Annotated in this window: 52 protein-coding genes, 1 pseudogene and 1 riboswitch; of the genes and pseudogenes, 22 read left to right on the plus strand and 31 right to left on the minus strand. The window is 65.9% G+C overall.

Annotation, left to right across the window (positions count from 1 at the left end; genetic code table 11):
• The 3 genes from E6K79_11255 to E6K79_11265 all read right to left on the minus strand — a co-directional run.
• Nucleotides 1-393, minus strand: a 393-nt coding sequence (locus tag E6K79_11255) for a hypothetical protein (protein TMQ62830.1), incomplete at its 3' end; no start/stop codon positions are given.
• Nucleotides 380-1,291, minus strand: a complete 912-nt coding sequence (locus tag E6K79_11260) for a metal ABC transporter permease (GenBank protein ID TMQ62831.1) — start codon at nt 1,289-1,291, stop codon at nt 380-382. The genes E6K79_11255 and E6K79_11260, both read right to left, overlap by 14 nt.
• Nucleotides 1,248-1,805: a hypothetical protein gene (locus tag E6K79_11265; GenBank protein TMQ62832.1), complete on the minus strand. Its 558-nt coding sequence runs from the start codon at nt 1,803-1,805 to the stop codon at nt 1,248-1,250. Before E6K79_11265 ends, E6K79_11260 begins: the two co-directional genes overlap by 44 nt.
• Before the next feature lie 107 nt (nt 1,806-1,912).
• Between E6K79_11265 and E6K79_11270 the strand changes: the two genes are divergently transcribed.
• Entirely contained in the window at nt 1,913-2,116 is a 204-nt protein-coding gene (locus tag E6K79_11270; protein ID TMQ62833.1) for a hypothetical protein, read from the plus strand.
• Here E6K79_11270 and E6K79_11275 read toward each other — a convergent pair.
• From E6K79_11275 to E6K79_11285, 3 genes are all read right to left on the minus strand, one after another.
• Entirely contained in the window at nt 2,107-3,243 is a 1,137-nt protein-coding gene (locus E6K79_11275; GenBank protein TMQ62834.1) for a hypothetical protein, read from the minus strand. The two genes, E6K79_11270 and E6K79_11275, sit on opposite strands and share 10 nt — an antisense overlap.
• Before the next feature lie 135 nt (nt 3,244-3,378).
• Nucleotides 3,379-3,696, minus strand: a complete 318-nt coding sequence (locus E6K79_11280) for a hypothetical protein (GenBank protein TMQ62835.1) — start codon at nt 3,694-3,696, stop codon at nt 3,379-3,381.
• Between the two features lie 309 nt (nt 3,697-4,005).
• Entirely contained in the window at nt 4,006-4,920 is a 915-nt protein-coding gene (locus E6K79_11285; GenBank protein TMQ62836.1) for a hypothetical protein, read from the minus strand.
• A 190-nt stretch (nt 4,921-5,110) separates the two neighbouring features.
• On the opposite strand from E6K79_11285, the gene E6K79_11290 reads away from it, so the two are divergent.
• On the plus strand, nt 5,111-9,886 hold the full coding sequence (locus E6K79_11290) for a PKD domain-containing protein (protein ID TMQ62837.1): 4,776 nt from the start codon (nt 5,111-5,113) through the stop codon (nt 9,884-9,886).
• Here the strand turns inward: E6K79_11290 and E6K79_11295 are convergent.
• Together E6K79_11295 and E6K79_11300 are read right to left on the minus strand one after the other, a co-directional pair.
• Entirely contained in the window at nt 9,883-11,106 is a 1,224-nt protein-coding gene (locus E6K79_11295; protein TMQ62838.1) for a hypothetical protein, read from the minus strand. The genes E6K79_11290 and E6K79_11295 overlap by 4 nt on opposite strands.
• Nucleotides 11,009-12,616 (minus strand): hypothetical protein, encoded by a 1,608-nt coding sequence (locus E6K79_11300; GenBank protein TMQ62839.1) that lies wholly within the window; start codon nt 12,614-12,616, stop codon nt 11,009-11,011. The genes E6K79_11295 and E6K79_11300 overlap by 98 nt, the downstream gene beginning before the upstream one ends.
• A 288-nt stretch (nt 12,617-12,904) precedes the next feature.
• On the opposite strand from E6K79_11300, the gene E6K79_11305 reads away from it, so the two are divergent.
• From E6K79_11305 to E6K79_11315, 3 genes are all read left to right on the plus strand, one after another.
• Nucleotides 12,905-14,011, plus strand: a complete 1,107-nt coding sequence (locus tag E6K79_11305) for a hypothetical protein (GenBank protein TMQ62840.1) — start codon at nt 12,905-12,907, stop codon at nt 14,009-14,011.
• Between the two features lie 13 nt (nt 14,012-14,024).
• Nucleotides 14,025-14,570, plus strand: a complete 546-nt coding sequence (locus E6K79_11310) for a hypothetical protein (GenBank protein TMQ62841.1) — start codon at nt 14,025-14,027, stop codon at nt 14,568-14,570.
• Nucleotides 14,571-14,698: 128 nt separating this feature from the next.
• The gene (locus tag E6K79_11315) at nt 14,699-15,448 is read left to right on the plus strand and encodes an SDR family oxidoreductase (protein TMQ62842.1); all 750 of its coding nucleotides are present in this window, start codon (nt 14,699-14,701) and stop codon (nt 15,446-15,448) included.
• A 21-nt stretch (nt 15,449-15,469) separates the two neighbouring features.
• Here the strand turns inward: E6K79_11315 and E6K79_11320 are convergent, their stop codons facing one another.
• The 6 genes from E6K79_11320 to E6K79_11345 all read right to left on the minus strand — a co-directional run bounded on the left by E6K79_11320 (nt 15,470) and on the right by E6K79_11345 (nt 19,001).
• The gene (locus tag E6K79_11320; GenBank protein ID TMQ62906.1) at nt 15,470-15,847 is read right to left on the minus strand and encodes a cupin domain-containing protein; all 378 of its coding nucleotides are present in this window, start codon (nt 15,845-15,847) and stop codon (nt 15,470-15,472) included.
• 8 nt (nt 15,848-15,855) lie between these two features.
• Nucleotides 15,856-16,362, minus strand: coding sequence for a hypothetical protein (locus E6K79_11325; protein TMQ62843.1), 507 nt, complete (start codon nt 16,360-16,362; stop codon nt 15,856-15,858).
• Nucleotides 16,359-16,571, minus strand: a complete 213-nt coding sequence (locus tag E6K79_11330; protein ID TMQ62844.1) for a helix-turn-helix transcriptional regulator — start codon at nt 16,569-16,571, stop codon at nt 16,359-16,361. The genes E6K79_11325 and E6K79_11330 overlap by 4 nt, the downstream gene beginning before the upstream one ends.
• A 3-nt stretch (nt 16,572-16,574) precedes the next feature.
• Entirely contained in the window at nt 16,575-17,015 is a 441-nt protein-coding gene (locus E6K79_11335; GenBank protein ID TMQ62845.1) for a hypothetical protein, read from the minus strand.
• Between the two features lie 153 nt (nt 17,016-17,168).
• Nucleotides 17,169-17,648, minus strand: coding sequence for an OsmC family peroxiredoxin (locus E6K79_11340; GenBank protein ID TMQ62846.1), 480 nt, complete (start codon nt 17,646-17,648; stop codon nt 17,169-17,171).
• 24 nt (nt 17,649-17,672) lie between these two features.
• Entirely contained in the window at nt 17,673-19,001 is a 1,329-nt protein-coding gene (locus E6K79_11345) for an MFS transporter (protein ID TMQ62847.1), read from the minus strand.
• A 118-nt stretch (nt 19,002-19,119) separates the two neighbouring features.
• On the opposite strand from E6K79_11345, the gene mscL reads away from it, so the two are divergent.
• The 4 genes from mscL to E6K79_11365 all read left to right on the plus strand — a co-directional run bounded on the left by mscL (nt 19,120) and on the right by E6K79_11365 (nt 23,089).
• Complete coding sequence (gene mscL / locus E6K79_11350; GenBank protein TMQ62848.1) at nt 19,120-19,416, plus strand: large conductance mechanosensitive channel protein MscL; 297 nt, start codon at nt 19,120-19,122, stop codon at nt 19,414-19,416.
• 108 nt (nt 19,417-19,524) lie between these two features.
• Nucleotides 19,525-20,502, plus strand: a complete 978-nt coding sequence (locus E6K79_11355) for a CoA transferase subunit A (GenBank protein TMQ62907.1) — start codon at nt 19,525-19,527, stop codon at nt 20,500-20,502.
• Nucleotides 20,492-22,018 carry an aminodeoxychorismate synthase component I gene (pabB, locus tag E6K79_11360; GenBank protein ID TMQ62849.1) on the plus strand — a complete coding sequence of 509 codons (1,527 nt, stop codon included), beginning with the start codon at nt 20,492-20,494 and terminating at the stop codon, nt 22,016-22,018. Before E6K79_11355 ends, pabB begins: the two co-directional genes overlap by 11 nt.
• A 66-nt stretch (nt 22,019-22,084) precedes the next feature.
• Nucleotides 22,085-23,089, plus strand: a complete 1,005-nt coding sequence (locus E6K79_11365; GenBank protein ID TMQ62850.1) for a zinc-dependent alcohol dehydrogenase family protein — start codon at nt 22,085-22,087, stop codon at nt 23,087-23,089.
• Nucleotides 23,090-23,096: 7 nt separating this feature from the next.
• On the opposite strand, the gene E6K79_11370 is transcribed toward E6K79_11365, so the two are convergent.
• From E6K79_11370 to E6K79_11400, 7 genes are read right to left on the minus strand one after another with little or no spacing between them, the layout of a single operon-like run.
• The gene (locus E6K79_11370) at nt 23,097-23,636 is read right to left on the minus strand and encodes a hypothetical protein (GenBank protein ID TMQ62851.1); all 540 of its coding nucleotides are present in this window, start codon (nt 23,634-23,636) and stop codon (nt 23,097-23,099) included.
• Between the two features lie 11 nt (nt 23,637-23,647).
• The gene (locus E6K79_11375; protein TMQ62852.1) at nt 23,648-24,199 is read right to left on the minus strand and encodes a hypothetical protein; all 552 of its coding nucleotides are present in this window, start codon (nt 24,197-24,199) and stop codon (nt 23,648-23,650) included.
• A 15-nt stretch (nt 24,200-24,214) separates the two neighbouring features.
• Nucleotides 24,215-24,988: a CoA-transferase gene (locus E6K79_11380; protein ID TMQ62908.1), complete on the minus strand. Its 774-nt coding sequence runs from the start codon at nt 24,986-24,988 to the stop codon at nt 24,215-24,217.
• Nucleotides 24,989-25,031: 43 nt separating this feature from the next.
• The gene (locus E6K79_11385) at nt 25,032-25,829 is read right to left on the minus strand and encodes an enoyl-CoA hydratase/isomerase family protein (protein TMQ62909.1); all 798 of its coding nucleotides are present in this window, start codon (nt 25,827-25,829) and stop codon (nt 25,032-25,034) included.
• A 58-nt stretch (nt 25,830-25,887) separates the two neighbouring features.
• Entirely contained in the window at nt 25,888-26,700 is an 813-nt protein-coding gene (locus tag E6K79_11390) for a hypothetical protein (protein TMQ62853.1), read from the minus strand.
• A complete protein-coding gene (locus tag E6K79_11395) occupies nt 26,682-28,142 on the minus strand; it encodes an aldehyde dehydrogenase family protein (GenBank protein ID TMQ62910.1) in 1,461 nt (486 codons plus the stop codon). Before E6K79_11395 ends, E6K79_11390 begins: the two co-directional genes overlap by 19 nt.
• 31 nt (nt 28,143-28,173) lie before the next feature.
• Entirely contained in the window at nt 28,174-29,034 is an 861-nt protein-coding gene (locus E6K79_11400; protein TMQ62854.1) for a 3-hydroxyacyl-CoA dehydrogenase, read from the minus strand.
• A gap of 71 nt (nt 29,035-29,105) precedes the next feature.
• Here E6K79_11400 and E6K79_11405 point away from each other — a divergent pair, with 71 nt between their 5' ends.
• Complete coding sequence (locus E6K79_11405; GenBank protein ID TMQ62855.1) at nt 29,106-29,495, plus strand: hypothetical protein; 390 nt, start codon at nt 29,106-29,108, stop codon at nt 29,493-29,495.
• Between the two features lie 70 nt (nt 29,496-29,565).
• The gene (locus E6K79_11410) at nt 29,566-30,534 is read left to right on the plus strand and encodes a hypothetical protein (GenBank protein TMQ62856.1); all 969 of its coding nucleotides are present in this window, start codon (nt 29,566-29,568) and stop codon (nt 30,532-30,534) included.
• 77 nt (nt 30,535-30,611) lie between these two features.
• Here the strand turns inward: E6K79_11410 and E6K79_11415 are convergent, their stop codons facing one another.
• A complete protein-coding gene (locus E6K79_11415) occupies nt 30,612-31,178 on the minus strand; it encodes a dCTP deaminase (GenBank protein TMQ62857.1) in 567 nt (188 codons plus the stop codon).
• 68 nt (nt 31,179-31,246) lie between these two features.
• Between E6K79_11415 and miaB the strand changes: the two genes are divergently transcribed.
• The 5 genes from miaB to E6K79_11440 all read left to right on the plus strand — a co-directional run bounded on the left by miaB (nt 31,247) and on the right by E6K79_11440 (nt 39,369).
• Nucleotides 31,247-32,581 (plus strand): tRNA (N6-isopentenyl adenosine(37)-C2)-methylthiotransferase MiaB, encoded by a 1,335-nt coding sequence (miaB, locus tag E6K79_11420; protein TMQ62858.1) that lies wholly within the window; start codon nt 31,247-31,249, stop codon nt 32,579-32,581.
• A 65-nt stretch (nt 32,582-32,646) separates the two neighbouring features.
• The gene (locus tag E6K79_11425; GenBank protein ID TMQ62859.1) at nt 32,647-35,808 is read left to right on the plus strand and encodes a M1 family metallopeptidase; all 3,162 of its coding nucleotides are present in this window, start codon (nt 32,647-32,649) and stop codon (nt 35,806-35,808) included.
• Nucleotides 35,809-35,817: 9 nt separating this feature from the next.
• On the plus strand, nt 35,818-36,336 hold the full coding sequence (locus E6K79_11430) for a DoxX family protein (GenBank protein TMQ62860.1): 519 nt from the start codon (nt 35,818-35,820) through the stop codon (nt 36,334-36,336).
• 120 nt (nt 36,337-36,456) lie between these two features.
• Nucleotides 36,457-36,621 (plus strand): SelT/SelW/SelH family protein, encoded by a 165-nt coding sequence (locus E6K79_11435; GenBank protein TMQ62861.1) that lies wholly within the window; start codon nt 36,457-36,459, stop codon nt 36,619-36,621.
• A gap of 9 nt (nt 36,622-36,630) precedes the next feature.
• On the plus strand, nt 36,631-39,369 hold the full coding sequence (locus E6K79_11440; protein TMQ62862.1) for an insulinase family protein: 2,739 nt from the start codon (nt 36,631-36,633) through the stop codon (nt 39,367-39,369).
• Here E6K79_11440 and E6K79_11445 read toward each other — a convergent pair.
• The gene (locus E6K79_11445; GenBank protein TMQ62863.1) at nt 39,366-39,698 is read right to left on the minus strand and encodes a hypothetical protein; all 333 of its coding nucleotides are present in this window, start codon (nt 39,696-39,698) and stop codon (nt 39,366-39,368) included. The genes E6K79_11440 and E6K79_11445 overlap by 4 nt on opposite strands.
• A gap of 125 nt (nt 39,699-39,823) precedes the next feature.
• Between E6K79_11445 and E6K79_11450 the strand changes: the two genes are divergently transcribed.
• On the plus strand, nt 39,824-41,542 hold the full coding sequence (locus E6K79_11450; GenBank protein ID TMQ62864.1) for a PAS domain S-box protein: 1,719 nt from the start codon (nt 39,824-39,826) through the stop codon (nt 41,540-41,542).
• On the opposite strand, the gene E6K79_11455 is transcribed toward E6K79_11450, so the two are convergent.
• The gene (locus E6K79_11455; GenBank protein ID TMQ62865.1) at nt 41,529-42,161 is read right to left on the minus strand and encodes a thiamine diphosphokinase; all 633 of its coding nucleotides are present in this window, start codon (nt 42,159-42,161) and stop codon (nt 41,529-41,531) included. The two genes, E6K79_11450 and E6K79_11455, sit on opposite strands and share 14 nt — an antisense overlap.
• A gap of 103 nt (nt 42,162-42,264) precedes the next feature.
• Nucleotides 42,265-42,363: riboswitch (TPP riboswitch) on the plus strand.
• Nucleotides 42,364-42,430: 67 nt separating this feature from the next.
• On the opposite strand from E6K79_11455, the gene E6K79_11460 reads away from it, so the two are divergent.
• Genes E6K79_11460 through E6K79_11470 form a run of 3 tightly spaced genes read left to right on the plus strand, consistent with a single transcriptional unit; the run spans nt 42,431 to nt 46,441 of the window.
• The gene (locus E6K79_11460) at nt 42,431-44,395 is read left to right on the plus strand and encodes a TonB-dependent receptor (GenBank protein ID TMQ62866.1); all 1,965 of its coding nucleotides are present in this window, start codon (nt 42,431-42,433) and stop codon (nt 44,393-44,395) included.
• Nucleotides 44,089-45,021 (plus strand): TonB-dependent receptor, encoded by a 933-nt coding sequence (locus E6K79_11465; GenBank protein ID TMQ62867.1) that lies wholly within the window; start codon nt 44,089-44,091, stop codon nt 45,019-45,021. The genes E6K79_11460 and E6K79_11465 overlap by 307 nt, the downstream gene beginning before the upstream one ends.
• A gap of 31 nt (nt 45,022-45,052) precedes the next feature.
• On the plus strand, nt 45,053-46,441 hold the full coding sequence (locus E6K79_11470; GenBank protein TMQ62868.1) for a sodium:solute symporter family protein: 1,389 nt from the start codon (nt 45,053-45,055) through the stop codon (nt 46,439-46,441).
• A 225-nt stretch (nt 46,442-46,666) separates the two neighbouring features.
• Here E6K79_11470 and E6K79_11475 read toward each other — a convergent pair whose 3' ends face one another.
• From E6K79_11475 to E6K79_11495, 5 genes and pseudogenes are all read right to left on the minus strand, one after another.
• A complete protein-coding gene (locus tag E6K79_11475) occupies nt 46,667-48,853 on the minus strand; it encodes an SDR family NAD(P)-dependent oxidoreductase (GenBank protein ID TMQ62869.1) in 2,187 nt (728 codons plus the stop codon).
• Nucleotides 48,854-49,558: 705 nt separating this feature from the next.
• A pseudogene (locus E6K79_11480) lies at nt 49,559-49,900 on the minus strand (carboxypeptidase regulatory-like domain-containing protein).
• Entirely contained in the window at nt 49,834-50,304 is a 471-nt protein-coding gene (locus E6K79_11485) for a hypothetical protein (GenBank protein ID TMQ62870.1), read from the minus strand. Before E6K79_11485 ends, E6K79_11480 begins: the two are co-directional and overlap by 67 nt.
• 89 nt (nt 50,305-50,393) lie before the next feature.
• Entirely contained in the window at nt 50,394-51,287 is an 894-nt protein-coding gene (locus E6K79_11490; protein TMQ62871.1) for a carboxypeptidase regulatory-like domain-containing protein, read from the minus strand.
• A 102-nt stretch (nt 51,288-51,389) separates the two neighbouring features.
• Nucleotides 51,390-53,591 carry a M1 family metallopeptidase gene (locus tag E6K79_11495; GenBank protein TMQ62872.1) on the minus strand — a complete coding sequence of 734 codons (2,202 nt, stop codon included), beginning with the start codon at nt 53,589-53,591 and terminating at the stop codon, nt 51,390-51,392.
• Nucleotides 53,592-53,614: 23 nt separating this feature from the next.
• On the opposite strand from E6K79_11495, the gene E6K79_11500 reads away from it, so the two are divergent.
• Nucleotides 53,615-54,151 (plus strand): hypothetical protein, encoded by a 537-nt coding sequence (locus E6K79_11500; GenBank protein ID TMQ62873.1) that lies wholly within the window; start codon nt 53,615-53,617, stop codon nt 54,149-54,151.
• A 93-nt stretch (nt 54,152-54,244) separates the two neighbouring features.
• Here E6K79_11500 and E6K79_11505 read toward each other — a convergent pair whose 3' ends face one another.
• Nucleotides 54,245-54,865 carry a hypothetical protein gene (locus E6K79_11505; GenBank protein ID TMQ62874.1) on the minus strand — a complete coding sequence of 207 codons (621 nt, stop codon included), beginning with the start codon at nt 54,863-54,865 and terminating at the stop codon, nt 54,245-54,247.
• Between the two features lie 422 nt (nt 54,866-55,287).
• Between E6K79_11505 and E6K79_11510 the strand changes: the two genes are divergently transcribed.
• Entirely contained in the window at nt 55,288-56,820 is a 1,533-nt protein-coding gene (locus E6K79_11510) for a hypothetical protein (protein ID TMQ62875.1), read from the plus strand.
• A 125-nt stretch (nt 56,821-56,945) separates the two neighbouring features.
• On the opposite strand, the gene E6K79_11515 is transcribed toward E6K79_11510, so the two are convergent.
• Nucleotides 56,946-57,335 carry a helix-hairpin-helix domain-containing protein gene (locus E6K79_11515; protein TMQ62876.1) on the minus strand — a complete coding sequence of 130 codons (390 nt, stop codon included), beginning with the start codon at nt 57,333-57,335 and terminating at the stop codon, nt 56,946-56,948.
• Nucleotides 57,336-57,671: the final 336 nt, after the last annotated feature.

The following is a 57,671-nucleotide window of genomic DNA, read 5'->3' on the forward strand; positions in this document are numbered from 1 at the left end:
CCGATCCAGATAGAGGCGGCACCGCCCGGCAGGCTGAATCGCCGAGATCCCCGGCAGCGATTGAAGGAGCGAGAATCGGGAGAGCGGGCAGCGGACCGTCATCCCCGCCGAGGTCCAGGTGTTGACTTCGATGCCTTCCCCTTCGAGATCGCCGCGCGGGATGGTGCCCCGGACAAACAGGTTCACGACCGGCTCGGCGCCCGGGCGATATGTCAGGAACCGGTCGGAGAGCGCCGCGTGCGGGACAAGACGGGCCAGAGCCGGGTGAACGTCCTTCGCCCACGCGGGCTCAGAAATCGCGATCCCGAGCGCGAGCAGGAGGGTGCTGATAAGAGTCGCGCCCGCACGGGCGTCGAGGGGGAATCGGCGGCGCCTTTGCCTAGCGCTTCCCATTGGCCCCATTGCCGTTCCGACCCATGCGCGTGACTCCAAGAAAGGCGCCCAACACGACGAGGAGACCAGTAAGGGTGACGAGGATGCTCGGGGCGGCCGGCATATCGAACTGCACCGATCCGAGAAGACCCAGAACGCTCGCCACGAACCCGAACACCCATCCCACCGCGAGCGCCGGACCTGGCTTCGACGTGGCCATCAGCCCCGCGACCGCGGGGATGACGAGAAATCCGAAGACGAGGAGCACGCCCGCCATTTGCACCGATGAGGTGACCACGAATCCGAACGTCGCGTAGAAGAGAAGATCCCAGAGGAAGAGGCGGCGCCCCCGCGCTTGGGCCGCCTGCGGATCATCGGTGATCTCGAAGAACGGCTTCCGGAGCGCGATGTGAACCGCGCCGATCACCGCGTAGAGGATCGCCACCCGCAGGACGTGCTTCGGGTCGACGGTGAAGAGCGATCCCACGAGGGTCTCCTTGAGGTGCTCCGGCCCCGCGGGGCTCTTCTCGAGGACGAGGAACACCATCGCCTGCGCAGTGGCGAACACGATTCCGATGAATGCCTCGAGGGGGATGTTCCGCGAGCGGCCGCGAAGCCAGGCGAACGTGGCTGCCCCCACGAACGTCATGCCGAGCGCCAGAAAGTAGGCCGCGACCGGATTTTGATCGAGCCTCAGCACGATGGCGACGGCCACCCCGAGCGCCGCCATCTGTGCGAGCGCGAGATCCACGAAGAGGACCCCGCGCCGCACGATGTGGAACCCCAGGTAGGCGTGAATGCCCGCCAGCACGAGGGCGACGATGACGGCCGTTCGAAAGAACGGTAGTGCTAATGCTTCGGTCAAAGCCTGGCCCTCACGACTTGCCTCCACCGATCTTGCCGATGAGATCGCTGATATGCGTCAGGTAGCTGCCGGCCGCGGTCGTGTCGCAGGATGGGGAAGCGGTGACCACGCGAGCTCCTCCTTCGCGAGCCAGGAAGAGTCCCGCGTCGTTGGAGAACCAGGGCTCCTGCAGGAAGACCGGAACGTGCCGTTCCTTCACGATGTTGACGACCTCGGCGAGGTGCTTTCCGGTCGGCGGGATTCCCGGGACCGGCTCCGCCTCTGCAGCGACCTCGAAGCCGAAAGCATTCGCAAAATAGGTCCAGGACCGACTTTCCACGCTTCCACGCCTCTTCCGCTTCCTTCCCGAACTTATCGGCACGGCTCCGATAATCCTCGGCATGCTTTGGATCGACCGAGGCCAACGCCTCGGCGATCGTCTGGGCGACGATGGCCCCGTTCCTTGGATCCGGCCAGTAGTGGGGGTTGCCGTACGGGTGTACGTCACCCATCGAGGCGTTGACCTGCTGCGTCGGCTTTTCGAGAAGGGGCACGTCCTTGGAGCAATCGACGACCCGAATATGAGCATTCCGGGAGCCGTCGATGATCCCGTCCGCCCATTGGTCGAGGCCCAAGCCCACCTTGAGGTATACGTTGGCGCGCGACACCTTCACCATGTAGGAAGGAAGAACCTCGATGTGGTGCGTGTCCGCGGTGGAGCGCGCGATGGAGAAGACTTCGACTTCGTCGCCGCCCACGCTGCTCGCGATCGATGCTAGATCGTTGATGGACGCGGCCACGATTATCTTGGCGAATGCGTTTCCGGGCAGAGCGAGCGCGCTCAGCAGCGCGACCGTCGTCAACATTTTACGGAACATGTATCCCTCCGATCAGAACTGATGGGCCTTGTGCGGTCCCATCGAGAAGATGACGCGCATGGTCACGGTGTTCACGTCTGGCGGCGCCACCGTGGCTCCCGTGGGCGTTCCGGGCGAGAGATGATCCCAATCGAGCCGGAACGCGGTGGTCTCTTCCAGCAGCGAGTAACCCGCGAACACCTTAAAGGCGGTGTTCGAGGTCTGGTCGGGCGTCGGATCCTGGAAGCGCTCGAAGCCTGCTCCGAGGTTGTACCGGATCTTGAAATTGTAGTCCGCGTAGAAATATCCTCCAGTCGCCTTCCCCTTCGCGGTTGCGTACGCGACGGTGGTCGAGTCCCAGCCGGCGTCGTCGCGATCCAGGTGGAGCACTTCCCCCTGTAGAATTAGGTACGAGAACGCGCCGGTCCAAAGCTTGAATTTCGCGTCCCCGCCGATCACGCGCGTGCGCGCGCCCGCCGCGACGTTGTTCGTGCCTTGTGTCGCGGAAATTCCCAGCTCATATCCCGAGCGATCGCTGATCTGGCCGAAGCCGGCGAGGCGCCCTAGAACCGCGGGACGGGGCTCCGAAGCGCGGTCGGCGTCAGGGTTGGATGCCAGCGGATCGTTGGAGTCGCCGCTCGACGCTCGCTCAATCCGGTACGAATCTCCCTGCAGCCAGTCAGCGGTGGCTGTGAGTGAGAAATCCCCGGGCACCGGGATCCGCCCCGAGAGCGAAACACCGGTCTCGTTGAGCGATTCGCTTCCCGGGAGATACGCCGCAAGCACGCGGAAGCGCTCGGCGAAGGGCACCGCGTGGGGGTGCTGCGGATTCAATTTTCCGAACCCGGCGCGATACTTGCCGCCCTTGACGGTGAGACCGCCCGGGAGCCCGCGCAGGAGCTGAAAATAACCCTCCTCCACCTCGACGCCGCCATCGGCGATCGAGAGGATGAAGGTCCCATGGGCGTACGGGTTGAGATACGCGTCGAATACACCCTCGACCTCTCCGAGGTTGAGGGTCGGCCGCTTGTGCGCCGGGTCGGACGGATCGTCCGACCAACGTATGAATGGTTGGCCCACCATCGAGATGTCCGGATTGACCACGCCCGCGAGCGCCGGCGTTGCCGCGATCGCGAGCAGCATGCACGTGAATGCAATTCGTCGAATCATGAGGCCACTGCCTCCTTAGGATTGCGTGGGAGCCTCTTCCCTAGGCATCGCGCGCACGGCCGCGTCCCACGAGTCGGGATCGATCGGTCGGGGTGCTCGCTCGCGCGGATGCCGCGCGTGAATTACGGGGGAGAGCTAGCTTTGCGGAGGAGCGCGGGAGCGGGAGGCTTGGTAGGTTTCTTCAGCCCAGCTCCGATCTTCGGGGATCGGGATCAGGGCGCCCGCGGTGGTCTGTTCGGCCGTTTGGTCCGCGGCCGAGGTCAGCATCGCGGGCGTGTGCGACATGGTACAGAGCGCGCAATCGGAGCCGTGGAGCGCGCCGTGGTGCTGATGCACAGTGATGAGGCAAATGGCCGCCAGCAAATAGACGACGATGGCAGCTTGTAGCCACGGCCTCGGGCGGATCATCTGGGAAGTTAGTCGTCGCATGGCGTTAGGGTCGATCGCGAGCATCGACCTGCTACGACACTCAAAGATCGGCGTTTCCCTGTCAACCCCAAAGTCCTACAACCAGTTCCGGCCAGCGGCAGGCCGTCGTCGCCCTCACCCACGACGTGCGGCCCAGATCATCCCGAGGCCCCAAACGATCAGGAGGGCCGGCCAGTAGCGCCACACGTTCCCAGGAAGGTATCCGAATTCCTTGAGCAGGAGGGCGGCTCCGATCGCGATCAGTGTCAGGGGGAGCGCGATGCTGCTCTTGCCTAGATCGGCCATGGGATCGCTCCTTTCAAAGTCTGGGCAAGCGGTGCGGGGAGGAGAGGTCTACAGGGCCTTGACCGGCTCGCGAACCACGCGCACGCGCATCAGCGGGCCCTCGATCACGATCGATACCGGCTTCCCGGGTCCGTCCGCCGCCCACTCCTTGCCGTGGGCGGAGGCGGTCGAGCGCTCCGCGAAATCGTCGGGCAGCGAGCGCAAGACCAGCGGCGAGGTGCACTCGATCCGGGCCGGGCAGCTGGCCGGGAGCCGGATCTCGATGTTCGAGAGGGAGCCGTGCACGTGGATCTTCGACGGCCGGTCCGGCCCGATCAAAATCCGGACCGATGACCCGACCGCGCGGACGTCGCACTGCTCCGGGCGGAGGCCCCTTAGGTCGGCGGTCGTGGACGCGAAATACGACGCCACCCCGAGACGAATCGCGGTCCGAGGCGGCGCCCGGACCCGGAACGTGCCGCCGACAAGGCCCGGCTCCGTGATCCTGAATCGCGCGGGCCAGACGAGGAGACCGGAGCCCGCTGACGCGCTCCATCGATGGGCGGCGAACTCCTCGCCGGCCACCCCGTGCGCGTTCAGCACGATCGCGTGCCTCGCGGCGGGATCGACGCTCACGGTGAGCGATCCCGCCACAGTGCGAGCCTGGACCGTCACGGCTCGAACGGGAGGTCGGTCCAGATCGATCGAGGTCATGTGCTCGGTCTTGGTGGTCTTCGTGTAAAGCGAGATCCAGAAGGCGCCGAATGCGACGCACACGATGACGAGGGCCACGGCGATCACGCCGATCACCACGTTCTTGAGCGCGTTGGCGAGGAGAGCGAATCCGAACGCGAGGAGCAAGTACGGCCAGAATTTCACCAACCACGGCCATACGCCCGCTGGGAGGTAGCCGAGCGTCTGGGCGAGCAGGAGCACGCCGAGCCCGGCCAGGAGGATTCCGATGACGATCTTGCCGAATCTCATTCCGCGGTAGCGGTACCACGCGATTCGGGCGTTTGCAAGTGCGGTTTGGAGCGCGGCGTGTTATAATCCAAGCGTTCGACCCCCCCCGAGGCCCCCGCTCGTCGTAGTTCCCAGTACAAAACGTCGCTGTGCGCTGTTCCCCCCCGCGCGTTTCACCCCCTCTAAGCCGGGGCGCTCGAGAGGTGAACCGATGCGACTCCCCGTTTTCGCGGCTCTCTTCTTCTTCACAATCCTCGTTTTTCCCGCGTGTGGCATCGCTCAGTACATGTTCCTGGATTCCAATGGAGACGGCGTGCTCACGGCTGCCGATGTCGTGAATCCGACCGGGCCGACCACCGTCGACGTCTGGCTCCGCACGAACACAAACCGCAATGGATCCGCGGCCTCGTGCGCGAGCCAGGACGGCGACCTCACCATCAACGGCTACGAATTTGTTTTGCGCGCCTCGAACGGCACGGTCGCGTGGAGCGGGTTCGTCAATCGTCTGCCCGGGGTGACCGTGAGCACGGGGGAGATCTCGAGCCCGGCCGAGTATCACAACGAATACGGCCTCGGCCCGACCCTTCCCCCAGGTACCTACCTCCTCGCGACCCTGACGGTCACGGTCGCGACGCGGACACCGTCAATCTCGATCGAGCCGGCGACCCTCACGGGAGCCTCCCTCACCTCGTTCGGCTCCAGCTGCTCCGGGTACGACCAGGACTATTCGCTCAAGTTGGGGTCGGACTGGCTCGACGCGGACGGCATCCCGTATGGGGGCGTGGCCAACCGCCCACCCACCCTCGTCCAGCCCGTCGACATGACTGTCGCGGAGGGAACCGTCCGAGAGCAGGAGCTCATCGGGACCGATCCCGATGGGGATCCGGTTACGTTCGCGCTCGTGTCGGGCCCGTCCTACGTCTCCGTCATGACCGTGGATCCAGACAGCGGTAACGCGCGCGGCTCGCTTCGCGTCGCGCCCGGATATCGCGATGCGGGTACCGCCACGGTTCAGATCGAGGCGAGCGACGGCCTGCAGAGCAGCCGGAAGGCGATGACGGTCGTCGTCACCGACGTGAACGCCGCGCCCACCATGACGCCCCTGGGCGACCTCACACTGCGCGAAGGCGAAGTGGTCGAGCGCCCGCTGAGCGCGAGCGATCCGGAGGATGATCCGGTTACGTTCTCGCTCGCGGCGGGCCCGAGGTACGTGAGCGTTGTGAGTTACGGAGGCATCACTCCAGCGGGCCTGGTGCGCGCGGCCCCTGGGTTCGCTGACGCGGGCTCCTCGACGGCGACAATCTCCGCGAGCGACGGGTTCTTGATCGACCAGAAATCCTTTCATCTCACCGTGACCGATCCCTATCCGGTCCATAACGAGATCCTCTGCCGGCCGGGAGCCATGCTGGTTCCCGTGGGGACGGTCGTGGAGCAGACCCTTCATGCCGTGTCTCCGGATGGACAGCCCATTACATTTCTCAAGATGTCGGGGCCCGATTTTTTGACCGTCGCTACCACGTCCTCGAATCCCGCCGCAGCGACGGGCAAGGTCATCGTCGCTCCTGGCGCCACCGACGTGGGCGCTTTTACCGCCGTCGTCGCCGCGACCGACGGAATCGCGACCGCCCCACAGTCGTTCAAGGTTGCCGTGGGCGACGCCCGCGCACTCCCAAATCCAGGATCGCCGCCCTACGATGCCTCCAGCTTCACCTCGGAGGTGGGGCGGACGCCTCAGAGTCTCGCGGCGGCTGACCTCGACGGCGACGGCGACCTCGACCTCATCACCGCCAACCTGTCCCAAACTCTGACGATCCTTCGCGGGAATGGCGACGGCACGTTCGACCGCAGGGATGACTTCCCGGTCGGGGAAAGCCCCTACTCGGCCACGGCGGCTGATTTCAACGGTGACGGGCACCCCGATATCGTCATGGTGGACAGCACGCTCGACGTCGTGTCGGTCATCGACGGGATCGGGGGCTGTCTCTTCGGACACCGCAGGGACTACCAGGTCGGCGTCCGGCCGGCCCACGTCAAGGTCGGGGATTGGAACGCCGACGGCCGTCTGGATCTTGCCGTGACCGACGAAGGCGGCGGCACCATCTCGATCTTGATGGGCGCCGGCGACGGCACGTTCGGCCCCCGCACCGCATACTCGATCGGGCTGGACCCATGCTACTCGGACGCGGGCGACCTGAACGGAGATGGGTACCCCGATCTCGTGACCGCCAACGAGCAGTCCAACACCCTCACCGTGTTGCTGGGGAACGGGGATGGAACGTTTCGAGGGCGCGTCGACTACGGCGCGGGAAGCAATCCTAGAGCTCTCAAGATCGGGGACTTCAACGGGGACGGGCGCCCCGACATCGTGGCAGCCAACTTCTGGGGCAACTCGATCTCCGTGCTCCTCGGGAACGGCGACGGGACGTTCCGGGATCAGAACATTTTCCCTACCGGCGTCTGCCCCTGGTCGATCGCGATCGGCGACCTGAACGCCGACGGCCATCTCGACGTCGTCACAGCCGACGTATGCGAAAGCTCCGTCTCGGTACTCTTTGGCGACGGAAGCGGCTCCTTCGCCAATCGGTTCAGCTATCCCTCGGGACGCCACTCGCGTTTCGTCGTTTTGGGCGACGCGAACGGAGATGGACGTTTGGATATCTTCGTGTCGTGCGAGACGGGTAACGACGTCGTAACGATGGTGAACGACGGCCGGGGGAATTTCTTCGCGGGAGTCTCGTACGGGGTGGATGCCGGCACGGCGGATGCCGTCGCTGGAGATTGGAACGGCGACGGCCGGAAAGATCTGGCCCTCGTGAATGGTGTGACGCGGACAGTCTCGGTGTTCCTGAGCCTGGGGGACGGGACCCTGGCGCCGGGTCAGGACATCGCGCTGACCTCGGAAGCCGACCGTCTCGTGACCGGCGACTGGAATCAGGATGGGAAGGCAGATCTCGCGGCGGCCTTCGTCGAGGGACCGGACGCATTCGCGGCCTATTTCGGAAGAGGAGACGGGACGTTCGCGCTCGGCGCGGCATATCCGGGCGCAACCGGCTACGGCGAATTCAGGAGCGGCGACGTCAACGCCGACGGTCGAACGGATCTCATCCTATCGAGCTCCCAATCCAGCACCCTCTCGGTGATGCTGGGAGAAACGGGCGGCGCGTTCTTGGCGGGGTCGCTCGTGGCCATGGCCGGAGTGGCCGGAGGCTTCGCTCTCGGCGATCTAAACGGCGACGGCAAACCCGATCTGGCGGCGGCCGTGTCGAGCCCAGACGAAATCGAGATTTTGATTGGCGACGGATCCGGCGGCTTTGTTCCCGGTGCCGCGATCGCGGCGAGTCCGCACTTTTCCGTCGGCAGCCCGATCCTCGCCGACTTGAATCGTGACGGCGTGCTCGATCTCTCTTTCTTCGATGCGAGTCCATTTACCTTTGAGGGCGGGAACTTGATGAGGGTCGCGAAGGGGCGGGGGGATGGGACTTTCGATCCTTCCACGGCCTACGCGGTCCCGGCCTTCCCGGGCGGATTGATCTCTCTCGACGCCAATGGGGACGGTCGAGCCGATCTCGTATTCCCGCACGAGGCAGTCGCCGTGTGCCTCTTCCTGGGTCTCGGGAACGGCGAGTTCGCCCCGAAGCTCGACTTCGGGGCCGGGACCCGGGTCACGGGGATCACGCCGATCGATCTAAACGGCGACGGCCGGGTCGATTTGGGCTTGACCAGCTATGGCGACAATCAATTGGTCGTTCTCCTCAACCGGGGGACCTTCACCCCGGTGGATCAAGCGCCGGTCGTGGCCGCGCCCGCGGCGGTCGCCTCGCGCGCCGGCTCGCGCGTTCAATTAACCGTGACCGCGGCCGATCCCGACGGCGATTCGATCGATGCGCTGACGGCGGACCTATCGGGTCTTCCCGCCGGCAGTGATGTGTCGTTCGCGGTGAACGCGGACCACACGTCGGGAGCGTTCGCTTGGGCCACCCTGCCGGCCGACGTGGGTACCTTCGCCGTCCATTTCACGGCCGCGAACGCGCGATCCGGCTCCGCCACGACGCGGATCGAGGTCGGACCGCCCAACCGGCCGCCCACCGCGGATGCGGGAGGCCCTTACGCGGGCAGCGCCGGGATTCCGGTCCACTTCGACGGTCGCGGCTCGTCCGATCCGGATGGTGACGCGCTCACGATGATGTGGCAGTTCGGGGACGGCGCGTCCGGCGTCGGCGTGGAGCCCGCCCACACGTACGCGGCCGAGGGCACGTTCCAGGTCATCCTCGAAGCGAGCGACGGCTACGCGTCCGCGACGGACGGGGCCACCGCGACGATCTCGGGCGTGCTGCCGGCGCGGGCGTTCACTTCCCCCGAGAACAAGGTCATCAGATTGGCGTCGGCGCGGCCCGCCACATACCTTCAGCTGGAGCCGGTCGACGGCTCGTTCCAGATCGAGAACGTCGATCTGGCGTCGGTGGTTCTGCGCTCTCAGGGCACCAGGTCGGTCGATGAGATACACGCGGCCTCAGGCAAGAACGCCCCCGCGCGCGACCGAGACCGAAACGGCGTGCTCGAGTTGTCGCTCACCTTCGCGCGCGACGACCTCCGGCTCCTCTTCGGGTCCGTCACGGGACGCGCGACGTTGCCGGTGACGCTGGAGGGTTCGGTCGAAACGGGCGCTCGGTTCCGCGCCGACCTCCAGATCGAGGTGCAGGGCGCGTCGCACTTCCCATCCGTCACCGTGGCGCCGAATCCAATGAACCCGGCGGCCGTCCTCACGGTCCAGACCTCGCGCCGCGGCCGTCTCAGGGCGGCGCTATTCGACGCGGGGGGACGAATGGTCCGGCTTTTGACCGACCTCACCGACGTGCCCACGGGATTCCACGAGGTGCGATTCGACGGACGCGCGCTGGGAGGCGCGGCGCTGGCTTCGGGGATCTACTTCTATCGCGTGGATTCCGCGGACGGTACCGCGGAAGGGCGAATCGTGATGATTCGCTAGTAGCGCCCGCCGACCTGGAGCCCGCTCGGGACGCGGGCCGGCGGCTCCACGGTCGCGGAATCATCGGAGAGCGCTTCGAGGAAGCGGACCAGCGCGCGCTCCTCCGCCACGGTCAGGTGGAGCGGGCGAACTTCGGGCGCCTGATTTGGGACATCGAGGCCAAGCCCCTTGCCGCCGCCCTGATTGTAGAAGCGGACGACCTGATCCAGCGTCTGGAATACACCGTTGTGCATGTACGGCGCGGAGCGGGCGATGTTCCGGAGCGACGGTGCCTTGAAGGCGTGGCGGTCGGCCTTGTCCCTCGTCACCGCGTAGCGGCCCGGATCGGGATCGAGCGCCCGTCCCTGCGGATCCGCCGGGACACCGATGACGGTGAACTCCTGGGCCGCGAACGCGCCCGGCACGACGCTGGTCGTGAGCGGGAGGAAGTGGCAGCGCGAGCACTGCGCCTTGCCGGCGAAGAGATCGAAGCCCCGCCGCGCCTCCACGGGCACCGATTCCTCCGCGATCTGACCCTTCCACCAGCGGTCCGCGGTCGACCCGGAAGATCGAAGCGTCCGCTCGAACGCGGCGATGGCGTGCTTCACGTCGGCGTACCGGGGCGACCGCTCGCCATAGACCTCGCGGAAGAGCGCGCGATAGGCCGCGATGGAATCGAGCCGCGCTTCGATCTCCCGTCCCTTGAGCCCGCCCAGCTCCCGCTTCGCGTGAATCGGGCCGTCGATCTGATCCTCGAGGCTGACCGCGCGCCCGTCCCAGAAAAACGCGAGCTGGTCGGAGACGTTCGTCAGGCCGGGAGCGTTCCGCGGCAGGTCGCTCCGATCGATCGCCAGGGCGTGTGGGCGCCCATCGGAGAGTCCGCGCGCGGGTATATGACAGCTCGCGCACGCGCGTTCCTTGTTCGCGGAGAGGATCGGATCGAAGAAGAGGAGGCGTCCGAGGGCCACTTCGCTCGAGTCCGGGCGCGCTGCCCGACGCGCGTCGGGAGCGAGAGCGCCTCCGCGGGCCCGTTCGACAGCGGCGCGGAACGCGTGCCGGACGAGTCCGGGGCGGCTTCCCAAGAGAAGCGCGATCAGCGCGAGGAAAATATAAAGGGGAAGCCATGCGGCGATACGGCGCAATCTAACGACCTTTGTGGCGCGCGACGAGCGAGGCGTCCCTCTCGATTCGCGCGAGCGTTTCGTCCAGCGCGCGGCGAAGCCGCTGGCGGTCGACCGAATCCCAGACCCGGTCGGGTCCGGTCAGCGGAGGCTGGGTATGAAGGCGGTCGGGAGCCACGCGTGTCTCCTCCCGGTGCTCGCCGAAGCGCGGCCCCCGCGCCGCTTCCGCGAACGCGGGCGCGAGCACCGCGCGAACCGGCTCGGTATAGCGTCCGTTGCCGCCAAGATCGCCGTCCATCGCATCGAGCGTCGCGCGCCATTCCGAGATCGAGGTCTGGGACGCGCCGCATTCCTGCCCGTCGATTCTCCCTCGAAGCACCCAAGCGTGCTTGGTCCAGGCGTCGCGCAGCACGGCCGGATCGAGCGTCATCGCGTCGATCTTGCCCGCCGCGACGCGGCCGCGCGTGAGGAGATCACCGAGGTCCGCCACGAGGGTCGCGCGCCGTGCCGGGTTGCTACCCCACGGCGCGCGCTCCAAGAAGAGCTTCGCCTCCGCTCCATGAAATCCGGCCCCCTCGCCGGGCTCTCCGTTCAGCTCCTCGGTGAACTCGCCGTCGACGCGAGCGAGAAGAGGCTCGATCTGGACGAAGCGGCCGCGCGCCTCGACCCACGCGATCCGGGCCCCCGCGACGTCGCCCCGTTCAGACCTCTGTCGTAGCGTTTCCAGGGCCGTTACCATGGCTCGCGCCCGTGTCTCAGCCGCCCGCTCGACGCCGAGAGCCGCGTCCCGATCGGATGGGGCGAGACGGGCGTGCTCCCATGCGCGCGCTCCGGCCCCAAGCGACATGGGAATGAGGGCGAGGAGGATCGCGATCCCCGCGCCCCGCGCGTAGTGAATCGGTGGGCCGCCCGCGAATGCGAGATAGAGGAAGGGCCCGGCGCAGAGGAGCACTTGCAGAAAGAGTCCGCCTTGAATCCACGTGAGGTGGAAGAGATCGAGTGGCCGCGGCACCGAGAGAACGCCGGCCTCCGAGAACTCGTGAAGCCCGGAGAGGAAGAGCGAGATGACGAGCGCGAAGAGGAGAATCTCGGTGGTGCGCATGAACGCCCGGATATTCAGCTTCCGAAAGCCCAGATAGACGGAGACGCCGAGCGCGGCCGCCAGCGCGAGGCCCACCCCGGCTCCGAGCCAGCTCCCGTCGCTCCGGGGTCCCGTGCCGTTCGCGAGGAAGACCGCGGTCTCCAGGCCCTCCCGGATGACGGAGACGAACGCGAAGGAGCCTATCCCGAGGGCCGTCGTCCACGATACGTGGTCGACCGCGGCCGAATCGCGGAGCTGCTTGAGCTGGGCGCGGTAGTCGACGGCGTTCATGTGGAGCTGGATCGCGAGCGATGCGATGAAGCCCGCGCCGATCCACGCGAGGCTGCCCCCGAAGAGCGGCCCCAGCTCACCCAGATCATGGAGGAACACTCCGGCGATGATGCTCAGGCCCAAGGCGAGCGCGAAGCCGGTCCACGCTGCGGCTCGATAGGCTACGTGACGCGCTGCCTTCAGAGAGGAGAAGAGGAGCGCCAGGATCAGCGAGGTCTCGCCGCCCTCGCGAAGCGTGATCACCATTTCCTGAACCAACGCGCTCTCTCCCTTAGGTTACGCCGGGGCTAAACAATTGAGACTAAGTCTCATATGCAAGATGTCGGTCTTGCGGCCGAGAAGCTATCACGATGGGCCTTGCGGTACCAACCAGGTTCTTGTCCCGCCAAATTACCGCTTGATATCCCGAATGCTCCCGGCCATTCTACCGCTTCGCAAGGACTTATTATTGAGATCGTGTCTCATTGGTGAGATGCCATTTTGCTGACCTTCGTGCCCAATCTTGCCCTACCAAGTCCAAGAGCACAAAAGGAGTTCAGCCGAGGGATGAGACGGACGATCGTCGGTTTCTGCCTGCTGCTGAGCTTGGTTGCCCAGCCCTGTTCGGCCGAGGAGTCGCGGAGCGAGCGGATCAGCTTCGGCGGCTACGGCGACATCCACTACAACAACCCAGCGATAGGCACGATGAAGCAGTCGGCCGTGAGCGAGGCCGACGTTCACCGGCTGGTCCTGGGTTGGGGCTACGAGTTCACGCCCCAGATCCGCATCGACGTGGAGGTCGACTACGAGCACGCGGCGAAGGGAATCGAGCTGGAGCTGGCCTACCTGGACTACGACCTCAATCCCAACCTCACATTCCGCGCCGGCAGCGTTCTCATGCCGGTCGGGCCGCTGAACGAGTTCCACGAGCCGCCCCTCTACTACAGCGTGGAGCGGCCGTACGTGGAAAAGTACATCGTGCCGACCACTTGGCAGGAGATCGGCATGGGGCTGGTCGGGCGCTCCAAGAACGGGGCGCTCGCCTACCGCGGGTACGTCGTCACTGGGCTCGATGCGATGGGGTTCACCGGGCTCGAGGGCCTCGACGGCGGGATCTCGCACGGTTCGGAGGGAAAGGCTGAGGATCTCGCCGGCGTCGCGCGCGTCGAGTACGCCGCGGTTTCCGGGCTTTCGCTTGGCGTCTCGGGCTACTACGGCGGCGCGGACCAGGGAGACTCGACATTGAAGAAAGTGCTCGTCGCCATCGGCAGCGCCGACGCCCGCTACCGGGGCCACGGCTGGGATGTCCGCGGTGCCGCCTACGGGGTCACGGTGGACGGGGCAGGCCGCGTCTTCTCGGCGACCGGGCAAGGGATCGGCAAAACGATGATCGGCTGGTATGGGGAGATCGCCTATGACCTCCTCGGCCGGGACGCCCGGGAGGGCGGCAGCCGGTCGCTCATGGTCTTTGGCCGATTTGAGGATTTTGACACCATGAACGAGGTCCCGAGCGGGCTCGTGAGCGATCCGTCCGCGGCCCGACGGGTCATCACGGCCGGCCTCTCTTACCTTCCGATCGAGAAGGTCGCCCTCAAGGGGGACTTCGAGCACTGGAAGGACGACACCGACACTCAGCTGAACCGGTTCAATCTCGGTTTGGCGTTCCGATTCTGACGAGGGGGATTCGATGAAGATGGTGGTTGCCGCGTTGATCCTGATTGCGTCGTCGCCGGCCATGGCGGCTCCTTCCAGCGCCGGCAGACCCACCGTCGCCGCGGCACCGGACAAGGCCGACCCGCCCTTCGCGCGGGTCTATCTTGCCGTTCGCGGCTGCATGTCGTGCTCGCATTGCCGCACCGCCATTCGCCAGATGGTCCGCTCGAACGCCGGCGGAGGCGAGGCCCGCCTCGGCGAGGATCAGGTCGAGGTTCGCTACGCAACGCCGCGCGCCGTCCCGCTCCGCGACGTGATCCGTTCGCTCGCCGAGAGCCGCCTCCACGACCTGAGCCTCGTGGATGTTCTCTTTGAAGCGCGCGGGACGATCGGGCTCGCCGAAGACGGAACGGCGACGTTCGCGCTCGCGGAGACCGGGCAGTCCTTTCCGCTCGTGATCGATCGCGCCATTGCCCGCCCGGCCGGCGGGATGCCGGTCCGACTCACTGCGGTCGTCGACGGCTGGCGCAAGAAGGGCACGCTCTCCCTCTCGGCCCGGGAAATCCGCCCCGCCGGCTAGTCGGTTGCTTTTCCCGCGTCCCGTAGCCGCCCGCGGTCTCACGGCGCGGCGCCCGGCGTTTCTTCATTGACAAACTTCCGGCTGGCCAGAACAATCTGCGCCCAATCAAGGACTTACACGGAGGGCTGATGGCCGAGCTGAAGGGAAAAACGGCGCTCGTCACGGGCGGGACCCGGGGGATCGGCAAGGCGGTCGCGCTCGCGCTCGCGGACATGGGCGCCGACATCGCGATCAATTTTTTCCGGAGTCGCGACGCCGCCAAGGCAGCGGTGGCCGAGATCGAGAAGAAGGGCGTCAAAGGGATCGCTCTCCGCGCGAACATGGGGAACCCGGAGCAGATTCCCGCGATGTTTCAGGAGATCAAGAGCACCTTCGGCAAGCTCGACATCCTCGTATCGAACGCCGCCCTCGGCCACTTCGGCAACGTCCTCGACGTGAACGACAAGATGTGGGACGTCGCCATGACCACCAACGCGAAGGCGCTCCTGTACTGCTCGCAGGAAGCCACCAAGCTGATGCCGGGCGGGGGGAAGATCGTCGCCCTGACGTCGCTCGGATCCCACCGCTACATCCCCGGCTATGCCGCGATCGGCGTTTCCAAGGCGGCCATCGAGACCCTCGTGCGCTACCTGGCTTACGAGCTGGCGTCGAAGGGGATCAACGTGAACGGGGTTTCGGGCGGATTCATCGACACCGATTCGCTGAAGATCTTCCCGTCGTACGACGAGATCATCAAGGAATCGACGCGGCGCACGCCGTTCGCCCGCGTCGGCACGCCCGAAGAGATCGCCAACGTCGTCGCGTTCCTCTGCACCGGCCGCGCCTCGTGGGTGACCGGGCAGATCATCATCGTCGACGGCGGATACACCCTGGGGTAAGCGCCCACCCGGGCGCCGCCGCTAGATTCGCTCGAGCTTCGGGACCGTCCGCTCGTTCGACACGTTCCCCGTGTTGAGGGTCGACTTCGGCTCGAAGAGGAGCACGTGGACTTCCTCCTCGGCGACGGGGAGGTGCTCCACGCCTCGGGGGATGATGACGAACTCGCCGGGGCGCACCAAGAGATCCCGATCCCGGAGCCGCATCCGGAGCAACCCCTTCACCACGAAGAAGAGCTCGTCTTCCGCCTCGTGGTGGTGCCACACGAACTCGCCATGGAATTTCACGAGCTTGACGTACGATTCGTTCAGCTCGCCCACGATCTTCGGCTGCCAGTGCTCCTGAAATCGCCCCAGCTTCTCGGAGATGCTGACGACGTTGACTCCGGGCTTCGCTCCGATCTCGGACTTCACTCTTCCTCCTTGTTCTCCATCCTACGCGACCGTATCACCTGGCGCGGCGCCCACCAACCCACGAGCCGCGGGCTCCCGAGGAATGCCGCGAGCTTCGAATCGAAGAGCAGGAACGCGATGATGCTGAGGTTCACGATCGATGCGACGACCACCGTCCGGATCAGCGGCACGTCTCCGCCGAACTCCGGCGGACGCGCAACGAGGTAGCCGAGCATCGTGAGCTCGCTCAGGATCGCGACAGCAACGCCCCAAGGGCGCGCCGAGCGCTTGCCCAGCCACAGCGCCACCATCACGTAGAACGATCCGGCCGCGAGCAGGGCCGAATAGATCACGCTCTGCAACGCCAGATGGAGTCCGTAGCCGTCGAGAGTCCCCTTCTCGGTCATGCCCCAGATGTAGTACCCCGATCCCACGACCCCGCGAAGAAACTCATCCGCGCCCTTGATCGCCCAGAGCGCGGTCAGCGCGTAAACCTGCCACGGGCGCCGGATCGTTCGAGTCATTGTGGCTCCAGGCGAAAGATCTCCTCGACCGGAACGCCAAGCGCCCGCGAGAGCTTGAGCGCGAGCACGGTCGACGGGACGAAGCGCTCTCTTTCGATCGTATTGATGGTCTTGCGGCTGACCCCGATGCGCTCGGCGAGCTCCTCCTGGGTGATGCCGAGCCGGGCCCGGTGCAGTCGAAGCGTATTCGTCAGGCGCTCGTTCTGCACGGCCTATTCGCGATCGTAGATGAGGAGGGCGATCATGGCGGAGCACACGGCGACGATCAGGAAGCACTGCGCAGCGATCCGGCCCGGCAGCGAGAATGCGAGCGACCAGAGGAGCAGCAACCCCGCCGTCACCAGCAGGGCGAAGTACCCCGCGGCGAAGGCTCGCGTCCGCGCCTGTTGGTACCGTTCGTCGTTGAGGGTTTGCGCGAGGGCAGGATCACGCTTCAGCGCCTTGAGGAAGCTCGTGTTTTTGAATGTCTGGACAACCCAGATCCCGGCGCCCGCGACACCGAGTAGGCGCAGCACGACCCTCGCCGGATGCGCCAGCCCCGGGGCGGCATAGAGGATCAGGTTGGAGATCTGCCAGAGCCCAAACCCCACGAGCGCTTGGACGAGCAGCCGCCTGCGGGCGCTCCCCATCAATTCAGGATTTTTCGCGTTCATTTTCCGCTCCTCTGCGCCTTAAGTGTCCAACTGAGAATGTTACCTACACTTCCCATTTTGTAACCCTAAGGTTACTAACGCAAGCAAAATGTGGCGGCGGAATCCTATTGGGGGGCAACTACTTGCGGGGTCGCCCGGGGTCTACCGTCGCTGCTAGACCGGCGCCGCCACGCTGATGACCGGCTCGTGCCGGACCGGGAAGTTGACCGAGTTGGCGATGAAGCACGTTTCGTGCGCCTTTACATGGAGCGCCGCCGCCTTGTCGGCGTCCGACCCTGCGGCGATCGTGACGCGCGGTTTCAACAACACGTCGGTGAAATGAAATCCCCGCTCGAAGCGCGACATCGTCCCCAGCGCCTCGTCCTCGTAGCCGATCACGTTGACGCCGCCCCGCGCGCAGAGGGCCACGTAGCTAAGGAAGTGGCAGATGGAAAGCGAGGCGACAAGCAGGTCCTCGGGATTCGGAAGCGAGGGGTCGCCCCGGAACTCGGCCGCGGCGGATGCCCGGATCGATGGCTTCCCAGGAATATCGACGCGGCACTCGCGCGAGTAGGCCTCGTAGCTTGTTGTTCCACCCTTGGTCGCCCCGGTCCAGACCAGGCGGCAAGCGAAATGATGCTCGTTCGGACTCACATTCGTCTCCTTTCCAAAAGCGGGTCAGGCCATCGCGGCCCGCGTGCCCGCTGCCTCCACGTTGCGATCGGTGGCCGTGTCGATGCGGCGCCTCACGTCCAGGAACCCGGCCGCCGCCAGGAACGCGATCCCCGTGATCGTACCCCACAACACCATCGGCCTCCCCCGCGTCAGGTCGAGGAGCACCCCGCCTACGAGAGGGCCCATCGACCATCCGAACGAGTTGAACAGCCCGAAGATTCCCATGTAGCGCCCCCGGGTCGCCTCGCCTGAGAAGTTGGCCACGAGGTTGAGCGATGGCGGCGTGGCGACGATCTCGCCCAGCGTCGTCACGAACATCGCCGCGGAGAGGAACGCCAGGCCGCCTCCGAGCCCCATCATCCCGTATCCGATTCCGTAGAGCACGGCGCCGAGCGCCAGTGCCGACGTCAAGCGCATAGAGGCGGTGAGCCGCACCGCCGGGAACTGGAGGAAGACCACCATCAGACCGTTGAGCGCGTAGAGGAAGCCGAGATCCACCTTGGAGAGTCCGGCCCATTCCACCGCATAGACGGAGAGGGTCGAGATGAGCTGCGACGTCACTGTGAAGAGGACGAGCGAGACGAGGCAATAGCGGAGGAACACCTTGTCGCGCAGCGTCTCGACGACGTCCTGGAACCGGTATTTCCCCAGGGTCGTGGGAGGGCCCACCTCCGGGACCGGCGCGGAGACGGGGGTGGCCTCGCTCGTGCGGGCGCGATGCCGCGGCGACGTCTCCTCTACCTTCAGGGCCATTACGACGGCGCCGGCGAGAAGCACGCACGCCGCGATGAGAAAAAGGGAAGAATAGGAAAGGGCCGCGAGAAACCCTCCCAGGGCCGGCCCCAACGCCCAGCCGAGGTTTCCGCCGATCCGGAGCACACCGTAGTACTCGGCGCGGCGATGCCCATCGGCGATGTCCGCGATCATGGCGCCGGAGGGCGGCTCGAACATGCGGCCCGCGAACGCGCTCACCGAGGTAAGGAGCGCGAATACGACGAAAGGGGCCCGCGCGATCACGGCAAGTCCAAAGCCGAAGAAGGCCACGACCCGGATGAGCTGCGAGGAGACGAGCACGAATTTGCGGCCGCGGCGGTCGCTCAGCTCTCCGCCGACGATTTGGCCGACCGCGCCGGCCAACGCCGCGATGAAGAACACGCCCCCGACCGCGCTCATCGGCACGCCGCGCGTGCCGTGGAGGTAGAGGCTCAGGAAAGGGATGACGATCGAGAAGCCGACCGAGGCGAGGATCCGGCCGAGGAAGAGGTGAAGCAGCCGCCGGTCCCGCTGGAAGAGCGCCCGCCGAGGGAAAATAGTGTCGATCCACCGAAACATGGCCAAGCGTAGCACAACGCGCTAAGGTACCGCCGTACGCCGGATTGACCGGCCCCGCCGCGCGCTACGGTGCTTCGTGCGCGGGGCATTGCGCGGGCTTCATGGAGGGGGTGGATCCATGCTCGGTGAGTTCAAGGCGTTCCTGAAACAGCACAACGTCGTCGGGTTGGCGGTTGCGGTCGTGATCGGCGGCGCCGTCGGCAAGCTGGTGACCGCGCTCGTCGCCGACCTCATCATGCCGATCATCGGCGCGCTCACGCCGCAGGGAAACTGGCGCGAAGCGGTCATCCAAGTCGGAAACATCAAGTTCGCGGTCGGCGACTTCATCGGGGCATTCATCGACTTCGTCATCATCGCGGCCGTCATCTTCATAATCGTGAAGACCTTCTTGAAGGAAAAGCCCGAGAAGAGGTAACCGCGCCGGGAGGCCCCACGCCCGCAGAGGCCCCACGCCCAGGAGGGGCCAACGCCCGCGGGGCGCGCTATACTTCCCGCCTCCATGACACCGGAACCCGTCGTCCGCATGGACGACCTCTACCCCTGGCGGCCGCCGTCGCGGTCGGATGCGCTCCCGCACTACCCGGCGCGCGACAAGGTGATGCCGCTCGCGGACGCGATCCGGCGCCACGTCTCAGGCGGCGCGACCGTCGCGCTCGGCACCTGTCTCGAGCAGATGATCCCGTTCGCGGCGGCGCACGAGATGATCCGGCAGCGGATCGGCGATCTCACCCTCGTGGGACCGGTCTCGGACATCGCCTTCGATCAGCTGATCGGCGCCGGGCTCGCGCAGCGGGTCGCCGCGGCTTGGGTAGGCAACGTCATGATGGGCTCGGCCTACTGCTTCCGGCGGGCCGCCGAGCAGGGGAAGCCGCGCGCGCTCGAGGTCGTCGAGTTCTCCAACTTCACGCTGGCCCAGTCGCTCCACGCCGCGGCGATCGGGGCGCCGTTTCTCCCGACGCGCTCAGCGCTGGGCTCGGAATTGGTCGGGCGGAACCCCTGGCTTGCCCCGATCGAGAACCCGCTCGGGGGCGGGCCGATCCTCGCCGTGAAGCCGCTTCAGCCCGACGTGACGATCGTCCACGTCCAGCGCGCGGATCCACACGGGAACTCTGTGATGTGGGGGAGCCTCGGCATCACGGCGGACGCAGCCCGAGCCTCGCGCGCCGTGATCGTGACCGCCGAGGAGATCGTGACCCCGGAGCAGATCCGGCGCGACCCCAACCGGGTCGTCGTACCCGGCCTGGTCGTGGCGGCTGTCTGCGAGGCGCGGTGGGGCGCGCACCCGTCGCCGGTCCAGGGCTATTACCGCCGCGACCATGAAGCGTATGCCGACTACCATCGCCGCACGAAGACCGAGGATGGCTACGCCTCGTGGCGCGCGGAGTGGGTGGATGGCGTTAAGGATCTCGGCGGCTATTTAGCGCACCTCGGGAACGAGCGCGTCGCGTCGCTCATCCCGATGGAGCACCACTTCGCCGAGCCGGTCGACTATGGCTACTAGGGCGTCGGGGGCTGTCGATGCGGGGCTCGTCGAGGCCGCAGAGGATTCAACCTTCCGCGTCGCGCCGGTCGTTGTGCCGTGCGTGCGCGCTATCCCGTCCGGCTGGAATCCTCTGCGAGCGCTCGCCGCGGTGGAGGATCTCCCGGACACGCTCTTCCTCGAGAGCGGCGGGGCGGTCGGCGTGGGCAGCGAGTGGACGATCCTGGCGTTCGATCCCGTCTGGAGATTGGAGCTTCGCGATGGCGCGCTGCGGCGCGTGGAGGGCTCGCGGGTCGAGACGCTCGAGGGGGATCCTTTGGTCGCGCTGGCCCAGGCGTGGCCCGAAGCGGCGACGCTCGAGCCGCGGCCGCCCGTCCCCTTCACCTCGGGGCTCGCCGGATACCTCGCCTACGAGCTGAAAGATTGGATCGAGCGCTATCCCCGGAACGCGGCGCGCGAGATCGATCTCCCCGATCTTTCCCTCGGTTTCTACGACGTCGTCTGGGCCTGGAATCGCGGAACCGGGGAGGCGTGGTGCGTCTCCACGGGACTTCCCGAGAGGGATGCCGGCATTGGTGAAACGCGGGCTCGGGAGCGGCTTCTCAACCAGTGGGGGATATTGGAGCCTGCCCAGTCAAGCGCCGCGACGCGCAGTCAATCCGCCGCGCCGCGCAGCGCCTCCGCGCCGATCGCGCGCCTCCACCAACCAGGCGTCACCTCCAATTTCACCCGCGACGCCTATCTTCGGATGGTCGAGCGCGCGCTCGAGCACATCGCGGCCGGGGATATCTATCAGGTGAATCTGGCTCAGCGATTCCTCGTGGAGCCCGCGCCACCGCTGCCCGAGCTCTATCGGTCGCTCCGCGAGGTGTCGCCCGCGCCGTTCCTTGCGTACCTCTCCCTCACTGACGGTGGGATCGCCAGCTCTTCTCCAGAGAGATTCTTCCGTATCGAGGGCGATCGGATCGAAACTTGGCCGATCAAGGGCACGCGGCCCCGGGGCGCGACTCCCACAGAGGACCAGGAGCTCCAGGCCGCCCTTCGGGTGAGCCCAAAGGACCGAGCCGAGAACGTGATGATCGTCGACCTCGAGCGAAACGACCTCGGCCGGATCTGCGAAATCGGCTCGATCCGGGTTCCAGCGCTCTTCGAGATCTCGAGCCACTCGAACGTTCACCACCTTGTCTCACGCGTGGAGGGTCGCGTCAGGCCCGGGGTCACGCCGGTCGATCTCATCCGAGCGCTCTTCCCGGGCGGCTCCATCACCGGAGCCCCCAAGATCCGCGCCGTCGAGATCATCGATGACCTGGAGCCGGTGCAGCGAGGCGTCTACACCGGCGCCATCGGCTACTGGGATGTCTCGGGCGACTGCGACTGGAACATCGCCATTCGGACCATCGTCGCGGCCGGCGGAGCGGCCACGTTCCACGCCGGCGGCGGCATCGTGGCCGACTCGACCCCCGAGGCCGAGTACGAGGAGACTCTCGTCAAAGCGCGCGGGATGATGCGGGCGCTAGGAGTAACCTGGAAGGGATAGCCGCCTCGATCAGGGCTGGCCCACTCGACAAAGCCACGCGGGGCCGCGCCCATGTATCCTCGGACCATGAAGGCCATGATCCTCGATCGCCCCGCCCCGATCTCATCCTCGCCCCTCGCCCTCCTCGAGACCGCCGAACCCCAGCCTGGTTCCGGTGAAGTTCGGGTCCGCGTCCGCGCCTGCGGGATCTGCCGGACCGACCTCCACGTGATCGAGGGAGATCTCCCCGCCAAACGCCTTCCGCTCATTCCCGGCCACCAGGTTGTCGGGATCGTCGACCGTGCCGGTCCAGGGGCGAAGCGATTTCGCGTCGGCGATCGGATCGGGATCGCGTGGCTGCGCCACGCTTGCGGGAAGTGCGCCTACTGCTCGGCTGGCAAGGAAAATCTCTGCGAGTCGTCGCTCTATACGGGCTACCACGCGAACGGCGGTTATGCCGAGTACGCCGTCGTACCCGAGGCGTTCGCGTACGCGATTCCGCCGGTATTCGCCGACGCGGAGGCGACGCCGCTCCTCTGCTCGGGAATCATCGGCTATCGGGCGCTCATGCGGGCGGAGGTCCCGCGAGGGGGGACGCTGGGAGTTTGGGGCTTCGGTTCGAGCGCTCACATTACGATCCAGATCGCGCTTGCGCGAGGTTGCCGCGTCTACGTCGCGACCCGGGGTGAGAAGCACCAAGCGCTGGCGCGCGAGATGGGTGCGACCTGGGTGGGCGGAGCGGCTGATCCCCTCCCGGTCAAGGTGGACGGCGGGATCCTCTTCGCCCCGGCGGGGGAGCTCGTGCCGGTGGCGCTACGATCGATCGAGAAGGGCGGCGCCCTTGCGGTCGCCGGGATCTGGCTCAGTCCGATCCCGGCGCTTGACTACGAGCGGGAGCTCTTCTACGAGCGGAATTTGCGGAGCGTGACGGCCAACACGCGCGCGGACGGAGAGGCGCTCCTCAAGGAAGCGGCCGCGATTTCACTCCGTCCGCGCGTCACGCCGTTCCCCCTGGCGGAAGCGAACCAGGGGCTGGACCAGCTCAAGCGTGACCAACTCAACGGAACCGGCGTGTTGGTCGTCGAATGTTGATCCTGTCCTATTTCCCGAAGTCGATGACCAGCGCCAGCACTCCGTTGTCCACGGTGAACGTGTAGGTGCCGGTGTCCGCGATCGCGTAGATCGTGAACTGGCCGTCGCCCTTGATCTCGTTGAGGAGAAGGGCCTTTCCGGCCGAGCTGAACAGCTTGGCCGATTCGTCCCAACCGACCTGCTTCGAGGCGCCGGCCGCGAGGTTGAACGGCCCCCAGAGCTTGGTTCCGCCGGCTGTCACCTGACCGGGCGTGAGGTAGGCCGTCGGGCCGGCGGTCATCCAGACTTCGACGCCGATGGCCGTGGCGCCGTTGTTCGTGACCTTCCCCAGGACGGCGACGTCGGACAACCCCTTTAGGTCATCCTTGTGGTCCTGATAATCGCTCTTGGTCGTGAGGTCGACATCTTCCCTCGTGACCACCGTATCCGTCGACGTGGTGAAATTTTCGAGGTTGAAATCGATCAGGAACTGTCCCGAGACCAGGACGCAGCCCGGGGCGGCGACCGCCAAGAGCAGCGCTGGGACGATCCAACGCAAGTTCTTCATGGCGCTCCTCCTCACTTGCCGCTCATCAGGTTGTAGTTGATCCCGATCGTCGCGCTCGCGAACTTCCGGGACGTGTCGCCGGTCACGATCATGTCGAGCCCGCCGCGCATCTGAACCGACATCTTGGGACCCGCGGGAACGCCGATGCCGAGCCCGAAGTTGTAACCGGTCTCCTTGATGTCGTCGCTGCCGGTCCGCGTCATCTTGTAGGAGCCGATGCCGGCGTACGGGTAGAACTTCAACCCGCCTCCGCCGACCGAGCCGAGGATCGCGGTCGCTCCGAACGCCTTCATGTCGAATCCGGTGCGCGTGTAGGAGAGGCCTCCGAACTTCTCGGTCACGTCGCCCAGGTTGGACGTGGCGTAGTACGGCTCGACAGTGATCAGCGGAATCAGATTGACCGGCGCCCGGACGCCGAACACGGATCCGTTTCCGGTGTCCTGCTGGATGAGGGCGATGTTGTAGCCGCCGTAAGGACCGATGCCGACCCCGGGTCCCGCGGCCTGGGCCGCCCCGGCGCCCACCGCGAGTGCGAGGAGTGCGAGTGCAAGTGCGCGCTTCATGTGTTCCCCCTTTCGTCAGTTGCTGCGAGGACGCGCGACTATATCTGAATCCCCCGAGCCCGTCCAGAAACCGTCAGGGTCGAGGCGCCGGAGCGCGCCGATCTCCTCCTCTGAGAACGGCTTGGTCATCCCGACGGGCTGCGCGATCCGCGGGGCCCATCCCATCCGGACGAGCAGGTGATCCACGCTCACCCCCTCGAAGAGCTCCGCCAGGTAGGCCTCTGCGATCTTGTGGTCGAAGCGGAAGACGGCGTGCGTCGTGATGATCGCGCTCGGCCCTCCCGGAGGAAGGCCGACGCGCTCGCGAAACCCCGGGCCGTCGCCCCGCCCGGGGGAGGTCCGGAAGTGGACCGCCTCGACGAGGCGCCGTTTCTCCTGGGGGACCAGCACCACCGTGCGGCGCGCCAGCGCCATGATGTCCGCGGCGCCGCCGCTCCCCGGGAGCCGCACCGGCCTCCCGGCGTCGTCCACCACTTCGGTGGAGTTCAGATTCCCGAACCGGTCCACTTCCGCCGCGCCGAGGAGCCCGAGATCGACGCGGCCCGCCTGCATCATGCCCATCACGTCGAGCGTCGATGTCGCGCTGGTCGCGCCGAGGATGTTCGGGGGATCGCCCATCGTGAAGAGGAGCTCGCGGGCCGCTTCCTCGCGGATCAGGCCGTTCTCGTAGAGGGCGACGGCGCCTGGGGCGTGGGTCGCCTTCGCGACCAGATAAGCGAGAAGGGGGAGACGCGTTCCGACGAACACGGTCTCCCCCTCCTGAATTTCACGGGCCGCCCGGAGCACCATCCGCTCGCGCGGGGCGAGGGTGGGCGTCACGCGCGCCCCGTTCCTACTTGCCGCTGAACTTCGCGGGGCGCTTCTCCACGTAGGCGGTGAGTCCCTCCTTGGCGTCCTCGCTCGTGAAGAGCTGCTGCTGGAGCTCACGCTCGATCGCCAGGGACTCGCTGAACGAAACTTCGAGGCCGGATTGGACGGCGCGCTTGATGCGGCCCACGGCCTTCGAGGCCTTGGCGGGCGGGAGGAACTGCCGCGCGTACTCCATCACCTTCGCGTCGAAGCTCTCCGCCTCGAAGATGTGGTTCACGAGGCCCATCGCGTGTGCGTCCTCGAACGCGAACGTCGCGCCGGTCGCCATGAGCTCGATCGAACGGGCCTTGCCGATCAAGCGCGCGAGGCGCTGCGTGCCGCCGGTGCCGGGGAGCACGCCGAGCGTGACCTCGGGGAGGCCGATCTTTCCCGCGTTCTTCTTGGCGAGCCGGATATCCGCAGCCATCGCGATCTCCAAGCCGCCGCCCACGCAGTGACCGTTGAGGGCCGCGATCACCAGCTTCGGCGTCTGCTCCAGGCGATTCAACGTCTCGTTCGCGTGGAGGCAGAAGAAGTACTTGAAGACCGGGTCCACGGTCTGGAGCATCTTGATGTTCGCGCCAGCGCAGAAGAACTTGTCTCCCGCGCCGCGCAGCAGGATGACGTGCACCTTCTCGTCGAAACGCGCCTTCAAGATCGCCTCGTCCAATGCGCGCATCATCTCGTAGGTGTACGTGTTGGCCGGCGGATCGTTCAGCTCGAGGACGGCGATGCCGCTCTCGACTCGGTAACGGCAGAGGTCGCTCGACGGTGGCGACATGGTCTCGGGGGTCACGGGTGGTACCTCCTTGCGTGTCGGGGTCATATCGGTCGTAGGGTCAACGCCCCTCGAATCGGGGCTCGCGCTTGGCGAGAAAGGCGGCGAATCCCTCGCGGGCATCCGAGGTGTTCCAGCATGTCTCCTGGGCCTCGATCTCCCGCGCGAGAGCTTGCTCGAGAGTATACCCGAGCGATCTACGGACGGAGCGCTTGATTTCGCCGATCGCGACCGCGGGTCCCCGCGCGAGGCGCTCGGCGAAGGCCAGCGTCTCGCGCATCAGCATGTCGGCCGGAAGCACCCGGCTCACGATCCCCAGGCGGTGCGCCTCCGAGGCTTCGATCAAGTCTCCGGTCCACATGGCCTCGAGCGCGCGGGAGGTCCCGATCATGCGCGGGAGCGCATGAAGCGCGCCCCAATCCGGGTGGAGGCCGATCCGGACGAAGCTCTGACCGAATTTGGCGTTCTCCGAGGCCCAGCGCACATCGCAGGCGAGCGCGAGGCTCATCCCGCCGCCCGCGGCCGCGCCGTTCACTGCGGCGATCACCGGCTTGTCGATCGCCTGGAGGGCGAGCGCGATCTCGCGTCCCGAGTCGACGAGCGCGCGAAAGTCCTCGAAGCGCCCGCCTTTCGACATGACCTCCTGCATGAACGTGATGTCGCCCCCGGCAGAGAAGGCCCGGCCCGCGCCCGTGATGACGATCGCGTGCACCCCCGAGAGGCCCGCCGCGCCCTCGACCGCGCCGCGCAGCTCGCGGCTCATCTCGACCGTGAGCGCGTTCAGGGAATCGGGGCGTTGGAGGGTGATGAGAGCGGTGGGGCCCTTCCGCTCGACGAGGATCTCCGACAAGGCTTCTAGCTCAAGTCGACCCAGACGCTCTTGGTCTGGGTGTAGAAGTCGAGCCCGGCCATCCCCGACTCGCGGCCGAAGCCGGAGGCTTTGTAGCCGCCGTACGGCGAGGCGGCGTCGTAGAGATTGAAGGTGTTGATCCAGACGGTCCCCGCGTGGAGGGCGCGCGCGGCGCGGTGGGCCTTCTTGATGTCGCGGGTCCAGACGGCCGCGGCGAGCCCGTAGGCGGAGTCGTTCGCCTGCGCGATCGCCGAATCGAAATCGTCGAACTCGATCACGGAGAGGACCGGCCCGAAGATCTCCTCGCGGGCGATCGTCATCGAATTACGGACGCCGTCGAAGATCGTCGGCTTCCAGAAATAACCCCGACCGTCGCCGATCTTGGCCGGCTCCCCGCCCAGCACGAGCTTCGCCCCTTCCTTCTTTCCGATCTCGACGTAACGTCCGATCTTGTCGATCTGGGTCTGGGACACCTGGGCCCCGAGCCGCGTCTTCGGATCCAGCGGGTCGCCCTGCACGAGCTTCTGGGAGCGCTCGACGACCTTCTCGAGGAGGGCTTGGTGTACGTCCTTCGCGACGAAGAGGCGCGAGCCGGCGGTGCAGACCTCGCCCTTGTTGTAGAAGATCGCGCTCATCGCGCCGCGACCGGCGGCCTCGAGGTCGGCGTCGTCGAACACGATGTTGGGCGACTTTCCGCCCAGCTCGAGGGAGACCTTCTTCAGCGTCTTCGCAGCGTTCTGCATGATGAGCTGGCCGGTGGTGGTCTCGCCGGTAAAGGCGATCCCCGCGACACCGGTATGCGCGACGAGGGCGGCGCCCGCGGTGGGGCCGAACCCGGGAACGACGTTCAGGACCCCGGGCGGAAGACCGGCTTCGAGCGCGAGCTCTCCCAGACGCAACGCTGTCAGCGGCGTCTCCTCGGCGGGCTTCAAGACGACGCAGTTGCCGGCGGCGAGCGCGGGCGCCACCTTCCGCGACGCGATCAGGAGCGGGAAATTCCAAGGGACGATGAGCCCCACGACGCCGAGCGGCTCGCGGAGGGTGTAGTTGAAGAAGGGGCCGCTCACCGGGATCGTGCTCCCCTCGAGCTTCGTGGCGGCGCCCGCGTTGTAGTAGAACACGTCGGCCGCGAGCGGGACGTCGATCTTGGTTGACTCGGTAATCGGCTTCCCGGTATCGAGCGTCTCGAGGCGGCCGACCTGCTCGACGTGCCTCATCAGGAGGTCGCCGAGGCGCCAGAGAATCTTCCCGCGATCGGCCGCGGACATCTTCCCCCACGGCCCGGCGAGCGCCTGCTTCGCGGCCTGAACCGCGAGGTCGATGTCGGCGGCGTCACCCTCGGCGATCTCGGCGATCGGCTCCGCCGTCGCCGGATTCAGCGTGCGGAAGCGCTTTCCCGAGACCGCCTCCCGCCACTCGGCGCCGATCAGGAGCTTGCCGCCGGACGCAAGCAGCGGGGCCGGCATCGTGTCGCTTGGATTCAAGAGATCCTCCGGGTCACTCCGGGTAGTCGTAGACGCCGCGGCCGACCTTGCGGCCCAGGCGCCCAGCCTTCACGTATTGCACGAGGAGCGGGGAAGGGCGGAACTTTTCGCCCAGGGTCCGCTGCAAATATTCCAGGATGCTGAGCCGCGTGTCCAGCCCGACGAGGTCGACCATCTCGAAGGGACCCATCGGGTGGTTGAGCCCGAGCTTAAGGGCTTTGTCGATGTCGCGGGCCGAAGCGACCCCCGACTCCAGCATCGCGAAGGCCTCGTTTCCGATCAGGGCGTTGATCCGTGACGTGACGAAGCCGGGGGACTCTCGCACGAGCACCGTTTCCTTCTTCATGGCGCGGGAGACCTCCTCCGCGATCGCCACCGTTTCATCGGTCGTCTCCAATCCCCGCACGAGCTCGATCAATCGCATGCGGTGGACCGGATTGAAGAAGTGCATGCCGAGGAATCGAGCGGGCCGGCCGCTCGTGGCCGCGAGCTCGGTGATGCTGAGCGACGACGTGTTCGTCGCGAGGACCGCGTCGGGCCCCAGATGCCGCGCGAGCTTCGCGTAGATGTCGGCCTTGAGCGCTACCGATTCCGGCGCCGCTTCCACGACGAGGTCGGATCCCTTCGCCGCGTCCGGCGTCTTGGCCCACGCGAGCCGCGCCGTCGCCGCTGAGGCCGCGGCCGCATCGATCTCGCCCTTCTCCTGCGCGCGCGCCAGGATCTTCGCGACCTCTTCCCGGGCCGACTGGGTCGCATTCTCGTCCGGCTCGATCACCCGCGTCTCGTATCCCGATCGTGCGGAGGCGAGGGCGATTCCGCGCCCCATGATCCCCGCGCCAATGACCGTCACCACCGAGACCTGCGATCTTGCCATTCCGCTGCCCTCCGCGTCTTGACCGGGGCAGGCCCTCGCGCCCCAGAATCCCCTAGGGTATCATGTCCCGAATGGCACTAACGCTGGCTCGCTGCATCTTGGCTGCGCTCCTGATCGCGGCCCATGTCCCCCTCCAGGCGCCCCGGGCAACGGCCCAGGGCCACGGCGGGCCGATGGCCTGCTGCGCTCCCAAGTCCTGCTGTATGGCGGGTCACGTCTGCACGATGGGCGGTGGGTGCTGGGGCGCCGACGCGACCCGGAGCGGGTCCGGACCCTGGATGATCGCGGGCGGCTGCCAAGACCAAACGGCGCAGGTCACGCCGGTTCAGCTCGATCCCACGGTGACGGCCCAGGTCATTGGCCTGGCGCCCGCTTCCTTCACGCGTCGCGCGTTTCCGGGTTTTGATGCGCGCGGCATCTCCCTCGTAGCCCGGCCTCTGGTTCCTCCTCCTCGCGCCTAGCGCGGCCTCCGCTTCGTTTCAAACTCGGAACACCGGCACCACGTTCATCACTCCAAGGAGGAATCACGCCATGTATCGGCGCCTGATGTTGCTTTGTGCCGCCGCGCTCGCGTTCGCGCTCCCCGCGGCCGCGCTCGCGAGCTGCGGCGCGGAGAATTGCCCGCTCGACCACGCGAGTAGGTGGTCGGAGGCGCCATTCTCATTTGACGTCTCGTATCAGTACATCGATCAGAACCAGCCTCGTGTCGGGAACGACGATGCTTCCGTGGGAGCGCTCCCTCGCCATCACGACGAGATCCGCACCTTGAACCGCGCCACGACCGGGCGGGCGTCGTACCGCTTCGCCGGCGCCTGGTCGGTTTCGGCGGCGCTCCCGTACATCGAGCGATTTCACGCGCACATCCACAACCACCTGGGCGCCCCCGAGTACGAGCGCTGGGAGTACAACGGGATCGGCGATCTGGAGGTCGACGGGCTGCGCGCGTTTGGAGGCGGCGAAGGCCGGAGCCGCTACTTCGCCACGGCCGGCGTCAAGATGCCGACCGGCGTCACGGACGTCCGGAACGAGGCGGGGGATCAGCCGGAGCCGGCGGCGAGGCCGGGTTCCGGCTCATGGGATTTCCTCGTCGGTGCCGGGTCCGAGTGGCGCGTGGGCGGGACGCGGGCCGACGACTCGGGGAGTATCCCGCTTCGGCTGAGCGTCACGGGCCGGTTGAACGGCCGCGGAACCGAGGAATACCGCATCGGCTCCCAGGTGCAGGCCCACCTGGCGAGCGAGCTTCCGATCGGGCGGACCGTCGCGGTGCTCGGGCAGGCCAACTTCCGCGTTAAAGGGAAGGACGATGTGGGCGCGAGCGGTTTGGAGGAGGAGGACACCGGGGGCTCGTGGCTCTATCTATCTCCGGGGCTCCGCGTCTCGACAGGCTCGCGCGCGTCGATCTATGGGCTCGTGCAGATTCCGGTCTATCAGCGCGTGAACGGAATCCAGCTCGTCTCCGATGCGAATCTGTACCTGGGAGTGACCGGAGGGATTTTCTAGCTCTTCGCGGTGCGGCGCCGGCGCTCGCATCTTGGGCGCCGGCGTCCGAGCGACACGCGCGAAAACGGGCCGGCCCTCTACGCCTTCGGCAGCGTGACGCCCTTCTGCCCCTGGTACTTTCCGCCCCGATCCTTGTAAGAAATTTTGCAGACCTCATCGGATTCGAAGAAGATCATTTGCGCGGCGCCCTCGTTTGCATAGATCTTCGCGGGCAGCGGCGTCGTATTGGAGAACTCCAAGGTCACGTGACCTTCCCACTCCGGCTCCAAGGGCGTTACGTTCAATATGATCCCACAACGCGCGTAAGTGCTTTTGCCCAAACAAATTACGAGCACGCTTCTTGGAATGCGGAAGTATTCGACCGTGCGCGCGAGGGCGAAGGAGTTCGGCGGGATGATGCACACGTCGGCGTGGACATCGACGAAGCTCTTCTCGTCGAACTTCTTGGGATCGACGACAGTCGAGTTGATGTTGGTGAAGACCTTGAACTCGCCGGCGCATCGCACGTCGTAGCCGTAGCTCGAGGTGCCGTAGGAGACGATCCGTTTATCGTCCGCGCCCCGGACCTGAGTGGGCTCGAACGGCTCGATCATTCTCTTCTCGGCGGCCATCCGGCAGATCCAGTTGTCGGACTTGATACTCATGATGGCGGCGATAGTAGCAGATCGAACCCCTTCCGCGCTCCGAGGCCCGGCCAGTATAATCACCCGCCATGGCGCGTCGGATCTACATCGAGACCTACGGCTGCCAGATGAACGTGGCCGACTCCGAGCTGATGCTCGGTCAATTCCGCGCCGCGGGCTACGAGCGGGTCGATCAGCCCGCCGAAGCCGACGTGATCCTCGTCAACACCTGTGCCATCCGCGAGCATGCCGAGCAACGCATCTACGGGCGCCTGGGCGAGCTGAGCCGGCACAAGCATCGCCGCCCCGGAGTCGTCCTCGGCGTCGCGGGGTGCATGGCCCAGCACTTGAAGGGACGTCTCCTCGAGCGCGTGTCGCAGCTCGACTTGGTTGTAGGCCCGGACGCGTACCGCGACCTTCCCCTTCTCATCGATCAGGCGCGCGAGGAGCCGACCCTGGCCACGCGTCTGAGTCGGGATGAGACCTACGCCGATCTCGCTCCCGCCCGTGCCGACGGAGTCCGCGCCTGGATCAGCATCATGCGCGGGTGCGACAAGTTCTGCGCCTTCTGCATCGTTCCATACGTGCGCGGGCGCGAGCGAAGCCTCCCCGTCGAGGACGTGATCAAGCAGATCGAGCACGCCGCCGCGGAGGGGTTCAAGGAAATCGTTCTTCTCGGGCAGACCGTCAACGCCTATCGCGACGGAGACGTCGACTTCGCCGAGCTCCTGCGCCGCGCCGACCGAATCCCCGGAATCGAGCGCATCCGCTTCACCTCGCCACACCCCGCCGACATGACCGACGCGGCGGTCGAGGCGATCGCGACCTGCGCCAAGGTCTGCCCTCAAGTGCATCTACCGCTCCAATCGGGCTCCGACTCGGTGCTCGATCGGATGCGCCGGATCTACACGATCGCCCAGTACGATACGCTGGTCGGCAAGCTGCGCGCCGCGATCCCTGGACTCGCGCTCACGACCGACATCATCGTCGGCTTCCCGGGCGAGACGGTCGAGGACTTCGAGACGACGCGGAACGTGATGCGCCGGATCCGCTACGACGCGGCGTTCGTCTTCAAGTACTCGCCGCGGCCGGGGGCGCGCTCCGCGGAGTGGCCGGAGACGGTGGACGAGGAGGAGAAGGCGCGCCGCATCTCGACCCTGATCGACGAGCAGAAGGAAACTTCGCTCGAGATCAACGCCGCTGCCGTCGGGAGCGAGGTGGAGGTGCTGGTCGAGGGACCCGCGAGGCGGGATCCCGTACAGTGGTTCGGGAAGACGCTCCAATTCAAGACGGCGGTCTTTCCGCACCGCGACGAAAAGGTCGGCGACACCTTCCGCATGCGTGTGGCCGCGGTTTCTCCCTACACCCTGTTCGGAGACGGGGTCCCCGCGGCGGCTCGCATCGTGGAGGACGTGACGGTCTGAAGACCGGCGTTGTTTTCTTCGCCGCGCTCGGTCTTGCGGTAGCCCTCCCGGCGCAGGCCGCGGTGGTGACCGCGCCCGGACTCCATTACACGATCGACGTTCGGCTCGACACCGGGCGTAACCGGCTCGACGGCTGGACCACGATCCGGTATCGAAGCGGCGCCGACAGCGCCCTCCCCGCGATTCATTTCCACGCCTATCCCAACGCGTTCTCGGGCCCGCGGACGATCTACGCGCGGGAGGGGGAACGCCAGGCGGAGAAATACGACATCCGCTTCGCGCGACCTTCCGAGCGCGGCTGGATGACGATCGACTCGGTCACCGCCGACGGCGCTCCGGCGCGGATCGTCATGAACGAGACGCTCGCGCGCGTCGATCTCCCTCATCCGCTCGCTCCCGGCGACTCCGTCGCGCTCCGGCTCCACTTCACGGTTCAGATCCCCAAGCAATTCGACCGCTTCGGCCACACCGGAAACGCGTACTCGATCGCCCAGTGGTACCCCAAGGTCGTGGTCTACGACGACCTGGGGTGGCACCTGGACCCGTTCCACTTCATGTCGGAGTTCTACGGCGAGTACGCGACGTACGACGTCACGGTCACGCTGCCGGATCGCCTCTGGGTCGGCGCCACCGGTGTTCCTTGCGGAGCCGAGGGCGGCGACAACGAAATCCCGCGATTCCCGGCCGAAACGCCTCGCGACAGCGTCACGGTGTCGATGGGGGTAGTGCTCGCGGATTCGTTGGCAGGCCGGTGGCCCGCGGGGACGCTGGACGTGGAAACAGATCTCGAGCTGCCGCACGGCTCGCCGCCGGTCACGATCGCGGTGCCGCGCCAAGGACACGCGACGCTCCGGGTTCCGCGGGGCTCGCCGGTCCACTACTCGTATCATTGGAAAGACGCGAAGGGGGTCGCTCTCGAGGAAGCCGACGCGGCGGGGAGACCGGGGCCCCTTCGACTGATCCTCGCGGCCCGCGACCTCGCGGTCCAAGACACGCTTCGCGCGCTCGCGGCGAAAGCCGGACCGCGCGACACGATCCTCCCTTCGCTCAAGACGCTCCGGTTCCGGGCGGAGCGCGTTCACGACTTTGCCTGGGTCGCGTGTCCCGACTACGTGGGGAGCGACACGACGTGGGCCGGCATCGAGGTCAGCGCGCTCGTGTTCCGGGAGGACGCCGCGAAGTGGCGCGAGATCAAGGCCCAGACGGTCGACGCGCTGCGGCACCACACGAGAGTCGTGGGGCCCTACGTGTGGCCCCGATTCACCGCGACGGAGGCCTTCTGCGGCGGGGGCGCGATGGAGTACCCGATGCTGGTCATGGACGAGCCGGCCATGAACTCGGGGCTCGTCCGCAGTCTGGACGACACGAACGCGCACGAGGTGGGGCACGAATGGTTCTACGGCATGCTCGGCAGTGACGAGCGCGCTCACCCGTGGATGGACGAGGGTTTCACGCAGTACATCGAGCACGACTACACCGATGCCAAGTATCCCCACGGTCTGTTCCGTCATGTCGATCGGTTCCCGTGGGTGGGCCGGATCTCGGCCTTGGATTTGGACGAGCAGTCCTACCTCGCGCGTGCTTGGGCCAGGGACGAGCGGCCCATCGCGACGCCCGCGGACGGACATCCCGGCTATCCCACGTACGGAGTGGCCGCTTATTCCAAGCCGGCGAGCATGCTCCACACGCTACGCGGGATGGTCGGCGATTCGCTCTTCACGGAGTTCCTCCACCTCTACTATCGACGCAATCTTCTGCGCCATCCGCGGCCGCCGGACGTCATCCGCGCCGCCGACGGCGCGACGGGGCAGGACCTGGCGCCGTTTTTCCGCTCGTGGGTCGAGACGATCGATCGCCCGAGCTTCGCGCTTGGCGCGATCCGCCGGGAGCGGGCGGGAGCGGACTATCGAACTTCGGTCGTCGTGGTCCGGAAGGAGGCGATGGTTCTGCCGGTGACCGTAGAGGCAACGTTCGCCGACGGAACGCGGCAGGAGCGCCGCATCCTGGCGCGGGACCGTAGGACGCCGGCGGTTTTTGAGAGCCGGTCGCCGCTCCGAAGCGCGCGGCTCGATCCGCGCCACGAGATCATCGAGATGGACCGGCTCGACAACGGCAGCGGCACGCTCCCGCCGATGCGATTTCATTTCCTCACGGGGTTCCCGTCCGCGGAAGCAATCGGGGTCTCGTATGGGCCCACGATCTGGCACGGGGACGAGGAGGGGCTTCGCTTGGGCGGCTGGATGGACGGGCGCTATCTGCCTTCAGGGGACTTCCCATGCGGAATCTATGGTTTCGATGGCGGGCTCTCGTACGGCGCGCGAGACGGCTCGGTCGCCTACCGTGCCGGCCTTTGGGGACGAGCCGGCGTCCTGGGAGCACGGAGCCGTCTTCGGACGCTCATCGCCCGCGATGAGGGGCTCTTCCGGGCGGGTCTGCACGCGGAGAACACCGCGATGGCGCCGGCGCGGCGCCACCCGTACCGGTCGTGGAAGCTGTCGGCCGAGTACCGCGATCGAAGCGAGTTGAGGGCCGTGGACCCACAATACTGGTCGAGTGGAAAAACGTGGAACGGGGGGCTGGCGCTCGGCCTCGAGACGATCGGACCGCGGCACAGCGAAAGTGTTCAGATCGAGTATCGACGCGGAATTTCAGTGGGCGCCGATCAGCATCACCCTCTGTCGACCTGGAACTACAACTGGCTTCGGCTGACCGCGAACCAGAACCTGAGCCCGCTCCCCGGTGGGCTCAAGGCGTCGTGGAGGATCGCGGCCGGCACCGCCTTCAACCAAGCGCCAAGCGAGCTTCAGTTCGACATCGCCGAGGAGAGCCGGCTCGACGCGCTCGATCGCTTCTACGCCAACGATCGAGGCCCGCTCCGCGAGTCCGACCACTTCCTCGTTCCGGGAGGCGGTGGGGCGCGCGGCTACTCGGGCCGGGCAATCCTAGGGAAGCGCCTCCTCGCCGCCACCCTCGAGATCGAGCACGCGGAGTACCCCGTGTACCTGTTCAGCGACGCAGGCCGGGTGGAAGGTCCCATCGCTTCGCCCGCTGGTCGGGCGCACTCTGGCCGACGCCGGCGTGGGCGTCCGATACGGGCCGATCGACGTGGCGTTTCCTGTCTGGGTCGGCAGCCCCGCATCCGAGGAGAGTTCCTGGCATGTCCGGTGGCGATTCTCGGTCGGGACGGTCCATCTCCCCACGCCGTAGCCATTCGCGGATCGATGTGATACCCCTAGATGCCGGTCGGGTTAGGGTTGCCGGTCCGGGCTACGTCGAGCTCTCGGATGGAGCTGGCATCGATGAGATGGATCTTCTCCACCACGGGCACATTCTGGCAGGTCCCGCTCCGGCTTTGCCTCGCGTACGTTTTCTGGATGCACGGTGCGCAGAAGGTCCTCGGGATGTACCACGGTCCGGGTCTCCATGGATTCGTCGGGTACCTCGCTGGGTCCGGCGTGCCCGCCTCCCTTGCCTACCTCGCGGCCTTTTCGGAGTTCCTCGGGGCATTTGGGATGCTGTTCGGCTTCCTCACGCGGATCGCGGCGCTCGGCCTCATGGCCAACATGGCCTACGCAACCGTTGCCGTCCACGCGAAGTGGGGCTTCTTCATGAATTGGGGCGGCGACCCGACGCGGGGGCACGGATACGAATACCCAATGACCCTGTTCTGCATGGCGCTGGCGCTTTTCATCGGCGGCGGCGGCAACCTTTCCATCGATCGGATGATCGCACCCAAAGAGAAGCGCCCAGGTTGACAGGTCGCGGGGACGGGCGGAGAATCGATTCGTCCCCACCACCCATTCCCCACGAGGTGCCCCATGAAAGTCGAGATCCGCTATTGCGAGATGTGAGACTACAAGCCGAGGGCTGCCAGTTTGGCGGCCGAGCTGAAGCAGAACTTCGGAGCTGAGTCGACGCTCGTTCCCGGAGGCGGAGGAGTCTTCGACGTCTCCGTCGACGGCAAGATCATCTTCTCCAAGAAGTCGGTGGGACGGTTCCCCGAGCCCGGGGAGATCGTCGGGATGCTTCAGAAGAAATAGGGGGGTACCATGAGGTCGCTGATCCGTCTGCTCACGCCCTTAGCGCTTGCGGGCGCGATCGGCGCACTCCTGCTCGCCTCCCCCGCCGTCGCCGGCCCCCGTCCGCTCGCGCCGAGCGCCGGCCCCGCCAGCGCCACCGCCGCGGCGATCTCCACTCCGGCCGCGCCGGTCCACGAGGAAATCCTGCCCAATGGGCTCCAGGTCCTCCTGGTCGAGGATCACTCGAAGCCGCTGGTCGGAGTCTGCATCTTCGTGAAGGGGGGAAGTCGCACGGAGCCTCCCAGCCTCTCCGGCCTCAGCCACTACTACGAGCATCTGATTTTCCGGGGCGGCTCCACGAAGCAGGCGGAGCTGGAATTCCGCCGGGAGATGCAGCGGATCGGGGAGGAGAGCGGCGGCTACACGACGAACGACTACACCTGCTACGGGTTCACGTCGCCGATCCAGAACCTCGATGAAGCCCTCTGGCGGTCGGTCGACGCGTGGATGGGTCTCAAGTTGACCCAGCCCAAGGTCGCGAAAGAGCGGCAGGTCGTGATGGAGGAATACAACCAGGGCGAGGACCGCCCCGACTACAAGGTCTACTACCAGATCGAGCGGCTCATGTTCCGCGACCATCCGTACAAGCGGGACACGATCGGGCTTAAAGAGGTCATCGAGCACGCTTCGCTCCAGACGTTCCGCACCTTCTACGAGGAGCGATACGTCCCGAACCAGATGATCCTCGCCGCGGTGGGCGATTTCAAAACCGCCGAGATGAGCGAGAAGCTGCGCCGCGCCTTCGCGCCATACAAGCGGGGCCAGGATGACTTCGAGCTGGGACTGACCGAAGGGCCGCAGCGCGAGTTCCGCATGGGTGTCGAATCGATGAAGACGCCGAATACCTGGACCCACCTCGGCTTCCACGTTCCGCCCTACTCCGATCCGGACGCGCCCGCGCTGACCGTTCTCGCCGCCGTCCTCGGGCAGGGAACCTCGTCGCGGCTCTATCGCGCGCTCAAGGACAAGGTGAACCTGGTCTCGAGCGTCAGCGCGGACTTCGAGGTGCGCCGCGATCCTGGGATGTTCCTGGTCACCGCCGAGATGCCACCCGAGTCGGAATCGCGCGTGTTCGGGATCGTGCGGGACGAGCTGCACCGCATCGCGACCGAGCCGGTCGGGGCGGCGGAGCTTTCGCGGGTGAAGTCATCGCTCCTCCACGACTACGCGTTCGACGCCCAGACCGTCTTCGACCGCGCGGAGCGGCTCTGCCTCTTCGGCGTGATGTCGGATGTCTCGCTCGAAGCGCTCTGGCCGAAGCTTTTGGATAGCGTCACGGCGGAGGATCTCCAGCGGGTCGCCGCACGCTACCTTGCCGCCGATCTCGCTTCCTACTCGGTCGTGAGGCCGGAAGGCACGACCGGCCCGAAGCCGGAGGAGATCGAGGCGATGCTCCCGCCGTGGCGGACCGGATGGCCGGCCGTGGCCGCGTCCCAAGGTCCGAGCGTAGGGCCCGTCCGCCGCGAGGTGCTCTCGAACGGCCTCACGCTCATTCTCAAGGAGGATCACGCGACGCCGGTCGTCGCCGTGTCGACCGTCGCGCGCGGCGGCCAGTGGATCGAGCCGGAGGGACTCGGTGGCGTCTCCAACATGGCGGCCACGCTCTTGAGCCGCGGCGCGGGCTCGATGTCGGCGCAGGACATCTCCAGTCGGGCCGACGCCCTCGGCATGCGCCTCACGACCAGCGGCGCGGCCGACTACGCGGTGATCGCGTGGCAGGCGCCCGCCTCCAATTTCGAGAAGGCGTGGGAGATCTATCGGGACGTCACGATCCACCCGACCTTCCCCGCTTCCGAGGTCGTAAAGGTCCGCGAGGACTTGACCCGTCAGGTGAAGAGCCTCGGCGACCGGCCGTTCGAGCTCACGAACCTCGAGTTCGCGAAGGTGCTCTACAAGCATTCACCTTACCGGCGCCTCGTGATCGGGGAGGAAGCTTCGCTCGCGAAAATCCAGACGCCGGACCTCCGGAAGGCGTATGAAACCATGTTCTGCGGCTCCAACATGGTCGTGGCGATCGTCGGCGATTTCGACGCGGACCGAGCGCTGGAGCTGGCCCGCGGCTCCTTCTCGACGCTGCGGCGCGGCGCCGCGGTCTCGGTGGGCGACGTGCGGGACGAGCCGGCCCAAGAGAAGCGGCCGAGCTTGATCGACAAGGAGCAGGAGCAGGTGACCTACAACACAGGCTGGCTCGCGTGCTCCGTGCGCGACCCCGACTACGTGCCCCTCCGCCTCGCGACGGCGCTGATCGGCGACAAGGTGTTCTTCAAGTACGTCTACGAGAAGGGCGTCGCCTACCGCTCCTGGTTCTACATGGCCGATCGGATGGGGCAATCCTCCGCCCAGAACGAAATGGGCGTCACGCCCGCTAATTTCGCGATGGCTTCGACGGGGGTGCTTCGGGACATCGACGAGACGTTCCGGGCGGGGCTCCCCGAGGCAGAGCTGAAGCGCTCCGCGGACAAGCTGCTCTCCCGCTGGTATCTCGGGGCGCAGCGATCGGATCAGGTCGCCGCGCGGCTCTGCTACTTCGAGAGCGCGGGCCTCGGATATCAATACGCGGACCGCTACCCGGATCTGGTGCGGAAGACGACCTCGCGCGAGGTGCTGGACGTCGCGAGGAAGTATTTCAAGCCCGGCTCGTGGACGCGCGTCGCGGTCGGGAAGGAGCCGGCAAAGGCGGCCGGGTCCTCCTCGGCGCCCTCGCGCTAGGTCTTAGACTTCACCGCCGCGGTCGCGAGACCGCAGCCGACCCCCACGACCGCTCCGAGGGGAAGCGTCATCGCCCAGGAATGGCTGGGGAGTCCGGCTAGCGCGCCGAGGGCGAGTCCGATCAGGCCCGACAAGAGGCCGCCGCGCCAGAGCGGCGTGTTCCCGCGCGTCACGTAGGCGGCGAGAACGCCGTTGATGATCCCCTGCGAGGCGCGGCCGAGGATCGTCGTGAAGACGTCCATCGCCTTGGGATCACCCCAGGCGCTCCAGACGCCGTGTAGCGCCCCCAGAACGATGCCGGCAAGAACCCCCGCCGTGACCTTGCTCATCGGGCCGCAATATAACCGCGCTTCGCCGGGCCGGAAAGCCCGAAAATCCCGTCCAGATCGCCCTCCCCGGAGCCGATAACTTCCTCGGATTCGTGTCGCTACGCCGGACCGGGAGATCGCGCACCATGACCGTGCCGCCCATTCGAGGGTATTCGCCTTCCGCCGCAATCCCCATGGTGGGCGAGGCATTCTTGGAGTTCTTCGACCGCGCGCCGATCGGGCTCTTCCTCCTCGACAGCGATCGAAGGATCATTCGCGCGAACGAAGCGTTGGCCGAGCTCACCGGGATCGCCGCGTCGATCCTTCCCGATTCGTCTCTCCGACGTTTGCTCTCGCCCGAGGCCCCGCTGGATCTCGAGGATCGAATCTTCGAAGAGCTGAGCCGCTCCAACCAGTGGGACGGCGAGCTGGAGATGCGGACCTCGATCGGCGACACGAGCCCGATGAAGGTCTCGATCACCCCGGTCGGCTCGGACGGCAAAGGGCCGGTCCGCTACGTGGCGACGGTGATCGAGCTGGGCGAGCAGCGCTGGATCGAGGCCGAGTCGAGCCGCCGCGCGGCGGAGCTGGCAGCCTTCGCCTCGATCGCCGTCGCCGCCGGCAGCAGCGTCGACCCGAACGAAATGCTCAACACGGTGGCGCGCTCGATCGTCGACCGACTCGAGGTCGATGCTTGCTGGATCCACCGCTACGAGGCGGCCCACTCGCACATTTCGCTCGCCGGGGAGGCCAGCTATCTGAGTGGATCGTTGCGGCTCTCGCCCACCATGATTCCCGACGCGGTCAATCCGGCCGTCCTGCGCACGATCGAGACGCGGGAGCAGACCACCGAATCGGAGCTTCTCGACCGAAGCATCGCGACGATCGTGCACGCGCCGCTTCTCGCGCTGGACGAAATCGTGGGGGTCATCTCGATCCTGAGCGTGGAGGGAGAGAAGCTGAGCGCGCGGAACTCCGATCTCCTCCGCGCCGTGAGCTACCAGGTGGGCACTGCGATCCAGAACGTCCGCCTCCTCGAGTCGATCCAGGACCAGCAGGAGGAGCTCCAGGCCAAGAACGCGCAGCTCGAGCTCTACGTCGAAGAGCTGATGAACGCCGATCGCTTGAAGAACGAGTTCCTGGCGAACACGTCGCACGAGCTTCGGACCCCGCTCAACTCCATCATCGGCTTCCTGAATCTCGTGCTGGACGGTCTCTGCGAGAGCGAGGAGGAACAGAAGGAGTTGTTGGGACATGCCCTCCGGAGCGGGCGCCATCTCCTCGATCTGATCAACGACGTGCTCGACCTCTCGCGCATCGAGGCCGGGCGTCTTCAGCTCGAGCTGCGCGAGGTCGATCTCGCGTTCGTCCTCGCCGAGGTGCAGAGCACGCTGGCGGTCCAGGCCCTGGAGAAGCACCTCCAGCTCGCCATCGCCCCGCCGCCGCACGGCCTCAAGGTTTCCGCGGACGAGTCCCGCCTTCGCCAGGTGCTCATGAACATCGTCGGGAACGCCATCAAGTTCACGCAGCGCGGCGAAGTCCGGGTCAGCGTCGACGCCCCGGATGGATCGCCGTTCGTCGAGATCCGCGTGAAGGATACCGGGATCGGAGTCCCGGCCGACAGGCGGGAGCGCCTCTTCCGGAAGTTCTCGCAGGCTGACGCGTCGACGACGCGGAAATTCGGTGGCTCAGGGCTCGGCCTGGTCATCGTGAAGGAGCTGCTCGAGATGATGGGTGGGGGGGTGCGTCTGGACAGCGGGGGCGACGGGCTGGGCACCCTCGTCACGATCACCATCGTCCGCGCCGTCGGCCAATCGCCTGTATTTGGCGCCGACGCCCCGGGCGGTCCCGCTAGGTCTTCGTAAGCTCGATCACCAGAAGGTCGCCGCGCGCGATCCGGATCGATGCGGGATTCCTCTCCACGACGTTCGAGATCGAATCCTGGATTCCCATCTCGAGCCGCGAATCGCGCAGTCTGTATCGCAGATTATCCGTCGTGACCCCTTCCGCAGGCTCTCCCACCGCGAAAAACGAAACGACCGCTCCCGGTTTGCCTTCGATCGCGGCGGTCCCGCGTGCTAGCCAGGCTCGGCCGCTGTCGTCCTCCAAGATGAGCCGCGCCCGGTCGTGGTGACGGCGAAGGAGCGAGACGTGGCCGAGGACGTGGTCCAGGCGGCCCGCGCTCGCGCCCAGCAATGTGACGACGTCGAACGTGCCTTGCTTGAAGACCCACTCCACAGCCTTCTCGGTATCCGTGCGCTCCGTGTCGGCGTCGCGGATGATCGGGAGGTCGATGAAGTGAGCCAGGGTTTCGGTCGTCGCCGAGTCGAGATCTCCGATGATCGCGTGGGGCGTCAGGCCGAAGTCGCGCGCGACGTTCGCGCCTCCGTCGGCGCAAACAAAGAGGGACGATCGAGCCAGTGCGCGGGTGAGAGTCTCTCGGCTCGGCGGGAATCCGTTCGCGAGGATCACGGCGTTGGACATATCGCGAGCGTAACACTCGCGCAGGCAGGACGCCTGCTTTGTGATCGTCCAGCCGTGACGGAACCACCCCCTTGACAACTTCGCCGCTCCGCCTCAACCTCCCGGTAACCGTTAGGGGTGGCCGGAAAAACACCGGCCTGAGATCACACCCTATAAACCTGATCTGGGTCATGCCAGCGTAGGGAAACGGGGACAGACGAAGACCTTCCGCCTGGCCGCGTTCCCTCCGGAGCGCGGCCGGATCGTTTTTCGGGAAGGAAGGTGTCGTGGTGATGCGGCTTCGGCGGCGTGGTGGCACCGGATTCGTCTTGATGGTGTTGTTGGTATTGGTTGGGGGCGGTGTGTGTACGTCGGCTGTGGGAATAGCTCAGGAACCCCCGGCCCAGCCTTCCGGGCACGGTGCTACCGCAGGCCTCCGCGGCACCGTGCTGGATGCCGCTACTGGCCGCCCCATTCCCAACGCGCGCGTCACCATCCTGGGTCCTTCACCTATTGAAATGGTTACGGGTCAGGACGGCCGCTTCGAGGCCCCGATCCTGAATTCCGGTGCTTACGATGTCGAGGCCTCCCGCATCGGGTACGCTGCGCAGCACAGATTAGTCATTATTTCGGCGACGGACCCTACGTCAGGGACAGTGGAGTTCATACTCGAGCCCCGGGCACTCCCAAGCCCCGTCGTCGAGGTGACGACCACGCGCGCGGAGGAGCGTGCCTCTGCGGTCGCGTTCTCCGAGCTGGATCGCCCGAAGATCCAGGAGAAGTACTGGGCGCAGGATGTTCCGATGCTCCTCTCGGAGCTGCCCGGTGTCTACGCCTACTCCGACGCGGGGAACGGGGTCGGCTACTCCTACGTGAAGATCCGCGGCTTCCCGCAGCGCCGCGTCGCGGTCACGATCAACGGCATTCCGCTCAACGACCCCGAGTCGCACGAGGTCTACTGGGTCGACCATCCCGACCTGGTCGCGAGCGCGCAATCGCTTCAAGTCCAACGCGGCGTGGGGAGCGCGCTCTACGGCGCGAGCGCCGTGGGGGGATCGATCAACCTCGAGACCCTCGCCGGGCCCGGAGAACGCTCGGTCTCGCTCGAGACCGGCGCCGGGAGCTTTGGCACCCAGCGCTTCGCGCTTCAGTATCGGTCGGGTCTGGTCGGTGATTCCTACGCGCTTACCGGACGCTACTCCCGGATCTGGAGCGACGGATACCGAGAGCAGTCATGGTCGGACCTCTGGTCCTATTTCTTCTCCGCCGCGCGATTCGACTCGTGGCTCACCACTCGTCTGAACGTGTATGGCGGTCCGGAGCGCCTTCACCTCGCGTACTACGCGGTCGACCGGTCGTATCTGGACGGCAGGGTCACGGGCGATGCCGAGAAGGATCGCCGGTTCAATCCGCTTTCATGGCGGAACGAGACCGACAATTTCTTCGAGCCGCATTACGAGCTGATCCAGGACGTGAAGCTGAGCGAGAAGGCATCGCTCAGCTCTTCCGCGTTCTACTTTCCGGGGAAGGGGTACTACGACGACCTCCCCTACGGCCCGCAGACGTTCGCTTCGCGGCATCTGCCCGACTTCACGGTCGCCTCAAACACCCAGTACCCGTCCGCGTACTACGCCGACACGAGCGGCGCAGGGCCTTACACGGTCGTGGCCGCGGACATGACACAGCGACTCTGGGTGAAAAACAAGCACTACGGCTGGATTCCTCGGGCAAAGCTCCAGCATTCGCACGGTGCGTTGACCGTGGGCGGAGAGTGGCGCGAGCATGAGGGAAGGCACTGGGGCGAGCTGACCTGGGCGGCGGCCCTGCCGCCGGGTGTGGATCCTAACTCCGTCTTCTACGACTACACCGGCCGGGTCAACGTGATCTCGGGCTTTGCCCAAGAGGAATTTGAGCTGCGCCACGACCTCCAGGCGACCGGGAGCCTACAGTGGCGGCGAACGCGCTACGCGATCGGCAAGGATCGCTACAACGGCTACGACTTCAATCTCCACTACTCGTTCGTGAGCCCCCGCGTAGGGCTCAACTGGAACGCGACCGACCGGTGGAACGCGTTCGGCAGCTTCGCGCAAACCCAAGTGGAGCCGATCCTGGGAGAGATCTATCGCGCCGACGATCCGACCAGCGTGCCGCTCTTCCGCGTCCTCGATCCCGCGATTCACGTCTACGAGGACCCGCTGGTCGATCCCGAGAAGCAGGCGTCGGATACCGCCGCGGCGACGACTACCTCAAGCTGACCGGGTTCTGGCTCGACTTCAGAAATGAGATCGTCCCGAGCGGCCAGATCGGCGCCCTGGGCGTGCCGATCACCGGGAACGCCGCGCGGTCCTCGCACAAGGGGATCGAGTTCGAGGGTGGGAGTCGGCACCGGAGCGGCCTGGAGCTTTCAGGCAACCTCACCCTGAGCCGGAATCGATTCAAAGATTACCGCGAGTACGTCGATTCGGTGACGGTGAACGATTTCGGAGGGAACGCGATCGCGGGATTCCCGGATCGTCTCGCGAACCTGAACGTCGGCTATCGCCGCGGCGGCGCGCTCACCACCGTGGGGGTGGTCGATGTGGGGCGCCAGTACCTCGACAACACGGAGGATTATCGAAAGGACCCCAGCCTTAGGTCGGCGCCCGGATACCAGCACAAATTCGTCGAGGCGCACACGCTGTTGAACGCCACGCTGTCGCTCGATCTCGCCCGCCTCACAAGGACCCGCCCGCTCGGCGCGGAGGCGTTGGCTCTCGAGGTCCACGCTCAGAATCTGACCGACCTCAAGTATGAGACGGCCGGATACGTCTACGCCGACGTGCCCTACTTCTACCCGGCGTCGGGCCGAAGCGTCTTCGTGAGCCTGAGGGCGGAATTTTGATCCGACGCCGCGTGGACGGCCCGCCCCGGCCGTGAAATCCGCGCTCCAGCCGGTCGATCTCGCTCTCGTCGGGGCCTATTTCGTCTTCCTGCTCTTGGTCGGGCTCCGATTCTTCGGCGTCGCCCGGCGCGACGCCACCGAATACCTCCTCATGGGGCGCAAGCTCGCGCTCCCCTCGTTCGTGGCGACGCTCGTCACGACATGGTACGGCGGCATTCTCGGGGTCGGCGAGTTCAGTTATCGCTTCGGGATCTCCAACTGGCTGGTCTTCGGAGTTCCGTACCTGATCGCGAAGCGCGCGCGTCGTAGCCGCCTCTACACGGTTCCCGACCAGCTCGCGGCCGCGTACGGCAGGCCCGCGGGTCTCCTCGGGGCGGTCGTCATCCAGATCCTCTCGAGCCCCGCTCCCTACGTCCTCATGCTGGGCGTCCTGCTCCAGACGATGTTCGGGGGGCCGCTCTGGGTGGCGATCCTCGTGGGCACGGTCGTATCAACCGGCTACTCGCTCCGCGGCGGCCTCCGCTCCGTGGTGCGGGCCGACAACGTGCAGTTCATTCTCATGTACCTGGGCTTCCTGATCGCGCTGCCGCTCCTCGCCCTACGATACGGCGGGCTCGACTTTCTCCGCGCCCACCTTCCCGCGACGCACTTCGTCTGGCATGGCGGGAACGCGCCGCAGTACGTCTTTGTGTGGTACTTGATCGCGCTCCAGACCCTCGTCGAGCCGACCTTCTATCAGCGCGCCTTTGCCGCCGTCGACGAGCGCGTGGCCCAGCGAGGGGTCCTGATCTCGATCGGCTTCTGGATGATCTTCGACTTCCTGACGACATTCACCGGCCTCTACGCCCGGGCCCTCATGCCGCAGCTCGCGGATCCGGTTCGTGCCTACCCGGCCCTCGCGGTCGAGTTCCTCCCACCTGTTCTCCGGGGCCTTTTCTACCTCGGTCTCCTCGCGACCGTGATGTCGACCGTGGACGGCTACACGTTCATCGGAGGCGTGAATTTCGGACGCGATCTCATCTGGCGCTGGCGCCAGGAAGCAGACGAGTCGCGCGTGAATCGATATGTCCAAGTCGGATTCCTGATCACCGCGATCCTGGCGCTCGCGCTCGCGCTCTTCTTCCGCTCCGCCGTCGATCTGTGGCACGACGTGGGGTCCGTCGGCGTCCCCGCCCTGCTGGTTCCGCTGCTCTCTTCCTACAGTGATCGATGGCGGATGTCGCCGCGAGCGGCGGTCATCGCGATCGTTGCGGGTGGGGGAGTCTCGCTTGCGTGGTTGTTGTGGAGAAATTTCGGGGGAGCATCGGCGTACCCGCTCGGGCTCGAGCCGATCTATCCCGGCCTCGCCGTAAGCGCCCTCATTTGGGCCCTAAGAATTCGACCCGCAACAGGGAACCTTCCGGCCAAACCGGTGATCTAAATATATGAGAGGGGTGGGTAACCGCCTATGATTCCTACAGTTGACCCGGGTTGCCTCCTAGCCGGGCAGCAGGTGGGGTCTGACTCTCAGGAACCGATCAATCCGAGGACCCGCAAGAGCCTCGGAGTCCAAGCCCCGCCGGCGGAGCCCGGCGGGGATTTTTTTGCCCTCGAACGTAATCCAGTTCGAACCCGGATCGGAGGCGCGGCCGATTCTCTGGGCCGCTCAAACGCCGAGCACACGCCTCGAATAGTCGTTCGAGAACACGCCGCCGGGATCGAACCGATTCTTTGCCGCGAGGAAATCCTCGATGTTGGACGTCGGGTAGGCGCTCCGGATGGCATCGCATTCGGCGAAGAACTGCTTTCCCCAGTGGGGCCGCGCCGAAAGCGCGCGGATCGACTCGCCCTCGACGGCGCGCAGGAAGGGGTCTGACGAGCGTGCGCGCGGATCTGCGTGGATGTCGACGAACACGACGTCACGGTCGAAGTTCGGGCCGAGCAGGACGCTCTGTGCGGCACCGACGACGCGGCACGCGTAGTACGGACGCGCCGGGATGAGACCCGACATCCGCGGAAGGCTCTCCTCGTAGAGCTGCGCGAACTCCGGGTACCGATCTCGCGGTATCGCGAGCTCCATGTTCAGCCATCCGTTACGGTCGAAGGCGCGGCGCCCGATCTGTCCGAGGATTTCGTGCCTCTGGCGCTGTATCACGCCATCACGGACGAACAGCGACGTCGAGAACGGTACAACGACGGAGAGCTCGTGATGGCTGATCGAGAGAGCTCGCCCCAGCAGCCTCCTGACCGCGGGCATCCTGAGCCAGGGCAGGCCGAGCCACTCGAGACCGCTAGCCCGTGCGCCCATGTAACGGACCGGCCCGGTGGTGACGCGTTCGCCCGTGGTCCGATCGATCGTGAGGTACAGCATGGCCGCGTCGTCAAACGGATGCGGCCAGTACCGCAGGTACTCGTGAGAACTCGCCAGCTCGCTTAGGCGAGCTATGAGCTCCTGCCGCGGCATGCTCGCGACGCGGTACACGCACGGGACGGAGCGGTCGACGGCGAGGGTGACCTCAACGACGACGCCGAGCGTGCCGAGCCCGAGACGGAGTGCACGCAGGTCGTGCTCTGCGGAGACACGGACGAGCTGACCATCCGCACGCACCATCGTCACCGCCGTGACGAGCTCCGACATGAGCCCGCCGTCGCGGCCGTAGCCGTGGGTGCCCGTCGCAAGCGCGCCCGCGAGCGTCTGCCGTCCGTGGTTACCGCAATACCGGAGTGCGTAGCCGCGCTCATCGAGGTAGGCGCAGATCTCGTCGAGCGTGATCCCGGCCTCGCAGGTGATCGTGCTGCGATCCGGATCGAGCTCGAGGACCCGGTTCATCTTCGCGATCGAGATCATCGATGTACGCGAGAAGAAAATGTCATTGTACGAGTGCCGTTGCCCGACTATACGCACGTTGATCCCGTCGTCGGCGGCCTTGCGTACGAGCGCAGCAAGCTCTTCGACGTTCGCCGGCTGCCCAACCGCCGGCCCGAACGCGCGCCAGGTGCGCGCGTGGTTGGTGATCATCGCGCATGGCGCCGCGTCGGGGAGGACGGGCCGCAGGGCGGCGACCGACTCGCGCCACAGCGCCTCGGCGTGCGCCTCGTCGCGGCACCGGCCGCCCGGCGTCGCCGCGCGGCCGCGATCCCAGTACACGGACGTCGCCTCCGGCATTTCGATCACACGGATGATCTCGAGTGCCGCTTCCTCGGGTGTACGAACTCGCGACCACGCCCTCTCGATCCACGCGGAGGTCCTACCCTTGTGGCGGTGGATCTCCGTGTCAATGTAACCGGGTGAGATGATCTGGACGCGAAGGTCCGGATGAAGCTCCTGAAGCCGCAGGAAGAAGGTGATCGCGGCTTCCTTGGACTTAGCGTAGCGTTGGGAGAATCCGAGGAGCGGCCCGGCAGGGATCGCGGCGAGGCGGTGGGCCTCGCTCGCGACGTACACGATCTGCTTGAGCGCCGACGATCGACACCGGTCCAGGAGCAGGTGCGTCAAGAGGAAGTTCGATAAGTAGTTCACCTGCCAGTGCAGCTCGTGACCGTCACGGGTGATCACCCTCCTCCACGGGATGTGAACGCCCGCGTTGAGGACGAGCACGTCGATCGACCTACCCGAGGCGAGGATTCCAGCCGCGAACTCGCTGACCGACGCATGCGAAGCGAGATCGAGCGGGCGATGCAGCAGATCGCCGTCGACCTTGCGGCGCGAGCCAACGAGGACCGTGGTGCCGCGAGTCGCGAGCTCCGTCGACAGAGCGCGACCGATGCCGCTGCTCCCTCCGGTGAGAACGGCGAATCGCCCCTGTAGCGTGGTCCCCGCCTGCGCCTCCGCTTGAGGCACGACTCCCGTCATTCCCCTCCCCACGAATGCTCGATGGCCCTCATCATCAGTCTGCCGCTCCAAGAGGCATCGTCAGTGCGAATGCTCCTGGAGACAAGGAGTAAATCGCGTCTTCTGGGCACGCGTTTTCTGCGACTCTGATTGAAGCGAGGAGAGGTGCCGCGAGTACTAGCTAATGGAGGACGGGGGAACTTCCGAGGTTGATGTTCCCGCCACTTTCCGATCCCGCCCATCCCAGCGCACGAGATTCACCTCCGCATTCATCGCCGGCCCCGCCGCAGCCTCCCGCTCCAACCGCCCCGAACAGCTGTACACCTGCACCGTCACCGGCGAGGGACGTCCGCGCGTGACGTTGATGCCCACCTCGCGGCTCGCGAAGGCCCCCGTTGGGGAGAACACCCTCGGAGCAAATGGGCGCCCGGCCAGGGTCCCGTTACCTGTGATAACGCTCGACTCGGCGAAAAGCGCATACCGCCCGGCAGCGTGATCGGGAGAGCCACACTCCCGATCGTCTCGCCCAAGCGCTGCCAGCCCGAGCGGTTGAGTTATAGACCGCCAGGTGCGCAGAGGCTCTTCCCTGGAGAGCCTTTGGCCGATCATAGTCCCAACATTGCACCGGGGCGCAAGGAGCCACCATCGCGTGGCCGCCGTTGATGAGCGCTCACCCAAAGAATACGCCGACCCGTAAAGCGCCCACGATACGAGCTTGGTCGGCAGCTCCTGCATCGTAAAGACCACGGTGGTGGTGTCTCTTGCGTTCACCTGCATGTTGGTCTTCTCGGCCCAGCGGAATCCAACACACCTGACACGCAGCGTGTAGACACCGGGCGGAACGAACGAGGTCGTGAAGTATCCCGTCGAGTCAGTGCGCGCTGCCCTCTGGCTATTCAAGACCAGCACGTTCGCTCCTTGAATCCCGATCCCTCTCTCATCCACAACCTTTCCGGCGCCGGTGCCTGAACGATCACCAAGAGGAGACGCATGAGCGGGGTTCAGCAAACAGGTGAGGAAGACCAGGTGGATGAACCCCGACCTCGCTTCCGGCCCGCGGTTCGGCAGTCAAACAGGTTGACGAGGGAATAGAGGTCGATTGCGTCTAGATACGGACGCAGCGCGGGCCGGCTGATGACCGGGCACCTCATGCAGAAGGTCCAGCCGGAGGTGTTCGTATCGCGCTCGATCTCGGCGGGTATGTCAAGACACGAGAGGAAAATCCGGTGGGTCTCCGTCCCCGCTTTGATGTCGCGATTCAAGAACCGCTCGAGCGCCTGGTGGCCAGGGCAGGTCGAATCGACTTCGAAGAGCCCGGGCCCGAACCGATAGTCCACCGTCCAAACGCCATTGCCGAACGGCCCCAGAAGGTCGCCGCGAAAGAGCTCGCGGTTAAGTAAGCGAAGGGGCTCCTGATCCTCCTTCATGACCCCCTGGGTCGCGACGAAATTGGAGTCTGCCCGACTGCTCACGACCCCGCGTCTACGGATAGCGTCCGGCTTACCTTCCCAGTTCATGACTTCGCGAATATGGGCCGACGCCTCTCCGGGCCAAAAGATCGCTAGTCGAGGTCACCACGCTCGAGCGCTATCTCCTCGTCGGCTACGTCGTCGAACAGCCGGATGTGAAGCGTGTCGGGTTCTGGCCGTGGCGGCACCCAAGTCGAGTCCCGCACCAGCCTATACGAGAGTTCCCCGAGGGTATCCGCCCGGTAGCTATTAACGTTGAGCTGCATTTGTGAGCACTCGAACAATGGATGGATCCTTCTATGCGATGGGTAGCCCACCCGGAGCGCCGGCATGGGCTTCACGATGTCCCGTTCGGACGTCACCTTCATCCGATCGAGGCGCCTTACACTCTTCAGGGACCCGGAGGTAATCCGTGCCGCAATCAGGATCGCGTTGTGCACGGCTGTCACTTCCGCAGTGGCGACCTCCCTGCCGTTGTCGTGAAATCGCAGGCCGGCCCCGGAACCGAGCCACAGGGAATCGTGGGAAGCTAGGTAGACGCGATCGCCTTGGGCCCAAATGACGCGCGCGTTGAGAGCGCCTGCGCTGCCTGGCCCGGCCCTGACGGGGTCGCCCCAATTCTTGAGCGGACGCGCCCGCGTCGGGTACTTCGGACTCATCGAAAAGTTCACCTTCGTCGTGCCATAGGCCTTCACACGCACATTGGGCCGTTCTATTGACTGGTAGCCAATGGCATGGACCCTCATCGTGTACGTCCCCTCAGGAACTCTGGGAAAAGTGAATTGGCCAGTCGAATCGCTTAGCGCACCCAGCTGGGCGCCCAGGATCAGAACATTTGCCCACAGGATTCCGACCCCGTCCTTGTCGGAAACTCTGCCAGAAACCGTTGCGGCATCAATCGCTGCCCTCACGTCTTGCGCGAGTAGGAGGAATAGGCAAGCGAGGATCACGCGGATTCTGGCGGATCGACCTGGCGGTGGTTTCATGGCTACAGGGGGGGACTTTCAGGATCTCGTACCGACTCGGAGCAGGACACTCACATCCTACCACTACGCGAGGGTGCAGGGTGAGGCGGGGCGCCAGCACGCCTACCAATCAACATCCTCCACATCGCACAGCACCGATTCCAGATCGTTGAACACGATCCGCTTTGGCTCCATCGCTAAGGGCGGAAGGTCGAACTCCGAGTGGCGGCCCTTCACGAAGACGCGCACCCTCGCGAACTTGTCACCGCCGAAGTCGATGAAGAGCGGCACGAACATTTGGAAGTCGTCCGGCACGTTCTCCTGGTCCACACGGCAGCTGACCTTGAATTTCCCGTCGGCCCCCGGAGCCGCGTGCCACGCGAACCGGTAATGCGGCACCCCGGTGCCGTAGACCCACTCGCGGAAGAACCACGACATGTTGCGGCCTGCCTGCTTCTCGACGACGCGCTGGAAGTCGGCGGTGGTGGCGTCCTTCTCCGCATACGAGCTGTAGAACTCCCGCATCACATTTCCAAAGCCGCCGTCCCTCGTCGTGTCGAGATCCAGGAACAGGTTCCGCAGCATGTGGAGCACCCACGCGCCCTTGTCGTAGACGATGATCCGGTAGTCCTCGGCCGTCGTGCTCGTTCTCGTGCGGGGCCCTAGCCAGATCGGCCCGGCCTCCTGGCCACCTCCGAGCAGAAACTTTCGATTCTTTAGGATGCGCTCGCGGGATTGCCTTAACGCATCGAGGTAGCGCTTGCTGTCGGTCGACGCGGCCTGGAGGTAGCGGAGCGCAGAGAACTCGGCGAATGCCTCGCTCAGCCACCGGTCGTGGTATGTCGCCGGAACAACGCCCAGGGCGCCCCACCATTGGTGCGCGACCTCGTGCGCGCGCAGCATCTCGTCGGAGCCCTCGGACTGGGTGTTGTAGAACGTGCTCCAGTCCAGGTGGATGAGGCCGGGATAGGCCACGCCAAGGAAGGAATGCTCGAAGGGATTCTCGGCGACGTAGAAGCGCTGGAGCCGGGTCGGGCCGTAGAGGGCTTGAAAGAACGCGAAACTGTTCGCGACGTCCGCCCCGACCTGCTTCTCCATATCCCTGCCCGGCGCGAGACCCTGCCCCATCAAAGACTCGCCCGCCGATTCACGTACGAGGCGGTGCGCCGATTCGGCCATGAGGATCGTGACCGGAGGAATCTTCTCCGCCTGGATCGTGTGCTCCTTGTAGATCCCGATCATGAACGAACATTGGGAAATCGGCGTCGCCACCTTCCATGCGGTCCGAATCGTGTTGCCCTTCCGTTCGGGTGCGGCGGGCTCGCCCACCGACGCCAGGGTGTACGACTCCGGGTACTCGAACTCCAGATCGTACGTCGACCGCAGGCCCGGGACGACGCGCGGATACCAGTAGGAGCCGGGATCGAACCGGACCCAATCGTCCTCGCGCTGAACGACGACGCCGTGATACCGGACGCGGAGGGTTCGCTCCTCGCCCCGCGCGAGGGGGTGATCGCACGCCACCCAAAGGATGAGCGCATCCGGCCCCTTGAAGTAGTCGGCCGCCTGACCGCTCTCCCACTGCACGGCGTCGACATCGAGATCTTGGTCGAGGGCCAGGGCGAGCCAGTTCTGCCCGTCCTCGAGCGACCGGAAGCGGACCTCGGTCTCGGCGGTCAGCCGAAGACCGCCGTCGAATCGAGATCGGACCTGATAGTGCTCGGCATCGTAGCTCGCGGTGTAGTCGCACCCCGGAATCGCACCGCTCTCGCGATCGGCCTCGAGCGGAAACTGGCAGATGATCTCGCGATTTCGGACCCGATTCTGGAAGGCCATCGCCTTCACCGGTCGCCAGAGCTGAACCTGCTCGGTCTGGAACGGGTCGACCTCGAAGATCACGTTGTCCCCGCTTCCGGTCTGCTCGATATACGCGAAAAACAGCTCGTTCGAGGACCCTTCGAGGCAGGTCTTGCCGACGGAATAGTTGATATCCATCGACTTTCGGTCGAGGAGCAGATCGAGGGTCTTGCGCATGACGGCGGCCGCCTTCTTGTCGACCGCTCCCGGGACGTACTTCGCTTGGGATGCCAGCTCGACCAGCGTGGTATCCGCGAACAAGATGGCGAGCGCTTCGAAGTTCACGACCAAGGACTCGGTCTTGTAATAGCGCTTGAGCTGATCGCGTTCGATCTCGGTGGGAGGACGGAACGAGAACCTGCCCTGGCCCGTGAAGACGGCGCCCCAAACGCGACCTTCGACCGGGCGGAAGAGAGCCATCTGGCCGTCGATGAACTCGAAAGTGGCCAGGTCGCGTTTCAGGGTCAAACCATGGACGGCGGCGACCCGCGTTGGATCGGGCGCGATGTCGGCGAGCTGCGCGAAGGACTTCTCGTATTGGGTCGCGGCGAAGGCGGTGTGGGGAGGCGCGGAGAGGCCCGGGAGGAGGAGGAGGCAGAGTCCGGCGGCAGCCGCGGCGAAGGGACGCCGGGCGCGGCCCGGAGCGGCTTCACCCTGGCGATTCATCGGTATCCTCCGGAGCCTGCGGCCGGCAAGGGTGCCGCCTACTGGAGGGGGTCTCTATTGAGAATGATCCGCGAGCGGCCAATAGGCAACGCAATCTTGGATGTGGGGCCTTTGTGGTGGCCCAGCCAGTGTCCGCCGACCTCCCAACCGGCCGCCTCTTAGGATCGTCCGAAGGTGTCTCTCACAGGGTGGGACATCTGGGGTCTCCCGAGGCAGGCCCGGTGGCGCCACTTCGCTCGCTTGCGCGTCATCGCAAGCCGAGTCGCAATCGCAGCTATCATGGCCGCCGCAGTATCAGGCGCGCTGTGAGGCCATGTGCAACTCCAAAGAGAAGCAGCATCCAATACAGCGCAAGATGGTAGACGTTGTGGACCCATAGCAACGCCATCGCATAGACGCACGCTAAACACGTCAACAACAAGATGCGTCGCATCAGAGGACTGAGCTCCAGAAGTTCACGGCGCACGCGAAGGTTGTGCCTCCAACACCAGCCGCGAAGCAGCCTCCGTATGCGGCGGTGGAAGCGAGGCACGTGATCGCTGTCGCGCCCACACCACCGACGTAACATCCTCCCATTCTCGGAAGGCAATCCGGAATCGCTTCTGCGGTGAAAGCCCGCCCGGTCGCCAGGGTGCCGGTGCGAAGTCAGCGGGGCGAAGAACTTCCCTTACCCCGTTCAACGCAGGATCCCAAACGTAGATGCTACCGTCCATGCCGAAATCTGGATCCGGGCGGATCTTAACCGCCCCCGTGACGACAGTCACAGCCGAGCGAGTCTGCGTCAGCACGCCCTTCTCTTTGAGGATGGCATTCCAATAGGGCACATCCAAGGCCTTATCGGTTCCATCGGTGCGAGCGATTGCCTGGTCAGCGGGGCATCTCTCGAAGCCCTGGGCTGTAAGCCACTGGTCGATAGCCTTGCCTTCAGGCGTCGCCAAGGCAAGTCGGATCTCACGCTCCGTCGCCGTCTCATCAAGCACGACCGGTGTCTCGGTCGGCGTGAGAGGCTCAACAGGCGACTTCGAACAGGCAGGGAGAAAACTGACCAGGATCAAGCACAACAGTAACCGCAGCATCCGCCACCTCCTTCAAGGATGAGCAACGAATCCGCAGCAGCACCTTGGTTGGCTGTAGGCGCGATCCTGCGATGATGCTGTGCCGCGTTCCCGCACTCAACAATTCTTTGCGGTAGGGAGGGATCAGCTAGAGAAAGAGACACAGCACGGGGCGTGCCGGCTCGCGAGGTTTCGAGCAAGGTGGCTGATAGAATTCCGAGGCACTTAGCACAACTCATCGCGTCGAACGTCCGACGCTGTCGAACTCCGAGGCTGACGCGGGTGAACTCGCAACAACGCGAAGGCCCCATCATCTCTTGCCACCTGGGCCTCTATCTCCCGATAGATTGGTTAGGCTGCCGGCATGCGCGGGAAGGTACCGCCACGCGCCCGGGCAAATGTCAACGCGACCGGGGCGCCCGCCTCGGCTATCCTGGCTGGGCATGGATCGCAAATCCCTACCGCTCCGAGACGCCGTCGCGTGGGCTTTACTCGCCGCTGTCCTCGCGACGGCGTTCGCACTCGCGACCTACCCCAACGTGCCCCCCGCGAGCGACGTTTGGGATTACTCACAGGAGGCGAGGCAGCTCGCGCGCGGGGAAGGGTTCACCTCCCTCTACACCTATCCCACGCACCTGGGGCACGACTCAGCCCCCTTTCCGGTGCGGTGGCGAATGCCACTCTACGCGGCCTTCGGCGCGATACTCCTAAAGCTCAGCGTCCCGCTCCCTGCGGGGTATTTCACGATCGGCATTGTTTCGCACGCGCTCCTCGTCGGGCTCCTCTTCCTCCTCACGACACATCTCCATTCCGCGCGGGCGGGAGCGATCGCCGCCGCGGCCGCGATCGCGTCGCCGCTCCTCCTTGATCCATACAGCGCGGCGCTCTCGCAGCTCCCCGCGACGGCGCTCGCGCTTGGGGTATGGCTTCTACTCTTACGAGGAGGCGGGACTCTCTCGGCGTGCGGTGCGGCGATTCTCGCCGCGGCCGCCTGGTACCTGAGAGGCGAGTCCCTCGTAATGGTCCCTGTGTGGATCTGGGCGGCGTCCTCCGGTGGTCGCCCTCGCCGGGGCGCCGCATTCGCGCTCTTCTACGCAGCGCTCTGTATTCCCTGGATCATCACGCTCCGGGCGAGCGTGGGCGCGGCGGCGCCGATCCAAGGGAACCCGATGCTCCTCTATACCGCGCAGTATCCTGGCTACTCCTCCGCGCGCACATACGGGGAGGCGCTACCGGGGATGCTCGCGTACGCGATTCATCACCCGGCCGCGCTCCTCTGGAGATTCGCCAAGGACGCGGTGGGATATTGCGTCGATCTTCTCTGGGGATTGGGACCAATCGCGGTGGGGTTGGGGATCGCGGGACTCTTGCTTCGCGAGGCGAATGCCCGATGGCGCTCGCTCGCCCCGGCGCTTCCGCTCCTTCTCGCCGCGGCGATCCAGATCGCGGCCTTCTCGCTCCTCGAGCGGAGCCCTCGGTTTCTCGTCCCCGCGGTGCCGCTTCTCTGTGCGGCGCTCGGCATCGCAGCGGCGCCGTCGCTCGACCGATTCTGCGGTCGGAGGATGGTCGTCGCGATCTTCGCTCTGCTCCTCCTGGAGCGGGCCGCGACGCTGGCGTTTGCAACGCGGGAGGCGGCGCGGCGCTTTCCACCGCTTCCGCCAGCACTCGCCGCGGAGCTGGCGGGACACATCCAAGGCCAACCCCGCTCCGCGCTCCTCTGGACCGACGTTCCGGACTGGATCGCGTGGCATCTCGATCGGCCGGCCCTGCTACTCCCGCTGCGGCGCCAATCAGACCGAGTGGCGGCCGATCACCCCACCGCGGGAATCTTCCTCTCGCCCAACGCCGGCGCGCGGAACTTGGCCGACGGGGAAGTCGAGTGGGCTCGGCGGATCGAGCGCGGGGAGCCAATCCCGAAATTCGTCGGACCGGATCTCCTCACCGGCGGCGCGCGGCTCTACCTGCCCGCCCGCTAGGGGCGCCAGAGAGCCAGTGGACCGGAGAGCGGGATCATGCGCGCATTACCAACCTCCTTCATCTCCGACGGGGAGACTCAGGAAGCCAGCACAACCCACACTCTCCGACCACATAGCCCCACCGGCTACTTCTTGTTGAGGGACGCAGCCTTCGTGTGCGCCATCTTTCCGGTCGTGATCATCATGGAGAGCTTCTTGAACTCTTCCTTCGTCACGATGTTCTTCTCGACCAGCTGGCTCTTGGACTTGAACGGACGGGCCGCAATGACCTTGTCGGCGGTCTCGTCGGTCAGGCCCGGGAGGGTCATCAACTCCTCCTTCGTCGCCGTGTTGAGGTTGATCTTCGGCGCGGCGTGCGCCTTGGTCGCGTGGTGCTTCTCGTGCGCCGCCGGTGCAGCCGCCGGCGGCGTCGTGGCTGGCGGGGTCGTGGACTGAGGCGTCTGCTGCGCGAGCGCCGCAAACGGGACGACCAGACCGAACGCCAGTACCCAAAGAACGTGCTTCGAGCGAATCATACTGGTTCTCCTAGCGAGGGCGAATGGAGGCGCGCCGCCGTGCCCTCATGGCGAACGGCGCGAGGGGGGCCATAGAGCCCTTCCGGTGGAAACGAGTTGGACTGGAAACGACTTGGGAGTTGTGGAACGGGAGTTTGAAGAAGGAGGACGACCTGTGTCTCTGTAACGGGGCAGGGAGCGCAGCGACGTTCCGGGTGGCAGACCCGAGACGCAAAATGCTGTGGACCCGCGCGCGGGGGACCGCGCCCTGAGATCACATGGTCGTCCATATAGCTGTGCCCTATGGACTGCGAGGCGCCGATGCGCCACGCGATCATCTGCGGATGATTATCTTGA

This window comes from Candidatus Eisenbacteria bacterium (genome assembly GCA_005893305.1).
In the GTDB taxonomy this organism is placed as follows: Bacteria; Eisenbacteria; RBG-16-71-46; order SZUA-252; family SZUA-252; genus WS-9.

Bases quoted from the DNA above. Each gene is read 5' to 3' on its own strand.
- E6K79_11510 (TMQ62875.1), top strand. From the start codon at position 55,288: ATGGATCGCAAATCCCTACCGCTCCGAGACGCCGTCGCGTGGGCTTTA.
- E6K79_11345 (TMQ62847.1), bottom strand. From the start codon at position 19,001: ATGTTTCGGTGGATCGACACTATTTTCCCTCGGCGGGCGCTCTTCCAG.
- E6K79_11455 (TMQ62865.1), bottom strand. From the start codon at position 42,161: ATGTCCAACGCCGTGATCCTCGCGAACGGATTCCCGCCGAGCCGAGAG.
- pabB (TMQ62849.1), top strand. From the start codon at position 20,492: ATGGCTACTAGGGCGTCGGGGGCTGTCGATGCGGGGCTCGTCGAGGCC.
- E6K79_11380 (TMQ62908.1), bottom strand. From the start codon at position 24,988: ATGGTGCTCCGGGCGGCCCGTGAAATTCAGGAGGGGGAGACCGTGTTC.
- E6K79_11290 (TMQ62837.1), top strand. From the start codon at position 5,111: ATGCGACTCCCCGTTTTCGCGGCTCTCTTCTTCTTCACAATCCTCGTT.
- E6K79_11430 (TMQ62860.1), top strand. From the start codon at position 35,818: ATGCCGGTCGGGTTAGGGTTGCCGGTCCGGGCTACGTCGAGCTCTCGG.
- E6K79_11325 (TMQ62843.1), bottom strand. From the start codon at position 16,362: ATGACTCGAACGATCCGGCGCCCGTGGCAGGTTTACGCGCTGACCGCG.
- E6K79_11405 (TMQ62855.1), top strand. From the start codon at position 29,106: ATGGCACTAACGCTGGCTCGCTGCATCTTGGCTGCGCTCCTGATCGCG.
- E6K79_11355 (TMQ62907.1), top strand. From the start codon at position 19,525: ATGGACGACCTCTACCCCTGGCGGCCGCCGTCGCGGTCGGATGCGCTC.
- E6K79_11375 (TMQ62852.1), bottom strand. From the start codon at position 24,199: ATGAAGCGCGCACTTGCACTCGCACTCCTCGCACTCGCGGTGGGCGCC.
- E6K79_11440 (TMQ62862.1), top strand. From the start codon at position 36,631: ATGAGGTCGCTGATCCGTCTGCTCACGCCCTTAGCGCTTGCGGGCGCG.
- E6K79_11365 (TMQ62850.1), top strand. From the start codon at position 22,085: ATGAAGGCCATGATCCTCGATCGCCCCGCCCCGATCTCATCCTCGCCC.
- miaB (TMQ62858.1), top strand. From the start codon at position 31,247: ATGGCGCGTCGGATCTACATCGAGACCTACGGCTGCCAGATGAACGTG.
- E6K79_11415 (TMQ62857.1), bottom strand. From the start codon at position 31,178: ATGAGTATCAAGTCCGACAACTGGATCTGCCGGATGGCCGCCGAGAAG.
- E6K79_11275 (TMQ62834.1), bottom strand. From the start codon at position 3,243: ATGATTCGACGAATTGCATTCACGTGCATGCTGCTCGCGATCGCGGCA.
- E6K79_11515 (TMQ62876.1), bottom strand. From the start codon at position 57,335: ATGATTCGCTCGAAGCACGTTCTTTGGGTACTGGCGTTCGGTCTGGTC.
- E6K79_11410 (TMQ62856.1), top strand. From the start codon at position 29,566: ATGTATCGGCGCCTGATGTTGCTTTGTGCCGCCGCGCTCGCGTTCGCG.
- E6K79_11385 (TMQ62909.1), bottom strand. From the start codon at position 25,829: ATGTCGCCACCGTCGAGCGACCTCTGCCGTTACCGAGTCGAGAGCGGC.
- E6K79_11305 (TMQ62840.1), top strand. From the start codon at position 12,905: ATGAGACGGACGATCGTCGGTTTCTGCCTGCTGCTGAGCTTGGTTGCC.
- E6K79_11395 (TMQ62910.1), bottom strand. From the start codon at position 28,142: ATGCCGGCCCCGCTGCTTGCGTCCGGCGGCAAGCTCCTGATCGGCGCC.
- E6K79_11335 (TMQ62845.1), bottom strand. From the start codon at position 17,015: ATGAACGCGAAAAATCCTGAATTGATGGGGAGCGCCCGCAGGCGGCTG.
- E6K79_11445 (TMQ62863.1), bottom strand. From the start codon at position 39,698: ATGAGCAAGGTCACGGCGGGGGTTCTTGCCGGCATCGTTCTGGGGGCG.
- E6K79_11400 (TMQ62854.1), bottom strand. From the start codon at position 29,034: ATGGCAAGATCGCAGGTCTCGGTGGTGACGGTCATTGGCGCGGGGATC.
- E6K79_11490 (TMQ62871.1), bottom strand. From the start codon at position 51,287: ATGAAACCACCGCCAGGTCGATCCGCCAGAATCCGCGTGATCCTCGCT.
- E6K79_11450 (TMQ62864.1), top strand. From the start codon at position 39,824: ATGACCGTGCCGCCCATTCGAGGGTATTCGCCTTCCGCCGCAATCCCC.
- E6K79_11315 (TMQ62842.1), top strand. From the start codon at position 14,699: ATGGCCGAGCTGAAGGGAAAAACGGCGCTCGTCACGGGCGGGACCCGG.
- mscL (TMQ62848.1), top strand. From the start codon at position 19,120: ATGCTCGGTGAGTTCAAGGCGTTCCTGAAACAGCACAACGTCGTCGGG.
- E6K79_11310 (TMQ62841.1), top strand. From the start codon at position 14,025: ATGAAGATGGTGGTTGCCGCGTTGATCCTGATTGCGTCGTCGCCGGCC.
- E6K79_11475 (TMQ62869.1), bottom strand. From the start codon at position 48,853: ATGACGGGAGTCGTGCCTCAAGCGGAGGCGCAGGCGGGGACCACGCTA.
- E6K79_11265 (TMQ62832.1), bottom strand. From the start codon at position 1,805: ATGCTCATATTCGGGTCGTCGATTGCTCCAAGGACGTGCCCCTTCTCG.
- E6K79_11270 (TMQ62833.1), top strand. From the start codon at position 1,913: ATGTGGTGCGTGTCCGCGGTGGAGCGCGCGATGGAGAAGACTTCGACT.
- E6K79_11280 (TMQ62835.1), bottom strand. From the start codon at position 3,696: ATGCTCGCGATCGACCCTAACGCCATGCGACGACTAACTTCCCAGATG.
- E6K79_11370 (TMQ62851.1), bottom strand. From the start codon at position 23,636: ATGAAGAACTTGCGTTGGATCGTCCCAGCGCTGCTCTTGGCGGTCGCC.
- E6K79_11505 (TMQ62874.1), bottom strand. From the start codon at position 54,865: ATGCTGCGGTTACTGTTGTGCTTGATCCTGGTCAGTTTTCTCCCTGCC.
- E6K79_11285 (TMQ62836.1), bottom strand. From the start codon at position 4,920: ATGAGATTCGGCAAGATCGTCATCGGAATCCTCCTGGCCGGGCTCGGC.